Raw genomic sequence first — 57,671 nt, 5'->3', positions numbered from 1 at the left:
TGTGGATGGCAGCCATTGTGACACCAATTCAAATCGTTGCTGGAGACATGCACGGATTAAACACCCTTGAACATCAACCCGCCAAAGTTGCCGCGATGGAAGGGCACTATGAGTCTCACCAAGGCGCGCCATTGATTCTCTTCGGTATCCCTAACGATGAAGAAAAACGTATGGAATACGCACTGGAAATCCCCAAACTCGGTAGCTTGATTTTAACTCATGACCTAAACGGCGAAGTAAAGGGGTTAGATGCTTTTCCAGAGGAAGAACACCCTCCTGTATCCATCGTTTTCTGGTCTTTCCGAATAATGGTCGCGCTTGGTTTTGGCATGCTTGTTATTGGCTTGTGGAGCCTATGGCTAAGAAAACGTCGCAAACTTTTTGATTCAAGGGCACTTCAACGTATTTGTGTGCTGTTTGCCCCAGCTGGGTTCATTGCAGTTTTAGCAGGCTGGATAACCACCGAAGTCGGTCGCCAGCCTTACACCGTATACGGTCTTTTAACCACAGCCGATTCGGCATCGCCTATTGATGCCGCCGCGGTGAGCGTCTCCCTGACGGCGTTCATCGTGGTTTACTTTGTGGTTTTTGGAGCAGGCTTCTTCTATCTCCTACGTTTGATGCGCAAGTCTCCAACTCGTTATGAAGAAGGCTTAGACAGCCGACTTCCTGATGGCACGAAAACCGATGCTATCACACACTCTAACCATCTAACCTAGGAGGCTAGTTAATGGATTACGCATTAATTTGGTACGCTTTGATTGGGCTCGCCGTTCTGATTTATGTCGTGTTAGATGGCTTTGATCTCGGTATTGGTATCCTATTCCTCAGCGCGAATGACGATGAAGAGCGCGACATGATGATGAACAGCATCGCTCCTGTTTGGGATGGTAATGAAACTTGGCTAGTTCTTGGCGGTGGTGGGCTTTTTGCCGTGTTCCCCCTCGCCTACGCGGTCATTATGCCAGCACTCTATGCTCCCCTGATTTTAATGCTGCTCGGGTTAATTCTGCGCGGGGTTTCTTTTGAGTATCGCTTCCGAACACAACGCGGAAAGTTTTTATGGGATAGCGCTTTTTTCATTGGTTCACTCACCGCGGCATTGATGCAAGGCATTATGCTTGGAACCCTGCTCCAAGGTATAGAAGTTAGTGAACGAGCATACGCAGGTGGATGGTTTGATTGGCTTTCGCCATTTAGCGTATTTTGTGGCTTGGCGCTTGTTTGTGCTTATATTCTGCTTGGTTCATGCTGGTTATTAATCAAGCTTCCAGAAGAGCTGATGGGGCGTTACTACGTGGTCGCGCGACGATGGGGGCTAGCAATGGTAGCCTGTATATTCATCGCCAGTTTGTGGTTGCCATTGAGCCAACATATCGTCTTTGAACGTTGGTTCTCATTACCAAACTCGCTGCTGTTTTTCATCTTACCAATTATTGCAGCGGCACTCATTTGGCAGCTATTCAAAGCCTTACTCGACCACAAAGCTGTTCGTGCCTATGTACTTGCCATCGGCCTGTTTCTTGTTTCCGCGATGGGTTTCGGTGTAAGTACATTTCCTTACTTGGTCCCATTCGCACTCACTTATCAAGACGTCGCCGCGCCAGATAAAAGTTTGGCATTTTTACTTGCCGGTGCGGTGGTATTACTTCCTCTGATCATAGCCTACACGGCTTATTCGTATTGGGTTTTCCGCGGTAAGATGAAACGTGGAGAGGGATATCACTAATGAAACTAAAACCTATTTTATGGTTCATTGGCATTTGGCTGGCAAGCGTGGTCGCCTTGTTTATCGTCAGTTCGCTGATACGAACTGCGATATTGTAGGCCCAGAGTCAACTGCACCACATCTGAAGCCATTGAGGTCTATACTCAAGCAAGAGTAAAACAACGGAGTGTTTTTATGACCTTAAAGCGGTTTCTGGTAACTTTGATTCCTTTGACGGTTCCACTGTTTTCACCAAATGCATTGGCCGTAGACAAGCAGATGTCATCCGCCATGAAAAGTAAAATGCGGTCTATTTGCTCCGCAACAGACGAACAGGGCCATTGGCAGTTTGCTGAGGCAACTCCTGACGCCAGACGCTCACTCAACATGGTGCTTTATCAAATGAATGCCGATGATAAATTGAAAGCGATTCATGAAGTGAGAACGAAAATGGTCGGCGGAACCCATTATGCATTTGAGTTCGAGTTGCAAGATGGCCAAGTCTGGAACGCGATAGTCCTGCACAGTGCCCGAGGCGATTACATGATCGAAAGGCACGCCAAGAAAGGTGAACTTTGCCCTAAATAAGGCGAGTCATAAAACCTCGCTTCAAATATAGCAAAGGCGACAGTTACGTCGCCTTTGTTTTATACCGTTTTTGCCTCTATCTTCTCATTCACTTTATCGCAAATGTATTCCCCAATCGGCATTGCAGATGTCGCTGCGGGAGAGGGTGCGTTGCAAACATGCAAGCTTCTTGCGCTCTCGGCAAACAAGAAGTCATGAACCAAAGTGCCATCGGATAACACCGCTTGCGCGCGAATACCCGCAGGATATGGCTTGAGATCGTCTACCTTGATACTAGGGCAATATTTGTTGACCAATTTGAGATAGCCCGGCTTCCACCACGAGTTCTTAAACTCATCCAGTCCAGTTTTTAGATGCTTTTGTGTCACTTTCCAGAAGCCGGAGAAGCTGAGCATCTGCATGGTATCTTGCAGGCTAAAGTTGACCTTGTCGTACCCTTCCCGTTTCCAGCCTTGCACCGCATTTGGACCAACGGTCACACTACCATCAATCATACGAGTGAGGTGGACACCCAAAAAAGGCAAATCAGGATCTGGGATTGGGTAAATAAGATGATTCACCACTTGGTCGTGTTTGCTATCTAAGCGGTAGTATTCACCACGATAAGGGATGATTTGGAAATCGGTCGGAATACCCATCATCTTAGTCATACGATCCGCCATCAAGCCGCTGCAAGTAACCAAGAACTTAGCATTGAGCTGCATGGTTTGACCGTCTGAAATGCAGGTCAGTTGGACTTCTTCGTCCTTCTCTTCGGCAGCCACCACTTTGGTTCTCAGGCTAATTTGCCCGCCGAGCTTTTGGAACTCTTCCGCCATCTGCTCAGTGACCAAACGATAATCGACAATACTGGTGGTTTTGACATAAATCGCGCCCAAGCCTGTGATGTTTGGTTCAGCCAGTTTGAGTTGAACTTCATCGAGTAGCTTTACGTCGATACCGTTGACATGGCAGCGCTCATAAAGGGCATTCATACGTTCGACTTCTTGCTCATTGGTCGCAACCAACAACTTGCCACAGTTCTCCACCGGAATATCGTGCTCAGCACAGAACGAAATGGTTCGCTCTACCCCACGCTTACAAAAATCGGCTTTTAAGCTGCCCGGTGCGTAGTACACCCCAGCATGAATCACGCCGCTATTGTGTCCGGTTTGGTGCCTGGCAAAACCGGACTCTTTCTCAACCAATAAAATGGATTTGTCTGGGTGACGTTGCTGCAGTTGCCATGCTGTCGACACGCCAACGATACCGCCACCAACAATGATGTAGTCATAGACTGATTTCATACGACCTCTTATAAAACCGATAGTTGAGATTGTTGCAATTTGAACTTGCGACCACTGTAAATGAACACCGCGACAAATACCGCGCAGCTTGCCACACGAACCAACATTGGGATGTCGTGCCAAACCAGCAATGTACCCACCACTACCAACAAGAGACGCGTCAGAATGTTTAGAGGACCTTCCAAGTAACCTTCAATCGCACCAATCAATGCATAGGTACCGATGATGGCAAAGAAGCCCACGGTAATCACCGACGTCACATCCCAACTGACCAAGCCTGTGTAAGCAATCAACAGCGGGACAAGATACAAACCTTTGGCGATTTTCCACGCCATTAAACCGGTGCGCATTGGCGGTGTTTTAGCAATGGTCGCTGCTGCAAAAGCGGTCAAACACACTGGTGGTGTTACGTTACTGTCTTGCGATAGCCAGAAGATGATGAGATGAGCAGCCAGCAGTGCTAAACCTACCGCTTCCATACCCAAACTTTGCTCTAGTAGGGTTTCCATAAAGTCCGCAGGTACTAGCGCCACCATTTCTTTCGCCGTTTCCAACGCCATTGGTGCATTAAGAAGTTCCAGCTTTTCTGGCGCTGCCAACATAAAGATCGCTTTTGCTTGCTCTGGCAATTGACCTGACACCATCAATTCAAGCAATTGGTTTTCCGCAATCAACTTGTAAAGCGCAGGGGCAGACAATGTGCCCAATACAATATACGCCGCTGTCACGGGTAAGCCCATACCCAAAACAAGAGAAGCGAGTGCAATCAGAACGATCATGATGAACAAGTCACCATTCGCCCAACCATCGATCATCAATGAGAACGTGTTGCCGATGCCCGTGGTGCTGATCACGTTGATCACCAAACCAATACCCACCAGCAATACGGCAGTTGTCGCCATATTTTTCGCACCTTGCGATAGCGCTTCGATGATCGCTTTTGGTCCCATCTTGTGATCTTTCGAGAACCAAGAAGCCACCACTACTGAAATGATCGACAAGCCCGCAGCGTAAGTTGGCGTAAAGCCTTGAACCAACAAAGTAACCAATACCGCCAGCGGGATAAGGTTGTGCCAACCGCTGATCAACACTTTCAGTAGAGATTCATCGCTGGTCGTGATTTTTTGAACGCCGCTGCGTTTGGCTTCGATACGCACAAAGAACGCCACAGACAAGAAATAGATAAGAGCAGGAATGAAAGAAACGGCAATAATATCAACATAAGGAATTTGCGTGTAAGACGCCATGATGAAAGCGCCCGCTCCCATCACTGGTGGCATCAACTGACCACCTGTCGACGCCGCAGCTTCAACGCCCGCCGCGAAGCGCGAAGGAAAACCTGCTTTTTGCATCAAAGGAATACTGATAACACCGGTTGAAACCGTATTTGCCACGCTTGAGCCAGACACTGAGCCCATCAAACCGGAGCCAATCACTGCGATAAAACCCGGACCACCAATGATTTTGCCAGCCGCAGCACGTGCCACATTGATGATGTAATCACCGACACCAGAGCGAACAAGAAACGCCCCAAACAGAATGAACATGAACACGAAAGTCCAACTGATGCGCGAGATAGAGCCAAACATGCCCTCAGAAGAATAGAAGCTGCGGTAGAGCAAGGTTTCCATGCTCAAACCCGGGAAGTGGAAAATACCTGTCGCCCACTTACCCCAAAGCACAACGTAACTCAGACACACCACAATCAGCACTGGAATAAACCAGCCCATGGTGCGTCGAATCAGTTCGATAACAATCAGAATTGCCATGATGGCGAAGACCCAATCGCTGGTCACGAACTTCACACCGCGTTCGTACAGCGCATCTTCGGCATAGGGAATGTAGAGCAAACACGCGACAGCGCCCATGGCAATTAACACATCGATACCGAGTGCAATCTTACTCTGCTTGAGAGAGATATGAGCCGGATACCAAAGCGCACAAATCACCGCAAAGCCAGCAAAGTGGGTCGCAGAAATCCATAACTCCGGTAACGTCGATAAGGTATTAAACCAAATGTGCAAAGCAGACAACACCACGCCAAACACAGTGATTGTAGTGGTTACCCACGGAAAATCAGTGCGCGTGGGCAGCTCAAACTTCTGCAATTCCTTTTCTATTGAGTCGCTCATCTCATACTCCAAGCTCTGGCGGCTTTTTCCATCTTAGAAATCGGTAGGGATAAAATGCCCCGAGCTGAAACTCGGGGCCAAGTTAGCGTTATTTCGCCATTAGGTCTGATGGGATTTCGATGCCCATTTCTTTGTAGTAACGCGCCGCACCTGGGTGAAGAGGCACTGGCAAACCAGCGATCGCTTTCTCAATCGCCATTGCTTTTGTTGCTTTGTGGATGCCTTGTAGGAAAGGCAGGTTCTCGTAGATCGCTTTGGTTAGCTGGTAAACGTCTTCTTCCGAGATATCTTCACGAACTGCCAAGAAGTTTGGCTGTGCAATGGTGGTGATCGGCTTATCTAGACCCGGGTACGTGTTCGCTGGGATCTCGTACTTCGTCCATAGGTTGTAATTGCCGTTCGCCTCTTTGATTTGTTCGTCAGTAAACGAAAGAATCGAAATGTCTTTACCCAGCGCAGCAAAAGCTTGAGTAACCGCACCAACAGGTACACCTGCAGGCGTGTTCATACCGTCAATGGTGCCGTTTTGAAGTGCGCTCGCACTGCCGCCGTAGCCCATGTAAGCAAGATTGAATTTATCAGGGTCTACCTTCAAACCTTTCATGATTTGGCGACCCGAGTTCTCAGTACCAGAATTCTTCTTACCGATAGAGAACTTTTTACCGTCTAGGTTGTTCAGATCTGTCACCGTGCCCGTTTTTGCTAAGTCAGAGCGAACAATAAAGTGCTCAACGTTTTGCCACAGCATAGAGACTGAACGCAGCTGCTCTTGGCGACCGCTTTTCTCATAAGGACCTTCGCCAGACCAAGCCCATGCACCGTAAAGACCTTGTAGAATTGCGAACTGTGCTTCGTTTTCGTTCAGCAGTTTGACGTTTTCACCAGAGCCCGCAGAGCTGATTGCAGAAAGGGAGAAGTGGTGCTTTGGTGCCAATTTCACTTTGCTTAACGTCGCCAGCGCTACGCCCACAGGGTAGTAGGTACCACCTGTCGATGCCGTTGCAAGAATGTAGCTACGATCTTCTGCCGCAGCGTTAGCAGCAATACCAAAAGAAGTCACAGCGACAGCCAAAGCTTTTACCAGCTTGTTCATTTTCATTATTACTCTCCGTGTAGTCGTTTCACGATTGGGGATTTACATCATGTTAAATCTTTATTAACAACAAATTCCCTAGAGCAATTGAAATGCCAACTTTTAACTCTTTGTATTTATTGAACTAAGTGCTGAAGGACATCAAAAATGAGCAAAATCATGCTGATTTGATAGCAAAGTAATGAGCAAGATCTTGCTTATTCAAGAGAAGAAGGTTGCACGCCTAGATCGCAAAAGGTTAATAAAATGTGATCAAAACAAAATAAATGCACGATTCACTAATAAGCAATATTTTGCCGATGCAATTTTGGATTGAACTGCAACTAATGAGTGTCTTAACAATAAGAAGAAAAAGCGCATCATTCTAAACTGCTCACTTTATCAGCGGAGGCTTATAGCCTAAACGACTACAAATAGCACAAAAATACAGCAAAACAAGTCATGTTACAGAAATGAAAAGTCATTTATTCTAATTTTGAATTTAAAAACCAGTTCGATCCACCAGTTCAGAAACAAACATTGACCGTATCAACTTATTTTCTACTTCGGGGTTGTGCCAATAGCCTCATGTTCGTTAGGGTAACTACACACCAAGGCAAACGTATTCCTTGGTGCTTTTTTGTCACTAAGGATCACTCATGTCAGCAACTGCGCAATCACAATTCGCTTTAAAACGCCCATCTGGCGTTGCTGCTGCGATCCTCCTGCTCTCTCTGGAACTGATTCAGAGCTGACAGGCTATATCTAAACTTTCTGTCAGCTTGAGAAGAAGCTGACGGGAACACCACATACTCCTCCCATTCCTTTCAGTTTCTTCCAAGCGAAACATAAGAGGAATAACAATGTTAAGCGCACGCAATATCGCCGCTTTGGGCTTCATGACTTTCGCCATGTACTTAGGCGCGGGTAACCTGATCTTCCCTCCATTTTTGGGTTACCAAGCAGGTGAAAACTTTCTGAGCGGGATGTCTGGCTTCCTCTTAACGGGCGTAGGTCTGCCTGCAATGGCACTGGTGATGGTCGCTATCGTAAACGGTTCAGACAAATTAACCGCCGCCCTACCTAAACCTTTGGCGACCAGTTTTTGGGTAATGGTATTTATCGTGATTGGTCCTGCATTCGTCATACCACGTGCGATTACCGTGGCTTACCAATTTAGCTTTGCACCAATGTTTGGTGATGCCGCTTTGGTACCTTTCACAATTGCTTTCTGTGTTATCACCATTTTGTTTGCGCTATACCCGGGCAAATTAGTCGACAACCTAGGCAAGATCTTAACCCCGGCATTGATGGCTATTTTAGTGATCATGTCTGTAACCGCTCTGGTTTATCCAGCCGGCGAGCTTACTACTGCAACGGGACCATATGTATCTGGCGCATTTGCTGAAGGCTTAACCCAAGGCTACATGACCATGGACGCGCTAGGTTCTATCGGTTTTGGTTGGATCATCTTCCGAGCGATTCGCAGCATGGGTGTGGATTGTCCGAAAGCCACCGCAAAATACACGCTAATTGCAGCTTTGATGTACGCCGTTGCCATGGCATTTGTTTACATCTCATTGGCTTACATTGGCTCAACAAGCTCATACTTAGGTTCTGAATTCAGTAACGGTGGCGACATCTTAACGGCATTCACCTTCAGCCACTTCGGCGCATTTGGCTCACTATTACTAGGTGCCGTGATGGTATTGGCGTGTTTGACTACTGCTATCGGCGTAACCACCGCAGGCAGTGAGTTCTACGACAACACTTTCAGCAAAGTGAACTACAAAGGCTGCGTTATCACGACCATGGTATTGGCTGGTTTGATCGCCAACGTAGGTCTGGAGCAACTATTGGCTATCACATTGCCAGCGGTTGTGGCGCTTCACCCAGTAGCGATTGCATTGATGATCATGGCACCGGTGCGCAACAAGATGTCGCAAATCATGGTGGTTACGACCGCATTCACTGCTCTAATGTTTGGTTGTGTTGATGCGCTGCACATCCTAGGTTACATGCCAGATTCCACCGATGAGTGGATGGGTAATTACATGCCTCTGTACAATGACTTTGCTAGCTGGATTATGCCTAGCGTATTTATGATGATTGTTGGTCTGCTGTTTACGGCGAAAACCAACCAAACCGAACAATTCGAGCTGGTAAATGAATAGCCGTTTAACATAAGACATCACTCAATAAGTAAGTTAATATGTAGTTCGCTTATTGATATCAGGCAAAGGAGTTGCCTGAACTATGGATTGATGTGGAGCGCTTATGGACAATCAGTATTTAGACATCAGAACGCTCAACTTTATCGTTATTCTGTTCTCTTGCATTTACTCAATCAGTCTACTTTGTTACCAATACACACAGAAAAAAATCAAAGGCTTAAAGACTTTTTCTCTCTCGCTGTTATTTATTGGCTTTGGGCCTTTTTTACTGGGATTTAGAGGCTCCGCACCAGATTGGCTTACCATCGTCATAGCGAATACGCTCATATTAATCGGCTTCTTGCTTACGCTTTACAGCGTGAGCATTTTTCGTCAATTCCCTCTAAAACTGGCCCACTCACTCGCTTTTTTAACGCCCATTTTCAGCGGTTCGTTTTATTATTTCACTTTCCATGACCATTCAATTAAAAGCCGTATCATTTACTTAAGTGTTTATATCTGCATCGTTACGTTTTTTAGTGGGATCGCCATGCTGAAAGGCACCAAGCAAGACCAAAAACTCCCAACTATAGTGATGGCGAGCTCCTTCTTTTGCTTCAGTATTTTTATGGGCTTCAGAGCACTTTGGAGCGCTTTCGCCAATGAAGTGCCAAATTTTATGACCGCAGGTTTTATTCACCAGATGACGTTTTTACTTAGCATCTGTCTGATTGTCGCTATGAGCTTTAGCATGTTGTGGCTAATTAATGGCCGCTTGATACAGTCAATCAATGATCTCTCACATTTAGACGCTCTCACAGGGCTTCATAATCGTCGCGCGATGGAAGAAATTGTTCCAAGCCTTGTTAATCAAGCGCACAAACGGAACCAATCAATAAGCATCATCATGACCGACATGGACGAGTTCAAAGCGATTAATGATCACTATGGCCATACGGTAGGCGATTCCGTCATGGCTACGATTGCCGCTATCTTTAAGAAACACCTCCCAGAGTCAGCTTGCACAGTACGATTTGGTGGTGATGAGTTCATGATTGTTTTACTTGAAAAAGCACAACGCGCCAAAATTGTTGCCGAGCAAATTCGCCTGGCGGTGGAAACTGAAGCCTCATTACAGTCATTCGAAAATGAGATCACCATGAGCTTTGGAATCAGTGAGTTATCTGAGGGACAATCGCTTCACGAGGTCGTTGCTGAAGCAGACGAAGCGCTGTATAGCTCTAAACATACGGGCAGAAACCAAGTCACCTTGTTTGGAGAAGGGAAAGGCCTAACTTATAAGTTTGTCCCAACTCCCTCAAAGAGCGCATAATCATATTTGTGACGCCCATAGCGGTAAGTCAGCTTAAAAATTGCGTTAAGTATAATCAGAACGATTTAAACCAAACTTTTGCATCTTTTGATTCAAAGTTCGACGAGGTAAATCCAACTCCTGCATCACTTCATTGATGCGTCCGTGATGCCTGACCAATGAATCATGCAGCACCTTGCGCTCAAAATTGTGTAATTGAATAACCAGTGGAACACCCACTTGCGTCTCCTCCGTGGTTGACGAAGGACGGCTAGAGAGAATTTCCATCACAGATACCGTTTCATCCAAAGCAAAACGCATAGCCACGTTTCGCAGCTCTCGAACATTCCCAGGCCAAGCGTAGGAAAGCACAGCGTTTCTGTCGGCATCACTCAATGGTCGGGTTTCAGGGTTAGTTTGCAAGGTGAAGTGCTCAAACAAAATCAGTGAATCTTCTTCTCGCTCACGTAATGGTGGCAAATAGATCTGCGCCACATTGAGTCGATAATACAAATCTTGACGAAACTCATCATGATCATTGAGATCTTCTTTCGCGGCGGCGATCACTCTCAAATCAACCGAGATCTGTTGATTGCCTCCAACGCGCTCAACTGTATGTTCCTGTAATGAACGCAGCACTTTCACCTGCATGGACAGCGGCATACTCTCGATTTCATCAAAGAATAAGGTGCCTTTATCCGCGTATTCCAACTTGCCAATGCGCTTTTTACCCGCTCCGGTAAATGCCCCAGCTTCATGCCCAAACAGCTCACTTTCAAACAGGTTCTCAGGAATGGCGCCACAGTTGATTGGCACAAAATGATGGGTTCTGCGTTGGCTTTCATTGTGCAAACTGGTCGCCACCAGCTCTTTACCACAACCTGTTTCGCCGTAAATGATCACGTTAGTATCGATTTTCGCCAATTTCGCAACTTGCTCGCGTAATTGCTGCATCACTCGACTTTGACCAATGAGCACCTCTTCTAAACCACTCACGCTAGCTAGATACTCTTGGCGGTGAAGCGTCGATGTTTGCGCGCGATGGCTCTCGACCGCATCTGTCACACGTTGAGACAAACGCTCCGGCTGGAAAGGTTTTTCAATAAAATCAAACGCGCCGTTTTGTAGCGCATTCACCGCCATATCCACATCACCATGACCAGTAATTAGTATCATTGGTGTTGGAATGTGATTCGCAATAAGGCTCTCTAAAATCGAAATTCCATCAGTATCTGGCAAACGAACATCACTAACTATCGCATCAAACTCTTGGTTCAGAATGGCGGTTTTGCCTTCCTCCCCCGAGCTAAAAGCTATGACGTCAAACCCCGCCAATTGCAGCCATTGGCTTGTTGCTTGACGAACGATGTCATCATCTTCAATTAGGGCGATACGCGGAATGTCGTCAAAAGTCATGAGTTACTGCCTGATCGGTGATAGAAGTCTTTGCTAAAGTTAGCAAAAACCATGCTATAGAAAAGGAGCTAGATCCCACTTCTTAATCACAATTCTTTAACATCCAATCAGTTAAGCGCACTCTTTCACTACCAACTACGATAACTATATTCAGCCAAACGGAGTCCGAATGCAGCGCACTAAAAATGGGAAAATGTGGCTAACCGCCGTATTGATCAGTGCGCTGGTGATCTTTTTCTACGGTGCTAGCCGAGAGGTGGCCCATCAATGGCTGAGCGTCCAAACTCAACAAGAAGCACAACAGAAACTCCTCGACTACATTGGTGAAGTCCGCCGAGCATTAAAACGTTTCTATCACCTTCCCTATCTCGTCACGAATAACCCAGAAACAATTGCGTTTGTTAAAGGCAATTTAAACTACTACGAGCCACTTCAAGCACAACTGACACAGCTCGATAAAGCCGCGAATACAGAGGGTTGGTTGATACTTTCAACCTCGGGAGAAGTGTTGGTATCGAGTCTGATCGATGAACGGTTCAGTCGCTCTGACCGCCGTGCGATTGTCGAACAAATACAACGTCAGGGAGAAGGCGTCTCACTAGTGAATAAAACAAAAGGTTCTAGTCCACTTTACTACCTCTCTGCACCAATTTTTGATGGTTTGGAGATAGCGGGCATCGTTGTTGTTCAAATCAACCTGAGTTTGCTAACAGAGCAGACCATCACCAGCCAAGACATCATCACGCTACAAAATCGCCATCAACGCTTCTTCCTCTCCAGCAGCACAAACTACAACGCCGACTGGTTTAATGAACCGAATAACCAAGTCAAAGTCGAAACTCAAACGCTGTATGACAATACGGTGATTCATTTCTGGACTCTCAATCAGCAGCGCTACTTTGCACACACAGTAAAGCTGGACGATTTAAACTGGTTTGTCAGTTACCTTATTCCGACCAAACCTGTTCAGCAAACGATTAGTGTCATTGGATGGAGCATCGCAGCGCTCCTCCTGCTCCTTATCCTGTTGGTCATCATTGGTTTACAGCGTCGACAAAAGCATCTCAATCAGCAGCGTATTCAAGCCTTACTAGAAGAATCGCAACGCCGACTTAAACAGATGATCAATAAAACACATGTTGGTTTGTTGTTGATTGATGAACAAGGTCTATTGTTCGACCTCAACCCAATGGCAAAACGCCTTTTTTGTCTTCCTGAAAGTGTGAATCGTCATACCTTCGCCTGGGAATTATTTGATGCAGGTAATTCAAATTCAACCACACTCACTTTGCTTAGAGATCTGCCAAAGCATAAGGAACTGGCAGAGATTAGCGCTGTAGAAACCATGGCGCGACGCAGTGATGGCAGCGTATTTCCTGTACTATTTTCACTCACTAGCTTCCCATGGCACGGTGAGCAGTATTTTCTTGCTACCGTAATCGACATTAGCAAACGTAAAAAAGCGGAACAATCGCTGCAGCTGATTAACCAAGAGCTAGCTCAAAGGGTGGAAGAGCGAACTCAAGCTTTAAAACAAGCCCAAGAGCAATTGATTGAATCAAGCAAAATGGCAGCATTGGGCAGAATGTCGAGCGCGATTACCCACGAGTTAAACCAACCATTGACTGGCCTGCGTACCCTTTTAACCACCAACGAGTTGCTAGCAGAACGTGGACAAACAGACATGATGAAAGCCAATAACAAGTTGATTCAAAAGTTGATTGACCGCATGGCAAGCATGACCAGTCAGCTAAAAACGTTTGCCTACAATAAACCAGAGACACTGCACGAGATATCGCTGACAAACGCTTTAGAAGAGACGCTACGCGTCTATCAATCTCAACTCGCGAAGGTAGATGTTCGGGTACGCATTCCCAACGACTTACCCAATATCATTGGCGAAGAGCAACGCCTACAACAAGTGCTCGGCAACCTAATTTCCAACGCATTAGATGCGATGAAAGAGACCCAAGATCCACAGTTAATGATTGCCGTTACACCCACTTCCGATAATGTCGAGGTCGTGGTAAGTGATAATGGGTGTGGGGTACCTTCAGACCAACTCGATACCATGTTCGAGCCTTTCCAAACCAGTAAAAAAATTGGTGAAGGACTGGGGTTAGGACTTTCCATCACCGCCAACAATATGCGAGATATGCAAGGGAAAGTCAGTGCGCAGCTCAACGCTGATAAAGGCATGTCCTTCACCTTAATGTTTGAGCTCGCTCCTCATCGTAGCTAACCCAATACCATCCACCTCTTCAGCTTTTCTCCACGCAATTAAAGAGCAATAAACCCTGATCAACTTTATAAAGCGAGTTGCCTAACCTACGCTTAACTTGATGAATCGCCACATGCTATTCATCAGCACAATTTTTGGTGGTTGACACCAAGTTTTAGCTCCCACCATCTAATTTATTGATAAGTAATTATTTAAAGTAAGAATGGATGCGTTATGAGAAAACTAACTTTAGCAGCAACAGGGGCGCTTTTTATTTTATCACCTCACGCTTTTGCAGCGCCTTACGCAGCAGACGCTCGAAGTCACGGAATGGGAAATACAGGCGTCGTTTCCGCTGACTATTTAACCGCTCCTCTACACAACCCAGCCCTAGGCGCTCTCTATCGAGAAAATGACGATATCGGCCTACTCATTCCTGCTCTCGGCGTCAATATTCACGATGAGGATGAAGCTTTATCAGCCGTTGATGATGTTCAAGACCTTTACGATAGTATTCAGGGCATTCCCACACCTGCGAACGAAGCCGAACTTAATCGACTACTCGATCAATTAGATAAGAGTGCTCCAGTCGTCATTAATGGAGGTCTGAGCCTCGCGATTGCGATTCCGACACGCTACATGTCGGTAAACCTTTTTAGCGCTGGTTATGTGGAGATACTTGCGGCACCCGATATCTCAGATTCAACAAACACCGCAGATCGATACCTCAATTCTGCCGTCGACCTAGCGGCTTTCGGTAGTGCGGAATATGGCGTTGCCTTGGCTCGCGCTTACACGATAGGTGGGCAGCAATTCGCATTTGGTATTACGCCCAAATACCAACAACTTAAAACCTATACGCAGCGTACAACACTAGATGACTTTGATATCGAGGATTACGACAAAAGTGAAGTATCAAAGAACACGTTCAATATGGATCTTGGGGTCGCTTGGTATCACAACGCATTTAGAGCTGGTCTCTCGTTAAAAGACGTCTTCGAGCAAGATATAGAAACAAAACTAGGCAACTATACCTACGAACTCACGCCACAAGCCACCCTTGGAATCGGCTATGTCGGGGATTATGTAGCTCTGAGCCTAGACGCCGATCTCACCAAACAAAAGCGCTTTAAAGAGCTCGACGATGACACCCAGTTTATTCGCGTTGGTATCGAGGGGAATGCTTGGGGATGGGCGCAACTCCGCGCTGGTTATGAAGTTGACCTAGAAAATAATCTCGATAACTCGGTGACAGGTGGCATTGGCATCAGTCCTTTTGATGTGATCAGTGTAGACCTAGCAGGGTCTTACGCTGGCGATAACCAATTTGGCGCGGCGGCGAATTTAGCATTTACGTTTTGAATACGAATGCCAACCTAAATTCACTTAGGTTGGCATTGTTAACAACCATCATATATCTCAAGGTTTATCATTACTGACGTTTGGTGATGAACTGATAAAAACACGATCTCGCTACAAGTATCGAGATGTCTCCTACACTATTCTCAAGCAATAAATCCACAAACATTTCCTAAATATTAAAGAGTGAGAAACATGATTAAGTTTCCAGATAATTTCCTTTTGGGTGGTGCCATTGCGGCAAACCAGGTAGAGGGGGCATACAACCTTGGGGGGAAAGGTTTATCAACATCAGATATGTTGCCAAACGGCATTCTAAGCCCGCATCAAACGCGTGAAGAACGAACGCCTGGTATCAAAGATCTTGCGATCGATTTCTACAATCGCTATCCAGAAGATATTGCCCTGTTTAAAGAGATGGGATTCACCTGCCTGCGCTTGTCCATCGCTTGGAGTCGTATTTTTCCTAATGGTGATGAACTGGAGCCAAACGAAGAAGGACTGGCGTTTTACGACAAAATTTTTGATGAGCTAGCCAAACACAATATGCAACCATTTGTGACGCTTTCTCATTACGAGATGCCTTACGCCTTGGTTGAGAATTATGGTGGTTGGGGCGATCGTCGAGTGATAGAGTTTTTCGAGCGTTACGCTCGCACCGTGCTTGAACGCTACAAAGACAAAGTGAAGCTGTGGCTTACCTTTAACGAAATCAACATGTCACTTCATGCGCCATTTACGGGAGTGGGCTTGCAAGAAGACGCCAGTGAACAAGACATTTATCAAGCGATTCACCACCAGCTTGTAGCAAACGCGAAAGCGGTAAAACTGTGTCAGCAAATCGTACCAAACGGCAAGATTGGTAATATGCTGCTTGGCGCAATCAACTACCCATACACCTGCAACCCTGATGATGTGCTTGCTGCTATGCATGAAAACAATAAGTGGTTGTTCTTCGGTGATGTGCAGACTCGTGGTCAGTACCCAGGCTACATGAAACGTTACTTCCGTGAAAACGGCATTGAAATACAAATGGAAGCTGGCGACTTAGAAGAAATTGCATCGGCCAGTGTCGATTTTATTTCCTTCAGCTACTACGCAAGTGGCTGTGCGAGTGCCGATCCGAAACAGAAAGAAGTGGGTAACATCGTCGATAGCGTACCAAACCCATACCTTGAAAAGAGCCAATGGGGCTGGTTGATCGATCCAAAAGGCCTGCGCGTTTTGCTTAACTTCCTTCACGATCGTTACCAAAAACCGCTATTTATCGTCGAGAATGGCTTAGGCGCTCGTGATGAATTCGATGAAAACGGGGAAATCCAAGACGATTATCGAATCTCATACCTTAATGATCATTTGGTTCAAGCACACGAAGCGATTCTTGATGGCGTTGAGTTGATGGGCTTCACCAGCTGGGGGCCTATCGACTTGGTGGCTAACTCAACAGCCGAAATGAGCAAGCGTTACGGTTATATTTATGTCGATCGTCATGATGATGGGCAAGGAACGCTAGAACGTAAACGCAAGAAGAGCTTCTACTGGTATCAAGACGTGATTCGTACTTCAGGCGGTTCATTGAAAAGCTAAGCCTGTTGTCTGGATATAAAGTGCGACTAGGCATTCGCCTAAACAATCAAGCCCTGCATTTGCAGGGCTTGAATTTTAAGGTGTTAATGCATTTAGAGATTAAACTGCAATCTCTCCACCGTCTTCACGTCGAATAACCACCGTCGCCGCTCGTGGGCGCACAGAAACACCAGCAGGCGTTTCTTCGGCGGCATCTTCACTGTATGGCCAGTTGCCTGGGTGCTGAATATTCACAAACAATGATTTGTAATCAGGGCTGATAGTAAAACCTGTCACTTCACAACCATTTGGCCCGACAAAGAAGCGTTTAAGCTCCGCTTGGTTATCCGCACCAATCACTGCTTGGTCACCATTCTCATCTGTTAGCTTAGATGGCACAACGGCCAACATTTGATCATTAGTGTAAGACGTAACTTCATCTGCGCCGTTATCGGTCTGAATCCACAAAATACCACGGCCATCAAACGCTAATCCGTCAGGGCTAGCAAACTGGTTTAGCTCATTCAGGCCAGAACGGTTGGTATCTGCATCACCATTTGCTGGCGAACCAAAGACAAAAATATCCCAAGTAAAGTCTGTAGCTGAAGCCCCTTCATCCCAACGAATAACGTGACCAAACTTATTATTCAAACGTGGGTTCGCAGGATTGGTTTCATCTGTACGGCGCGTATTGTTCGTCAATGTTAAGTAAACCGAACCTGTAAATGGATCAACCGTACACCACTCTGGGCGATCCATTGGGGTTGCCCCAACGAGGTCAGCCGCGCCTGCCGTATTAATGATAATTTCAGCCAATGAGTTAAAGTGATCCGCTAACGTACCACCAGATTTTGTTACGCTATCAAGCGTCAACGGCAACCAAGTACCTGTACTGTCTTCATTGAAACGCGCAACATACAGTGTGCCTTTGTCCATGTACTTATCGCCTGCCGCTAGGCGGTTTTCCGAGTTTGCATCTGCTGGATCCCACGCTGCCGCAGATTCAAATTTGTATAGGTACTCAAAGCGAGAGTCGTGACCAGAGTAGAATACCACTGGTTTGCCTTCTTCAAGCTTACCAAAAGTACAGCCTTCGTGACGGAAACGACCTAGTGCAGTACGCTTCTTCGCACGCGAGTTTTGCGTGTAAGGGTCAATTTCGACGATGTAACCGTGACCATTGGCTTCATTACGGTAATCATCCATCGCACTTGCTCCTGTTGGAGCCACATTAAAGCGAGAGAACTCATCAAGACGCTCTTCTGCATTTCCTGCAAGTGTTTCCCACAAGTAGCGTGTGCTTTGGTCATCAACACCAATGCGATCTTGTTCTTCTGTACGAGTCCCGGCGTTAACAAAGTAACCTGGCCAGTTCTCTTCACAAGTTAAGTAAGTGCCCCATGGCGTGTAGCCGTTGCCACAGTTGTTTAACGTACCACGTGCTTGGCTGCCATCTGGCGAGAAACGAGTGACGGTTAGTGACGTGTGCGCGACCGGGCCAGATAAGTCCATTGCTGTCGCACCAGTGTAACGGCGGTTTAGTGGATCGGTATCGACTAGCTTCCACATGTTGTCTTCAAGCTGAATACGAACCACTGATACACCGTGCGCGTTAATCTCTTTACGCACTTCATCTACAATGGTACGTACGCCATTTTCAACCGTCGGACCGTTTGGATGCAGTGCTGATGTATCAATGTACTCGTGGTTGATGCAAAGCAGACCGTCGGTCGTACTGTCATTTAATGGGAAAAAGTGCATGCCATCATGGTGCATGCCCAACGCGTTAAGTTGGTCTGAGCTGGTATTGCTGCCATCATTTTTCCACGCGCTGCCTTGTGCATTAAGTGGTGTTCCCCAAGGTACCAATACTTGTGCGGTGTAGCCTTGTGGAATTGAAACGGCGTCAGTGAGTGAGCCAGGGATAGATTCAAAGTTAAGAACGGCTTTAGATACGCCCGAGCCACTGCTTACTGTACTTCCTGAGTCAGACGAATTACAACCAGCCAATCCGAAAGCACCAAACGCTGTCATCGCACTGATACCTAAACCACCTTTTAGAATGCTGCGTCGAGATAGGCTCGCTTCTAATACTTCTTCAAATGGTTTGTTTTCACTTTGGTTATAACGCGTCGCGTCAAAGGTTTCCTTGCTCATTTTTACTTTCCCGATCTTATAGTTTAATTAATAAATAAGTGATTAGTTGAACGGCAAGAAGTTTGGAGAAGAAAAATGACAAAAGTGCTTAAAACATATGAAACTTGTGTTTCAGCAGTGCAGCAAACTCAGCAGCGTTACCAATTGAGCAATTAAGTTTTGGTCACATAATCACCAACTGTATCGCTTCATTCTGATTTTACTTGGGCTAAAGTGTGATAGAAGGTATAAGGTGTACGAATTCAAATCATCTACGAGAGATAATCATGAAATTAGACAAGATCGATAACAAGAGCCGTCGTATCCGTAAAAAGCTGTTCTTAGGTGAGTTCGCAATCCTAGGTTTCGAGATCAGCTGTGAAACAGACATCAACGACTTCGACCGTTACGATGCATTCGTTGATGACTTTATCGACTACATTGATGGGCTTGGCCTTTGCTTCGGCGGCGGTGGTCTAGAACTGTTTGAAGGCTTCCTATGCTCTACTGACCGTTACGGCAGTGCTACTGAAGAGCAAAAAGCACAAGTTATTGCATGGTTAGAAGCGCGTCCAGAAGTGAAAAGCGCAAAAGCTGGCGACTTGGTTGACGCAAACTACCTGTAAGTAACAGAGTCATACTGACAATAATAAAAAGCTGGTCTCCGGACTGGCTTTTTTACTTTTGGAAATGTGTGATAGTAAAAGTAGAGTGCTGGGAGGTTGTGCGGAGTGAATGTGGCGTTTTCTGAGCTGGCAATCAGCGGGAAACGGCGTTCCCCTGCCAGCTCGTGCCTTTAGGTATCATTAACTATGATTTTTTAGCTGGTGCGTCTTTCGTGTCTTTCCAGTATTGAATGCGCACACGATGTAGCTGAGCTCTTCTAGTCTTTTTCATAGTAAAATCCCTCATCTTATATAAGTAACGCTCCTTATGGAGCTTATTGTCTAAGGTCGAATCCCCTTCAATCTATAAGGGAACCAATTATTTAACCGTGACCAATTTCACAACATAATGATAATTACCGATTTCTTGCAGTCATCTTTGACTAGTAAACGGCGTATTATCTCTCTGACACGGTTAACTTACTCACCGGATATGACAGAAAAATGGCAATCAAGTTCCCTATATTATCTGTCACTGAATCTTAATAATGATTCCTGAAAAATTTTGCAAGTAAGATATCAATTGCCCATCACTTTCAGCCGAGTAACTCTTTTCGCGTTCGTGATCGCAGTTGTGTGCGACCCAATTAAGGCTGGATTCGCTGCTGATATTGCTGACGGTACTCGCGTGGCGTAAGCCCTTTATACGTTTTGAAGTGACGATTAAACAGGGCTTGGTTTCGATACCCTACTCTCTCAAACACAATTCCAATCGGCAAAGGCGTTGATTGCAGCAAATCTGCGGCATGATTGATCCGCAATTTCATTAGGCGTTGGCTAAACGGCTCTTTAAAGTGCTTTTGAAACAATCTTGTGACCGCACTGTCACTCAGTGATAAATGGTTCGCCAAGTTCGCGAGCGTCACTTTGCTAGCAAAGTGCTGTTCGAGATACGCGTTGACACTTGCCACTCGTTCTCTTTCCTGTAATTCGTGTTCACTCATCGATAAGTAAGAGTGAGTCATCAGTGTTTTCGCCCCTTCATCGTGAGCAATCAAAGACAAAACATGAAGAAATCTCGAGAGTTGCTCCATTGCAGGAAACGCCATGAGCTCATGTAGAAGATCCACAACGTGCTGAGCTGTCCGCTCAGAAAACACCACACCTTTGTTGGCCGCCTTTAAAAGCGGATCAAGCTTTCTAAGCTCTGCGCAATAGAACATCAAATTGGCAATCCACTCACGCTTAAACCAGATCACATGAGTCTCGCACTTGCTCTCGACCAATGTGGAATGAATAGAGTGAGGCACACCTGGCGCGATCAATAGCATTTGGTTGTGAGTCACTTCTAATTCGTGATGACCAATATGCAAACTGCCAGTGAAGTAGCGATGGATGACTAATTCAAACACATCATCGTGAAAATGGAGATCGTACTCTTTTTCTGGCTCATCAATGCGACGATAGCGCCAAGAAAAACCTGGTCTTTGCGGTACTTTTTCGATGTGTGCCATTGGCTACTCCACAAAATAGTATTGTTTCACGCTCAAATAATATCAGTATTGCCAGCTTAATCTTCATCACGCTGAAATAGTATTGATATTAAGCGGCATACTATCAACTTTGTGTCGTCACGCTCCTTATTGTTGCCTTGAAAGACAAGATAACTAAGGAGGCTTTCATGAGTCACTTCACTGTCAAGCTACGCCAAGTCCTGCACAAAACACGTGATGAATGGGCAACATTCGCCATCAAAGAAATGGAAATTCCACCTGACACTATCGCCAAATTTTATGGCTACAAATCGAGTTGTGATCTTGAGCAAATTCTTAAACAGGATGTAAACGACGCCAACTCGGACATTTGCTCGATACCTTGTGCGACATCTCTTACAAGCAATGTAAGCAAAACGACCATCATTGACTAAGACAAAATCGAAAAATCAATATAAGCCATTGAAAATTATCACTTATACCATTTCAAACAATATTCGCTGCCAAAGTTTTTTTACCTAGCTAATTGAGAGTAATCAGCAAAACATCAATACTGATTGTGTCGACAGGATGTTGGCGGGAACAGGAAAAAAGCCTAATGGAATAGGTATCTTCAGGATGAAGATTTGGTAGCTTAGGATGAGTTATCAGCAAGGATGTAGTTAAGCTCTAGGATAGAGTTCGCCCGTCAGGATGATAGGCAAGAATGGACACCGCTAGGAAGGCGATGAACAAGGAACTCGGTTAAAGGACTTAGCCACAATCAAGGATAGATGCAGGGAGCACCTATAGTAGCCGGATTGCTGCGAAAGAGAATAAGCCCCGTCTGGGAAACCAGGCGGGGTTTTATTTTGTCTGCTATTTATTATTCGCTAGGCACCTAATTCTCTTGCGTCGATTTATTTCGTGCCGTGCTATCATTTTCTCTACGTCTTTCAGCAAGCTCACAGCAAATCTCACATTATGCTTAATCCTGTTTGGTTACATACATTTAAGACATTGATTGAAGTCGGTCATTTCACACAAACGGCAGAAAAACTTTTTATGACCCAACCTGGTGTCAGCCAACACATCAAAAAGTTAGAGCAAAGTTGTCAGCATGCGCTGATCAAACGTGAAAACAAAAGCTTCGAATTAACAGAGCAAGGTCGGATTGTTTACGCCTACGCGCTGGAGTTAGAAGAAAAAGAGAAAGCGTTGCTCGAAGAACTCAGTTTTGATGATGCATTTTCAGGTCACTGTAAACTGGCCTGTTCTGGCGCAATGGCATTGATGCTGTATGGCCCTCTTTTAGAAAAGCAAAAACAGCACCCAGGCTTATCGCTGCATTTAGAAGCCGCACCCAATCACTCGATTCTCAATGCAATAACGGAAGGAAGCATTGATATTGGTATCGTAACTGATGTTCCTCACAAAGGTTTATTTCACAGTGAAAGAATTGGTAAGGAACAGTTGTGCTTAGTCCTACCTAATCAATACCGCGAAAAGCAGATAACACCACAACTCTTGCACGACTGTGGTGTCATTGCCCATCCTGATGCCAAGCACTACATGACGCTGTTTTTTGACCAATGCGCGGAACAAGAGCTCCAAGAAATTAAGATGAGCGATTTACCATTATCCGGCTACGTGAATCAATTAAGCCAAATTTTACTACCTGTGAGTAAAGGACTCGGCTTCACCGTGCTGCCTCAAAGTGCTGTCGACAACTTCCTACAAAAAGATACCTTGCACATCGCACAACTGAAAAACACCGTGTGTGAAGAGTTATTTTTAGTTCGCAAACGCAGTCGTGTTCTACCACTGCGCTATCAAACAATTAAAGATGTGTTATTGGACGTCATCACAAACTCAAAACAAACTACAGAATAGCCTAGCGTTTTAAACTCGTCGTAATCCGTTTGCTTAAAAAAGTCCACAGACAACTTCCGGCTTACAACGCTGAGAATGTCCGATGATTCAACAAATTATTTTTGTCGTAACGACGAGTTTTTTTCGTTTTCTTCTCGCGAGAAAAAAACCTAAGGTGCGCACCTCTAACAAAGTGGTTGTCCAACCACACATCTAAATCGTTGAAGTCAGTAGGTAATATCACCTAAATATCACATACCTGCTGCATTCTATACTCTATACTTATATTTTTAATTTGGTACTGACTTACTAAGGAATTGCCATGCGTATTGCTATTCTCTCTCGTAATGAGAATTTATATTCAACCATGCGCCTAAAACAGGCAGGTGAAGAGCGTGGACATCAAGTAGACGTCATCGATACTCTGCACTGTTATATGGACATTACGAGCAACAACCCTAAGATCCGCTATAAGGGTGAAGAATTGCCACAATACGACGCTGTGATTCCTCGCATCGGTGCATCCATCACATTCTACGGTACCGCGGTTGTACGTCAGTTTGAAATGATGGGCACATTTTGTGTCAACGAATCGGTCGCGATCAGTCGCTCTCGTGACAAATTACGCTCGTTGCAACTGTTATCGCGTAAAGGCATCGGCTTGCCGCGCACTGGCTTTGCTCACCACCCTGATAACATTCAGGACGTGATCAAAAATGTTGGTGGCGCACCTCTAGTGATTAAATTACTAGAAGGCACTCAAGGCATCGGTGTTGTGCTTGCTGAAACCAACAAAGCAGCAGAAAGCGTGATCGAAGCATTCATGGGGTTGAAAGCAAACATCATGGTGCAAGAGTTCATCGAAGAAGCTAAAGGCGCAGACATACGTTGCTTTGTTGTCGGTAATAAAGTGATTGCAGCGATGAAGCGCCAAGCGAAAGAAGGCGAGTTCCGCTCTAACTTACATCGCGGCGGCTCTGCACAGTTAGTGCGACTAAGCAAAGAAGAACGCGCTACTGCGATTAACGCGGCAAAAGTCATGGGGTTAAACCTATGCGGTGTAGATATCCTTCAATCTAAAAACGGCCCAGTGGTAATGGAAGTGAATTCTTCACCAGGTCTTGAAGGTATCGAGCTCGCAACAGAAAAAGACGTTGCTGGTATGATTTTCGACTTTATCGAGAAAAACGCAAAACCACACGCAAACCGTACTCGTGGTAAAGGTTGATAATTGTTTGAGTGAGAGCCTGCTTAGTAGGCTCTCGTATTACTCATCGCTAGGATGACACTATGAATCAGAAAATGATCATTGGGAACGCCGAAGCTATTTGCTTACCTGAGTTAGGGATTACTCACCTTGAAGCGCGCATTGATACGGGCGCACAAACCTCTTCATTGCATGTAGATAACATTGATTGCTTTGAAAAAGATGGTCAGTCTTACGTTGCATTCGATCTACACCCGGATGTTTATCATTTAGAACAAGTGGTTCGCTGCACAGCGAAGCTAAAGGCAAACCGTAAAGTGAAATCTTCAAACGGTACCTTTGAGCATCGCTGCGTTATCACCACCATGCTGCGCATGGGTGACAAACAATGGCCAATCGACATTACGTTGACCAACCGTGAAAAAATGACTTACATGATGCTGTTAGGTCGTCAGGGCATGGCAGACAAAGTGCTGGTAGACCCTAGCCAATCTCACTTATTGGCATCTTAACCCCGTAGCTTCAGATGAGTGATCGAACGTTTTTGTTGAGCATCACTCGTCTGGCTTTATCTTCGTCTACTTCCTACTAAATAGCGCAAACAACAATCCCTTCGCTTTGACCTTTGTAACGCGCCAATGGGTCATCGGCTTAGTTGGCGCAGTATGCAGAATGTGCTGATACGCTTTCTCATCAAAAGTCACCTCTCCCCCATGCGCCAAAAGCAAACATTGCGGATTCATCTCAAACACACGCTTTAATGATTGGCGATATTGGTTTGGATGAAATATGGGAAACGGCGCAATAAGATGTTTCTTAACCTGCACCATCAAATCCGCCACATACAATACATCTTGTTCAGAATGATAAACCGACAAATCTCTATCGGTATGTCCCTGCGTTTCTAGCACCTGCCAATCATCAAACCCCGGAATACACTCACCATCGATAAGTTCGATATCGGGCTTTAACTTGCGCGAATACCACAGGTTTTGCTTTGGTTTACGCATCCGGTTCGCCATCCAGCGCGCTAACATCAAATCGGTCAAATGCATTAGCCAACCATCTACACCGCTATACCATTGGCTCTCTCGCTTTGCGGCCAATAGCTTACATCCAGTTAAATCCCGCAGTTTGTGTGCGCCACCAGCGTGGTCTGGATGCATGTGAGTTACAACGACCAACTTTAGGTCAGAAAAAGGACGATGGAGTTGATGTTCAATAAAATCTTTAAGGTGAGGAATATCTGCTCGACTTGCACCATCAAGCAACATTAATTTATCGGGATATTCGGCGAGATACATGGTCTGAATGTATCCCTGAATTCTGTGCAGCTGCAAAATATGTCCTTATTTGAGTGAGATTTTTCATGACCGCTTCCTTGCTGGTCAGACCAACTATAACAGCTGAATGGACGCTCTGGTAAACAAATGTTCACATCAGCGCACGACAAGAAATCATAATCGAGATGATAGATTTTAATCATTAGACTCAGCGGCACTTTTATCCGTTAATGCGCGCACACGGAGTTCGTGTCAGGGTATGAGGTTAATGCCTCATGATTTGCTTTTTTGTACTTTTCCTTCTAGTTAATTAAGGACTTAAGTACATTTTTGTGAGAATCGAGTTGGAAAAAGCAACTAAATTAGACCGCATCCGCGCGGACTACAACGTTCACTACTGGAGCCAAGGTTTCTACGGTATTGATGACCAAGGCGATGTTTACGTATCACCTCGTAGTGATCGTGCACATCAAATCCCTTTCAGTGCCATTGTAAATGAGCTAGAAGCGAAGCAGTTAAATCTGCCTGTATTAGTGCGCTTCCCGCAAATCGTGCACCAACGTGTGCATGGAATTTGCCACGCTTTCAACCAAGCAATTGAAGAATACCAATATCCAAACAAATACCTGTTGGTGTACCCAATTAAAGTAAACCAACAACGTGAAGTGGTGGATGAAATTCTAGCGAGCCAAGCTCAACTAGAAACCAAACAGCTTGGTCTTGAAGCGGGTAGCAAGCCAGAATTGTTGGCAGTACTTGCATTGGCTCAACAAGGCAGCTCCGTGATCGTGTGTAACGGCTACAAAGACCGTGAGTATGTGCGTCTTGCACTGATCGGTGAAAAGCTGGGCCACAAGGTATTCATCGTACTAGAGAAGCTTTCTGAGCTGGATCTGGTGCTAGAAGAAGCGAAAAGCTTGGGCGTAAAACCGCGCCTTGGTTTGCGCATTCGCCTCGCCTCTCAAGGTGCGGGGAAATGGCAAGCAAGTGGCGGTGAAAAATCGAAATTTGGTTTGTCTGCATCGCAAGTACTTAGCGTTATTGAACGTCTGAAACGCGAAGGCAGCCTAGATGCGATGCAATTGGTTCACTTCCACCTTGGCTCACAGATGGCAAACATCCGTGACGTACGTAATGGTGTGAATGAGTCTGCACGTTTCTACTGCGAACTGCGCGCACTGGGTGCAAACATCGAGTACTTCGATGTGGGCGGCGGTTTGGCAGTCGACTACGACGGCACACGCAGCCAATCATCGAACTCGATGAACTACGGCCTTGCAGAGTACGCACGTAATATCGTCAACACAGTGGGCGACGTGTGTCAGCAATACGAACAACCGATGCCAGTGATCATTTCTGAATCCGGTCGTTCACTGACAGCGCACCACGCTGTATTGATTTCTAACGTAATTGGTACAGAAACGTACCAACCGGAAGAAGTGCATGAACTTGGCGCAGATGCTCCACTTTTGCTACAAAACATGTGGCGAAACTGGGAAAACTTACAAGATGGTACAGACGCTCGTGCGTTAATTGAGATCTACAACGATACCCAAAGTGATTTGGCAGAGGTACACTCTCAATTCGCAACTGGTGTGCTTAACTTGGAGCAACGTGCGTGGGCAGAGCAACTGTCACTGCGCATTTACTTCGAACTAAGCCGCAAGATGAGCACTAAAAATCGCTTCCACCGTCCGATTCTGGACGAGTTGAGTGAACGTCTTGCAGATAAGTTCTTCGTGAACTTCTCTCTCTTCCAATCTCTACCAGATGCTTGGGGTATTGATCAGGTGTTCCCTGTTCTACCACTTTCTGGCCTTGGCGATGCGGAAGAGCGTCGTGCGGTAATGTTGGACATCACCTGTGACTCTGATGGCGCGATCGATCACTACGTTGATGGTCAAGGCATCGAGAGCACGCTACCTGTACCAGCTTGGAGCAAAGACAAACCATACCTAATGGGCTTTTTCCTAGTAGGCGCATACCAAGAAATCCTTGGTGACATGCACAACCTATTTGGTGACACCCACAGTGCAGTAGTCAATGTTGATGAACACGGTCAATTTGAGATCAGTTACATCAATGAAGGTGATAGTGTAGAAGACATGATGCGCTACGTTCATATCGACGTGGATGCGATTCGTGACAATTACAAACAATTGGTTTCCCAACGAGTTGAAGCCAATGAACAAGCACAAATCCTAGCAGAACTAGAACAAGGTCTAGCGGGATACACCTATTTAGAGGACTTCTGATATGAATGATTTGTTTACTAAAAACGATTATTCGCTTTACTCCAACTCTATGTCGTTTTTACGTCTACCGTACATTCGTAATCCGGTATCGGCAGACGCAGACGTTGTGGTGCTAGGGGTTCCTCTGGACATGGCTACATCTGGTCGTCCAGGCGCGCGCATGGGTCCAGATGCGATTCGCCGTGCCTCAGTCAACTTGGCATGGGAAGGTAAGAAGTTCCCGTGGGACTTCAACGTATTGGATAAGCTGAAAGTGATCGACGCGGGTGACCTCGTGTTCGATTGCGGTGATGCGGAAGATTTCACTTACCGTCTAGAGGCGGCAACCAGTGAAATTCTAAAAAGCGGTAAAACCATGTTGGGATTGGGCGGTGACCACTTCATCACACTGCCTATCCTGCGTGCCTACGCGAAGCATCATGGTCAAATGGCTCTGATTCACTTTGACGCTCATACGGATACCTACGCAAATGGCAGTTCATACGACCACGGTACAATGTTCTACCATGCGCCGAAAGAAGGTTTGATCTCTGCGAAGAACTCAGTACAAATCGGTATTCGTACTGAATACAAACAGCAAGATCACGGCTTCAATGTGATTAATGCGATGCAAGCGAATGACATGTCGGTGAACGAGATCTTAGAAGAGATTCGTCGCACCGTCGCAGACAAGCCAGTGTATGTTACTTTTGACATCGACTGCTTGGATCCAGCCTTCGCACCAGGAACAGGTACACCCGTTTGTGGTGGCTTGAACTCAGACAAAGCACTGAAGATCATTCGTGGCTTAGCCGGTATGAATATTGTGGGTATGGATGTTGTAGAAGTATCGCCTCCGTACGACCACAGTGATGTTACCGCATTAGCGGGAGCAACCATCGCGCTAGAAATGCTTTACGCATACGCATCTGGCCGCGAATAAACATAATCATTTCTAAGGGAGCTTCGGCTCCCTTTTTGTTCATGGTGCCTTCTCCAGTCTTTTCTTCGTTCGAACCATGTCTTGCTCTGGCTAACCAAAACAATTCTTCTCCCCTCGATTTTAACCATAAAAACCAATGACCTATAAGTAGGTTTACATTCACAACAAATAAGAGATTTAACGTAATTCAACAAAGAAAAGCAGCCTATTTCCGAATGCAAATTAAGATTAGTTTTTCTAATGCATATTATAGATTTTTATCTTGCTCAACTTCACACTTTTCGATTGCTAATTGTACACGCAAAGACTAATATCTCGCGCAAATAGCCCCGTAACACCAAAAGTCTGTTGGCACTCTGCATTTGAGCGCTAAGGGTTTTTACGTCTTAAATTTTTTGGAGAGATACGCAAATGTCTGCTTCGTTTCCATTAGCGAAACTTACCTTTTTAATCGCAATATTGACTGCCGTGGGTCAAATGACCCAAACAATGTACGTGCCTTCAATCGGTCATATGGCGGGTGAGTTTTTGGTGTCTGCGTCATCACTTCAAGCTGTGATGGCTTGTTACCTAATTCCATATGGCTTATCGCAATTCGTGTACGGTACGTTATCGGACCGCTTAGGTCGCAAGCCAATCATCATAGCAGGCCTACTTATCTACATCGTAGGTACATTGGTGGCGCTCTTTGCACACCAATTTGAATGGTTCTTGATTGGTAGTTTCATCCAAGGTTTAGGTATTGGCTGCGGTGGTGCGATGTCACGTACTCTGACTCGCGACTGCTTTGAAGGTTCTGAGCTACACAGAGCAAATAGCTTAATCAGCATGTGTGTGATTTTCTCACCATTGTTGGCTCCCGTGCTTGGCGGCTACTTAACCGAAGCGTTTGGCTGGCGCTCTAGCTACCTATTCTTAGCGCTGTTTGGCATTGCAGTGGTGATTACCATGATGACCAGCATGATGGAGACGCTACCAAAAGAGAAACGCAAGTTCGAACCAGTAGCCAAAAGCTACAAACACGTTTTATCAGATCGCCGCTTCCAAGGCTTTTTGATCTGCCTAGTTGCGACGTTTGCTGGCGTAGGTGTGTTCGAGGCAGCAGCTGGGGTATTGCTAGGTAGTGTATTGGCATTACCAGCAACAACGGTAAGTTTACTGTTTATCTTACCGATCCCGGGTTACTTGGTGGGTGCCGGCTTATCTAGCTACATCGCGCAGCGTCGCTCTGAGCGTCGTGCTTTAAATGTGGGCTTGGTATCGATTTTTGTTGGCTCTGCTATTGTGCTCATCCCTGGCTTGTTTGGTTTAACCACGGCGTTAACGCTGGTTGGTGGTGCAACAGTGTACTTTTTGGGTGCGGGTATCCTATTCCCAGCAGCAACAACCGGAGCAATTGCGCCATTCCCATATCATGCAGGAACAGCTGGCGCGACATTGGGTGGCATGCAAAACTTGGGAGCAGGTATTGCGACCTTGCTTGCATCACTATTTCCAGCGCATAACCAGATGCCACTAGGTGTTTTGATGATGGCAATGTCGGTAATTGCAATGCTTGGGCTCATGTGGGTAAATCGAGCGCACAACCACTCAAACGAAGTGCCGCAAGTCATCTGATCATTATCGACTAACGTTCAAAATCCAAAAGGGACACACTAAACTAGTGTGTCCCTTTTTTCATATCACACTATATCGATTTACCGATGAGAATGATTTAACTTTCGAATTGATATTTGTTAAAAATAACAGCTGCTTACACAATGTGTTTTCAGCTCCCTTCAAATTGAGTAGCCAACTCGGAAATATTGAGAATTCTCACTTTTTCGGCACATCCCATAACAAAGAATGGACAACTGAAAACCACTAACGAAATGAAAGCCCAGCCCTCAGGATGAGGCCACTTGGGTGTACAATAAGGATAAAAACAGATGCGTTTCACTTTAACTACGTTGGCCGTCTCGGTCGCGCTTGTCGCCGGATGCAGCAATCAAGGAACTCCCAGCATGACTCAATACTCCCAATCACAGATCGTTGCTCAACAAACTCAAGCTCCGGTTGCGAAGAAAGTCCCTCACGCGATGACTATTCATGGTGATACTCGCGTTGATAACTACTACTGGATGCGTGACGACGAGCGTAAAGATCCGGAAATTTTGCAGCACCTAGAGCAAGAAAATCAGTATGCGGAAACCGTTCTCAAGCACACTGAAGCTCTTCAAAATGAGCTATTTGAAGAAATTAAAGGTCGCATAGCAAAAGACGACAACTCCGTTCCTGTGCGTAAAGGCAACTACTTCTACTCAAGTGAAGTGACCGGAGATAACGAATACGAAGTTCACCTTCGAGCTAAAGACTTTGCAGGCAAAGACAAGCAAGTCATTTTAGATGTCAATGAACTTGCAAAAGAACATGAGTTCTTCAGTATTGGCGGCTTGTACGTCAGTCCGAATGAAAACTTACTGGCGTATGGCGAAGATACATTAAGCCGCCGCGTTTACACTCTTAAGATCAAAGACCTGACAACAGGCAATTACCTACAAGATGAAATCGAAGGCGCCTCAAGCGCGATTGCATGGCAGAACGATAACAACGCCTTTTACTACATCAAAAAAGATCCACAGACCTTGCTGGGCTACCAAGTGTATCGCCATGTTTTAGGCACGCCACAAAGCAGTGATGAGTTGATTTTTGAAGAAACCGACAGCGCCTATTACACCTCACTAAGCAAAAGCAAAGATGGCGAAGATATTTATATCTGGCATTCCAGTACAGAAACCAGCGGCGTCTCCATCATCGATGCGAACAACCCTAAAGCAAAGGCGAAGCCTTTTTATCCTCGTGAAAATGGCATTGAATACAGCATTTCTAAGCTAGGCGATTGGTATTACATTTATACCAACTATCAAGCCGTGAACTTCCGTTTGATGAAAGTTAAGCAAGAAGAGATGCACGATCGCTCTAAGTGGCAAGACGTGATTGCCGCAGACGACAACACTCAACTTGTCGACTTCGAGCTATTCGATGATCACCTCGTCTATGAGCAGCGCTCTAACGGCCTAGCAAGCGTCACTGTACGTCAGCTCTCAACAGGAAAAGAATTCCCCCTCACATTTAATGACGATGCGTTTGCTGCCTATTTGGCAGGTAACCTAGAGCTGGATAACGAGAAAGTTCGTATTTATTACAGCAGTTTAACCACTCCAGGAACCTACTACGATTTCGATCTAAAAACGGGCGAGTCAGAAATCATGAAGCAAACACCTGTACTTGGTGATTTTAATCCTGACAATTACCAATCAGAACGCATTATGATCACAGCCCGTGACGGTAAAGAAGTACCCGTTTCTTTGGTGTATCGTAAAGACTTATTTAAGAAGGATGGTACGAATCCACTCTACCAATATGGTTATGGATCTTATGGCGCAACCATTGAGCCAACTTTCCGCTCGACACGTTTGAGTCTATTAGACCGCGGCTTTGTTTACGCCATTGCTCATATTCGTGGATCTGAAATGCTTGGCCGTCCTTGGTATGAAGATGGTAAAAAACTCACCAAGCAAAACACATTCAACGACTTTATTGATGTGACTAAAGGTTTGGTTGAACAAGGCTATGGCGCGAAAGATAAAGTCTTCGCTGTTGGTGGCTCCGCAGGTGGTCTCTTAATGGGGGCTGTCATCAACCAAGCACCAGAACTGTATCGCGGTATCGGCGCTCATGTTCCGTTTGTGGACGTGGTAACCACTATGCTCGATGAATCAATTCCATTGACCACCAATGAATATGATGAATGGGGTAACCCAAATAACAAAACATACTATGACTATATGTTGAGTTACTCGCCTTACGACAACATCAAGGCACAAAATTACCCGAACATGTTGGTAACGACTGGCTTGCACGACTCTCAAGTGCAGTACTTTGAACCAATGAAGTGGGTCGCCAAACTTCGTGAAATGAAGACTGACGATAACGTCTTGTTGTTCAAAACCGATATGGAAGCCGGACACGGCGGCGCCTCTGGTCGATTTAAACGTTTGAAAGAAGATGCACTGGAATACGCGTTCTTCCTCGACTTGCTCGATAAAAAATAAGCACATACACACCACTCATAAAAATGCCCGCACACTGCGGGCATTTTTGTTTGGACATGTTCTCGAAGCAGAGAAGCAATTTAAGCCTAAACCTCATTCCACCTGCTTATGGGGAAATCACCACCAAAGCAGAAAGAAAAACGCCTACTCACAACGAGTAGGCGTTAACACAATAAATGTGTTTAGGCAGTAGAAACTGGCCTATTTATTAGAAGTAGTAACGAGCACCTAGAGTCCAGTAGTCGTTCTCTTCGCTAGTGTAATCGTTACCTAGGTCAAACTGGTAAGCAGCAAACGTTACGAAAGCAGGAGTTACAGCGTACTCTGCTTGTAGCGCAGTTTCACTTGAAACTGTCTTGTTGTCTTCTTCGTCTTCTACGCCTTCGTAGTTAACGCTGAATGTCCAATCGTTCACGCCGTATGCCAAAAGAGCTTCAATTTGAGAAGTCTCTTTACGCATGTCGTAGAAGTAATCGTTCATACCGTATACTACTGCTGCGTATAGACCTGAACCGTACTGACCGTAGTTTACAGAGAATAGGTGTGATTCAGCGTTCTTAGTACCTAGAGTCGCGTTTTTAACATCACCGCCGCTGTATACGTAGCCTAGGCCAAAGCCAGCTACAGAACCGCTCAGTGCAACTTGACCACGTTGCTCGTATGTTGTTGCATCTGAAGTTTGCTCACCTTGCCAACCTAGACCTAGGTTGAAAGCAAAGCCTTCACCAAATTCAAAACCTTTACGGTAGCTAAGCATTTTATCAGCACGAGCTGAGCCTAGGTTGCCGTGGTTGTCGTACAAAAAGTCGTTCGCAAACGCGATTGGTAGATCCGCAACACCAGCGACATCGTAGTAAGGTGACCATTGAGTACCTGCAACAAGGCGACCGTACTGCTCGTGAGTTGCACCGATGTAACCTAGACGAGTTTTGAATGACTGTTCACCACCATTTAGGTAGTTAAGCGCCCATTCGCCTTTAGCGTCGATAGTGATACCGTTGCCAATGTCTTTCTTACCCGCGACGTTAATACGTGGAGACACTTGATGAACTTTCACATCTTCCTCGTAGTACTCACCCACGCCAACTGAAACGTGACCGCCGATCGATAAAGATGTACCATCGCTGTTATAAACTTCTGCTGCGAAGGCCTGTGAACCACATGCTAGTGCCGCCACTGCAACGGCTAGAGTTTTCATTTTCATTGTTAACATCCGTATAGTTGTTTGTACCGGTTCGCTTAGAGACAGATTAAATCCGAATCAATCGCAACGAACACATAACAAAGTAGTAATGAAATAGAAATGAAACAAACACTTTCTTATGCAACCAGTGGTATTAATGCTCACATTTTGAACTAAGTCACAAAAAAATAGGGAACTTTTCATTCCCCATCATAAAATCTGTGGCTTTTTACGTGTCACATCTCCCAACGTGCGAGTGGCTTCTCAGTTTTGGTACCCTTACTGCCCCAGCGGTCAATAACATCAATTTGCAGTATACGACTCGGTTTAATAAGCGATGTCAAGGTTTTCGACGGTCGTTTATCCGTAACTAACCATAGCGTTTTATCTTGTTCAAACTGAGCTTTTAAAGATAATTTGTCTTCTTCTGTCCACTCGAGTTCTGGCTTAAATTCGCGCCCAACCACAAACAATTGGTTGCCAGAGGCAAAGTCCTCTAGTGACTCACTCATCAGTACCACTGAATCGATGCCTTTATCGAAGATCTCTGCCTGTTGTTGGTTGATCAGTTCACGCACATTGAGCATAAAAGCCTGTTGATTCGTTTGAATCGCCTTTTGGTGTTCAGGATATACACGTTGTAGATCCTCTCCAACAATGCCCGCCATTCGGATTAAGTTTGTAGGGTTCAGCCACGCGTACTTCGATGTTGACCCGTTTTCCAATGTCAGTACTGCAACTCCTTGAGCTCTAGGAGAAATGGCCTGCGATGCATCGATTTCAATCAAGTGAATGTTGCCCTGTCGAGCGTAAACATAAGTCGGGTCTTGTTTCCAAATCGCACCAAGAGTAATAGCAACCGTCGCGGCTTGACCCGCTTGCTTAACTTGCTCTGTACCTTTATTTGCGAACCAGTTTTCAAGACGCTCAACGCCGTAACGCTTTGGAGGCAGATACTGAGTCTCTATCCCTGTACCTTTCATGATTTGCTCAGACAACATGTACGTGACGGGAGTGCTGGTTAAAATGTCTTTGGCGCTTGCCCACGATGGAAGTGTCGTCGCTATAACCAAACCAAAAGTTATCGCTAATTTTTTTATCTTCATGTTCATTACTTTATAAAAAGGGTTACGCTTTTTGGATAATTCGGTAAACCGTTGCTGTTAGGAAAAAGGCCGCAGAAACAATGATGATGGATGCGCCTGATGGCACTGGTAGCTCAAGCTCCATCGGCAGTATGGTTCCGACTAAACACGCAATGGTTGCCAATAAAGAAGAAAGGAGAACGAAACTGCCCATGCGTTTAGTCAATAACCTAGCCGTTGCACCAGGAATCAGTAGCAATGCACCAACCAATACCGCGCCAATAATCTTTACCGCGGCGATGGTGACCAAGGTGATCATCATGACAAATAGGTAATCATAAAAGCTGGTATTAAAGCCGCGTACACGTGCAATATCCGGGCTGATACAAGTCAGCAAAATGCGGTTAAACGTAGGAATAAGAAGCAGTAATATGATCAAACAACTGATCGCTAAAATAAGGATATCGTTGTCCGTCACAGTCAAGATCGATCCGAACAACACGTTCTCCAACATGTGAATGTTGATCTTACGAGCGACGTACATTAACAGCGCAGCACCAACCGCTAACGCTAGTGCAAGAAAAACTCCAACCAGTGTATCGTAAGGTACATTGGTACGATTACGAACAAAGTGAAGCAACAGCGCAAAAATCATACAAAAGCTAAACAAGCCGATGATCGGATTCTCTGGCGGCTCACCGAGCAACACACCAATCGCGATTCCGGTAAGCGCAGCGTGCCCAACCGCTTCAGAGAAAAAAGCCAGTCGCTTGGCGATGACTAATGTCCCAAGACCACCAAGTAATGGTCCTAATATCAACGCAGCCACAATTGCGTTCACCATGAAGGCATAAGAAAAGCTATCGCTTAACCATCCAGCTTCAACGCCGCTAACCGCTAACTCTCGTAACCAATCCATTATGCAGCCTCCACTTTTGCTGTGTAGTGCTTAAATAATGTTTCTATACGATCAGGGCTTAGCACATCTGAATGGTGACCTGACGCCACAATTTGACGATTTACGACATGGACCTGAGCATCTAAACGGCGCACTGCGGTCACGTCATGGTGTACTGCCAGTACCGTTTTGCCTTCTCCAACGACTTCATGAATCAAACCTTCAAGATACCGAACACCTTGCTCGTCCATACCAGTTGTAGGTTCATCTAAAACCAATAAATTGGGCTCATCCAGTAAAGCTTGCGCAAACAAAACACGCTGTTGCTCACCGCCAGAGAGTTGCCCCATACGACGATCGCAACGCGTTGCCATGCCCACGCGATCCAGCTGGGCCAGGGCATGTTGAGTTTGTTTAGTTTTACGTCGCCAAAATAGAGGGATACGGGTTTGATTAAGCAGCACAAAATCCATCACGGTTAACGGGAGGCTTGCCTCGAACATCGCCTTTTGTGGTACATATCCTATCTTACCCGATGCAGCTGATTGCTCTGGCCAATTGAGTGCAATGTTTCCCGAAAATGGTGTTAGCCCAAGTATCGAACGAAGCAAAGAGGTTTTCCCACCACCATTCGGCCCCATGATAACGTGGCATTTAGCGCTCTCGAATTCAGCGCTGATGTTCTGCAAAATAATATTGTCGGCGTATTTTAGGCCCACGTTACTTAAGGAAACGGAAGGTCCAGTCATTACGCCTTTTCCCCTGCTCGCTTGCTCGCAACAAACTTCATTGCCTCAATGAGCGTTTCCACGTTATCTCGCATCTCAAGTTCGACTTTATCAGCCTCATACTCACCGTGAGTCATGTGAGAAAAGCGATAAAGCTGCACCCCAGTCGCCTCTTCGATGGTATCAACAAAACGGTTCGGCATATTGAGCTCATAAAACAGCACATCAATACCCGATTCACGAATTTTCTCAATCGTTTCCTGCAACTGACTGGCACTTGGTTCAACACCATGAGCAGGCTCAATGACAGCTGCGACGTCAACACCAAACTCCTGAAGAATATAGCCGTAAGCATTATGGGTTGTCGCCACCTTCATACCAGCCGTGTCCAACTCTCCAAGAGACAACATTGCATCACGCTTCATCAGGCGGAAAGTTTTCGCGTATTTACGAGCATTTTGGCGATAAAAAGCAGCGTTGTCTGGGTCCAGTTTACTTAGCTCACTCGCGATGGTGTAAACCTTTTGAATAGTGGTCGATAGACCAACAAAGGTGTGAGGGTTCACTGCACCTTGACCAACTGACTGCCCCATCGCCGGTAACAGAGGCACTTCTTTGTTTGCTTCGATAACCACGAGATCATCATGCTGAGAGGCTTTGATCACTTTCAGTGCAAAATCGTCATGACCAATACCATTGATCACTATCGCATCCATTTCATTCAAACGCTTAAGATCATTGGGTTGCGGTAAATAGTTATGAGGGTTAAAACCAGCATCGACCAGAGGAATGATGTTCGCCTTGTCATCAACAACAGCTTTGACATAGCTGTAATAAGGTTGAAGCGTAATACCAATACTGAGTTTATCGGCAGCAAAGCCAGTAGAAGACACCGTCAATAACACGGTGGCTGTAAGAATACGACGTAAAAGAGAGCGTTTGATCATAGTAGTTATCAATTATGTTGTCTTAATGGGCGTGAGAATGGGAAGAAGAGGAATCTGACAGAACGATTTGTTGCCAGCCATGCTGGCGGCGTTTTGCTAGATCGCTTAGTACCTCCGCATTTAACGATCGGCTAGAATCACTAAACCAAATATCAGCTTGAGAGCCACGGCTATCCAGAAGCATAGAGGCAGAACCTTGGGCATTTTTCTTCATGCCAATGTAGACTCCGTCATCGATTCGTTTCCACTGATGAGACCCTTTGCGCTTCCAATTTTGGTCTTTTACGAATGGAGCAATCCAAAGCGCCTCCATGTCAGAGACCTCAGGCCAAGTTCCAGTTTCTAGCTGCAAATCACGAATCTCTTCATGAGCAAGCTTAAGTTCAGCGATCAAACCCAACTCGTTTTGATGTAAGTCCGTGATTAAAACTTGATGAGCCTGTATGTCTGACTTTTCAGTCGCAACCTGATGATGGGGCATAAGTATGGCTGCAAAACCGAGAATCGCTGCGATAGTCAGTGCGACCCACTTTCCTTCTCGGTTACCATCATCGGGACGAACTTTCTGTACACTCATTTCTCTTTCAGCTCAACGATATCCACTTCCACCGGGCTTTCATGTCCGGCATCAAATACCAAATAGAAATCTGTTTCAGGGTGAGTAAATTCTGCGATGGAACGCTTATCTGTTTTTTCTTTGGCGATCAGATTGTCGTCGTAATCGTACATTTCGACATCGTAGTCGACCGCTGTCGATCCATCCGAGTAGCCCGCTTCACAAATCACTTTATCTTGCGCCAAGTGACAACTCATCAGAGGGAAGTGTGCAGCAGCGTGAAAAGAAGCAAATCCAGAAAAAAGCAAAGCAGCTTTTAGAAGAGAAGTGTTATTCATGATGATTCCAAAATGGCCCAGCGATTGCTGAGCCTAATTCGATTAGTTAAGTTGAGTTTCAAACGTAAGGTGAACATTGGCACTCGCTTTATCCGCCAATGGATTATCTTTTAATTCACCTTTGTAGTTCGCTTTCATTAAGTAGCGCCCTGCGACCTCTGGCGTGAAGATCACTTTGCCATCTTTATCACTCACCACATCGATTTGTTCTTGATGGTTTCGGTACATGGTGCCTTCACGTGTGATCTCCGCTGTGACGCCCTCTTGTGGCTCACCATTGAAGAAAAACTGGAAAGTGACTGGTTCACCTTCAATGATGTCCGATGGATGCGTGACTGGCTTCATCTCCAGCATTTTGCCTTCAATCTCCAACGCTTTGTCCGTTGGCATACCAACCGTAATGTAGCTTTCTGCTCGGGTGTAGCTTAGTTGCGTAACCACATCACGTGCTTGCTCGGGAAGCACATCACCACGCTCAGCTTTGTTTGCTCGCGCCCACTTCACCGTATCACGACGACCCGCTTTGTATTGGGTGTAGTAGCTCGGCTGATTATTGATCGCGACTTTGTGCGTGCCTTCTTCCGTAAAAAAGAAATCAAACATAGAACGACGTTTGCCACGAACAACAAAGTTAGGACGCTCAGAACGGCCATCCGGCATCACCACGAACGCTTGGTCACTACCCGCAGGCTTATCAAAAACAAACGTCCCGTGAGAAGCAGTAACATCAAATGTCAGCCAGTCACCACCTTCTTTTGAAACCGTAAAGTGAGAAGGCAGAACCCAACGTGGATGCGCTTGTGCGGTGGTTGTTGCAGCCAATCCCATTGCCATTACACTCGCCAATGCCACTGCTTTCATTTTGGTTTTCATTGTTGTGTCCTTTAATCACTTAACTTGATAATTGACGGTGATGACACCCGTCTCTTGAGTTGGTTTAAGCTCATAGCGCACTTCACTGTCCGCTAGCGTTATTTTTTGACGTAAGTAGTTACGCCCACCGTGTTCACGAACGACTTCGACGTACAATGTGTAATTTCCCTGCTCCAAACGCTCCCCTGCGTCATTGGTTCCGTCCCAAACAAAACGGTACTGTCCAGCAGGGCGCGTTGCTGACGTCACCGCATCAACAAGTTCACGATCATAACGACCCGCTTTTCTCCACCAGCTGCGTAGATCTTTTAACCATTCGTCTTTCCCTACCCATAACTGAATGGTTTTAACCGGTTTACGCTGATCGTTTTCAACCCACACCGCCACATAAGGGCGTGCGTACATTGAAGTGTCTATCTTTGGAAGTTCGAATTCGAAATCGATCTTCGCGTTATCTGGTAGAGGAGCCGCAGAAAGAGAGAAAGGAGCAAAAGCCGCGATCAAAGCGGCTTTACAAAAGTGATTGCGGCGGAAAAATCTTCCTGTGTTCAACATAAGTGTTCTCTAAAAAAGCTGTTATGGAACAGCAACAAAATAAATCACGAGCGACAGTAACGTACCAAAGCTCATCCATTGCATTGACGTTCTAAGCGTCTTCTTCTTAGGCAGTATTAAGCACACACCTGTTAGAACAAAAAACACCATCAAAAGCGCAGTGACGTCGATAAACCACTTCCAAATCCCACCACTGTTGCGACCTTTATGTAGATCGTTCAACAACGCCACAATACCGTAGTGCGTCGTTTCAACATCTGCCGCACCAGTAGTCATATCAATAAAGACCGTAGCGTTATAACCCGGGCCTTTAAAATCCATAGACAGCTCTCCGAGTAACAACTCACCTTGCTCAACTTCGGTATACACATCTAATGCGGAGGGAGTACCGCGAAGCTCGGTTTCCTTAGTCAAAAAAGCCACCAGTTCTTCACGATTAGGTTGAAAAGTATCTGAATGTGAGAGTAGAACTGAGTGCGGAACCGTCAGAGTATGTTGTTGAATGATAGGTTCACTGCGTTCAAACAATTCGGGGCGATTGAGGGTAATACCAGTTACTGCAAAAAACAGCGTAACTAAGAGAAGAGCCATCGAAATATAGATATGTAGGCGGCGAGCCCAAGTTTGAACACCTTTGCTTTTAAGCAGCATAGAAACAATCATCACCAATAAATGTGGGGCATAATTTAGGTGATAATCATTCGTATTGGCATTTAATTTACATTGTTTACTTTTTCAATTCAGCTTGGCTGGCGCATGTTGTAACTATTTGCGCCAATATGAGTGACCAATTGCCTCCCTCTAGATAATAACCCTATTGATTTTAATGACTCAAAATTTAATGATATTTCCAATACTAAAAAGTGGGATAGACTCCACCAAAATGCGCCTTTATGTATATTTAATGAAAAGCTTAAAAGCTATCGATAAGCTAGATTAAAAAGGTAAGCTAAGAAGTTAGTGTAGGGTTAGATAGAGAAGATTTTCTGATGCTAGCCAAACGTTATGGTGCAGTTCAGAAGGAAAAATATGAACAAGAATGTTGGAATAATTCTCTTATCACTTTTCTCAAGTGTCACTTTCGCAAGTGAAAAGTTTGAAGCCAGTTTGTTTAACAACGTAAGCCAATCTATCGATAATTATGGTGCTAAGATAAAGCTGTGCGAATCTATGGCAGACCAGAATACACCTGACAAACAAACCCTAGAGTATTCAAAGAAGCATATAGAAGCATTAACTCCTGTTCTGCCGTTTTTAAGCGAGAAAGCTTTTGAGGCTTGTGTATTAAAAGAGAAGCAAGAGCTAGCATATTATCTATTAATAGCAAAAAATAACGCTTCAAGAACCTCAACATTAAAGCTTGTAGAATCGACTGAAAGCCTAACTTTTCATATCGAACCTACATCGAGAGAAAAGTTTGAAACACTGAGCAAGGTACATCAAGAATATATAGAGAAAAGCCCTTTTTTCTCCCGACCATTTGATGCATTAGCCTTTTATGAAAAGCTCATACAATAAATAGCCTTTATGACTTTAGACAAAAAATACCCGAGACTGAGCTCGGGTATTTAATAAAAATGTTCGCTATGAGTTCTGCGTCGATTCTACTTTGCGTAGCTGTGATAGATACTTAACCCAACTTTTTGCCTGATTCGACGGTTTTATCTCATCCGCTCTTTTGGCATTAGCAAGTGCATCGTCAAACCGCTTAAGCTTGTAGTAAGCGCGAGTTTTGATAAGTGCGACATCCGCTTTACGACCGCTGACCTTATCGAGCGCGGCAAGGGCATCTTTATAGTGGCCTTCTTGCACCAATAATTGAGAGTAGTTCCAGTAATACTGTCGGTCTAACTGAGCAGCAACACGCCAACTATCGATAGACTCTTCCCACTCTTTTGCCATTTGCCAATACGTCGCTTGCTGAGCTTTCAGTTTACTATTCGAGTTTACATCCTCTAGCTCGTTCATCACCAACGCAGCTCTCTCAGGAATACCTCGTTTCGCGTACAATTGTGCCAGCAGCTTTAAGTCATCTTGGCTAAGTTGTAATCCTTTCAGTTTTGCCAACGCCAAAGAGTCCAGAGCACGTTTGTTGTCATCAACACGCAGGTAAAGAGCAACAAGCTGACGCCACCATTCAATTCGCTCAGGTTCAATCGCGATCAAGCGTTTGATGGTCGAGATTGCCGGCTTCCACTTTTTCAGTTCTAGCTCAGCAGAAAGCTTTATCGACAATGCGCCAAGCTTGTCTGGCTGACCAAACTTCTCATAACGAGCCATTGCTGAAAGCACTTTCTGCCACTGACTCAGTTGATAATGAGATTGGGAAATACGCAGCCATAGCTCATGCGCTTTTTGACCTTTAGGAATGTTTTTGCTCAAGGCATAGTAATGAGGTAACGCCTTAGAAAAGCGTTGCTCGTTCAGCAGTATATCTGCCAACATCTTTCGGGTTTGCCATGCTTGCTCATCTTGTAGCAAACCACTATTGACTGCCAACTCAAGTTGCTTAATTGCTGCTTGAGTTTGTTCATTCTGCCAGTAAAAAATACCCAACATTCGAGCGACATAAGCTTGGTCATATCCACGAGAAAGCTCCATAGCTTCAAGAGATGAAATCGCTTCTTTTAGTTTCTCCTCTTGAGCCAAGTTGTGTGCTCGTTGAACTCTCGCGGCAGTGTATTGGCTTAACTCACTGGCAATGGTTGAAAGTGCACTCAGGCTTAATACCGTACCGATTAAGAATTTTTTCATCATTTGGCTAACTTGAACTCCACTTTAGCGGTTTGTCCATACTGCTCAATTGACACACCATCCTCAACTTTTGGCTGATACTTCCATTTTTTAAGCGCACGGATTGCTTCCCTTTCGAACATACGCTGTGGCTCAGCCTCGATCACTTCAATATCTTTTGGTCGTCCTGTTGCATCGATCGTGAAACGCATAATGACATAGCCTTCAACTCTACGTTTCAGCGCCTTACTTGGATAGCGAGGATCAACACGATACAACGGCAGTGCTTGTTGGTTGCCCATTGTTCCCTTCAAGTTTGGCGCACTGATCGCGATACCTTCAAGGGCAGTGTTCAAACCTAAAGCACTGACTGGCGTCATCTGGCTCATTGGCTCCATTTGAGTGTCAGCTTGAGACAGATCCATTGGCTCCGGCGCTTGGGGTGGTTCTGGTTGCTCCGGCACTGAACGTTGACGGCGCTGCACGTCTGCTTCATTCTCTACCATCACCATATCAAAACGAACCGCTTCCGAAGCTTCTGGCGCACGCTGGTTGCCTTTATCAACCATCCACGCCATAAAGCTAAACAGGCTCACAGAAATTAACAGTGATGCTGGTAGTGCAAGTAACAGCCTGCCCATTAAGGTTTCTCCGCCGCCAATGCGATGTTTTTCACGCCCGCCGCTTTTGCAGCGTCCATCACTTTCACGACAGTGCCATTATAAGCATGCTCGTCAGCTTGGATAACTAACGAAGCATCAGGCTGATCAAGTAACAGGTGCTCAATAGAGGCCTCAACACGCTCAATATCAACCACTCGTTTGTCGATGTACACATCATTCGCTGCCGTTACTGCGATAAAAATGCCCGCGTCTTTTTGGCTTACTACATTAGAAGCCTGAGGGCGGTTCACTTCTACACCGGATTCACGTACAAACGAACTGGTCACAATGAAGAAGATCAACATGATGAAGACGATATCAAGCATCGACGTTAAATCGACTTGAGCTTCATCTTGTTGGTTAGGTCTGCGTCCGAGTCTCACTTTTGACTCCTTAAAGATTGTTCTAACTGGATAGCTTTTCGTTCACACACTTTGCTAAGGCGAGCATGAATAAACATGCCCGCCAGCGCTGCTACCATACCCGCCATGGTTGGCAGCGTAGCAAGTGAGATACCAGAAGCCATCAATTTTGGATTGCTGCTGCCTTGCGATGCCATTACGTCAAATACCGTAATCATGCCCGTCACCGTCCCTAACAACCCTAACATTGGGCAAACCGCCACAAGTAGCTTAATGGTCGATAGGTTTTGGCGCAGTTCGATTTGCGCTTTTGCAATCCATCCTTCACGGATTTGATGTGCGTACCAAGAGTGGTGCTCTGATCTTGCTTGCCACTGCTCACAAAGCTGTTTCTTTACCCCAGGGAAAACCGTTGTGAGATAAATAACTCGCTCCATAACCAACAGCCAGCACACCGCCACGACGGCAGCCAGCCACCATAGGATTTGGCCACCTTGCTGCATAAAGCTCATCAAGGTTGTGGCCCAATCCTCACTGATCAAACCCAATGTGTTGAGTAGGATCTGCTCCATTACGCTGCGTTCTCCGCTAAGGTGTTAGAGTGACTTTTGTTGCTCGGCATATCACGCTCAGCTTGTTCTGCAACTAAACCGATACCTTGCTTTTCTAAGATACTGCGAATATTTTCTGCTTGAGAGCTCAATACGTTGTGCGCCAATAACAATGGCATGGCTGAAACAAGGCCAAGTACAGTAGTTACAAGCGCCATCGAAATACCACCCGCCATTACTTTCGGATCACCATTACCAAATTGAGTGATGACTTGGAAGGTTTCGATCATACCCGTTACCGTGCCCAGTAGACCAAGCATAGGGGCCAGCGCAGCAAGAAGCTTCAGCATCGACAACCCTTTTTCTAGGTGGGTTTGCTCATCAACAACGGCTTCCAAAAGACGTAGCTCTAACGCTTCTACGCTGCGATGCTTATCTTTCTGATACACCGCAAGCACACGACCCAAAGGGTTGTCTCCTGGCTGTGCTGGAGTTTTCAGTTGCTTCATGATTTTCTGGCGCGAAATCATCAGAGATGCACCACGAACGAGAGCAATCAATAGGCCGATAGCTAATAAACCAAGAATGATTTTACCGACAACGCCGCCTGCATTTAGGCGATCAGCCAAAGTCGGTGAGTTTGCGAGCTGCTCAAGAAGAATGCCGCGTGACGGGTCAATGACAAGCGCATCAATGTCACCAGAGGAAATAGTATTCGCTGTTGGACCGCTTTCAGGCTGACGAAGATAGTTTACCGCATCTCCGCGTTGACCATTCCACTTAACGTAGCCAGTGTCATCCAGCAGCGCCATAGAACCAAGACGAACACCATTAACCGTTTGTTCACGACCTTCGCCATTTAGCAGTGTGAAAGAGACGTTTGCCATCTCACCACTTGCTTTGATTTGTTCTTCCATGCTGCGCCACATCGCCTGAAGTTGGGTCAACGTTGGAAGTGATTTAGCTGCAACAATAGCATCGATATCTTTCTGATATGAGTTTGCATCAACACCCGTTACTGAGCTCTTGAGCTCTGACTCTAGCTCTTTTGCGTTCTGGCGAACGACGCCAAATAGCTCACCTAAGCTCCCGGTTTCTAGACGTAGCTTTTCTTCTAGCTGCGCCAGTTCCGCTTCGTTTTCACCGAAAGTAACACTTAATGAGTCCGCTTCTGCTTGAAGAGCAGCTCGCTCTGCGGCCAATTTATTCTTTATAGCCTGTAGCTCTTGCTCTGTTTTCTTAAAACCTGATTCACGCGCGACATTGTGCGATTGCTGTTGACGATTTTCTTGCTGCGCCTTTTGTAACAACGCATCACTAGCAACAGTTGTATGAGGCATTAATGCGGCTGTCGAGATTAATGCAACCGATAACCATTTTTTCATCATTTATTTGCCCTCCGCAGCGGTTAACGACACTGGCAGAGTTAACATACTCGGCGCGATCTGTTTATTCGCCATAGCGAACGCTTTATCTAGCTCTGATTCTTGCTCAGAACCCACTTGTTGCCATGCTTGTTGTTGCTGTGACCAGCTCCAGAATGTCTCACCAGATAAGCTACGTGCTACCAAAGACAAACGCCCTAAATAGAGAATGTCCGCCTCCACAGCTTCATTGTCACCCAGGTTAATCTTGCCTTGGTAAACACCAAGTTTGGTGCCGTAATCCATTTCGATTTGGTACGCTTCTAAAATACGTCGAAACTTCTCTGCATCCGCAACGTCTGCACGCGTCATCATGGAATCCAGCTTTGCAATTCGCTCCTCACGTTGCGCTTTGCGTATAGGTTTGTCGTTAGCGACGAGCACTTTTAAGCCCTCAAGCATGTGATACATCAAAGGCACGACACCTTGACGAGTTTGAGCAATCTGCTCAATTTGCTCGTTCAAGCTATCAACTTCTTGATTTTGGCTCTCAACAAGGCTTGCAAGATGATCGCGATAAATCTTCAAGTTACCGACTTCCTCTTGCAGCTGCTCAATTTCAGCTTCTAGAGTAAGTGATTTTTCTGCGCTTGCATCAATACGTTTTTGGCTTACCGCCGACGACTGGTTTGTTTTACTCTGCACAGCTTGTGCATCGTTTAAGTTCGCCGCGTGAGCGGGAATCAAAACCGATGATATCAACAGAGCGATACTTGATTTCATTAGATTCATACGAGTTATATTTCTGTGTTCCAAAAACGACCAAAGGGGAAGACTACCCTTCCCCTTTAATAATCAAATTGTTATCAGTACTTGAACTGGATTGTTGCCATGTAGTTGCGGTCTTCTCCAACCACAACCCCACTCGCACCTTTTTGCTCGCTATTCGTGCTACCACCACCTGCGAAGTAGTCGGTATCGAATAAGTTCTCTACATTGAATCGAGCAATGATATCCAAGTTTTCATCGTACTTATGTTTGTATGACACGCCCATATCAACGCGAGCGTAGCCATCTTTCTTGAAGGTGTTCTTTGCATCACCGTAGCGATCACCTTCATAAATCAAACCAAGGTTTAGGTTCGTATTGTCTTGAACCTTGTAGCTAGACCATAGACTTGCCGAGAACTCTGGCACATCTACAGGGCGGTTGCCTTCATATCTTTCTGCCTTCTTAAGCTCTGCATCCAAGTACATTGCAGAAGCGGTTAGCGACAACTCAGGGGTCACAAAACCTTGGGCCATTAGCTCAGCACCTTTGTGTACTTGCTCACCACCTTGAGTTTTCTTATGTAGAACCTTATTACTAGCATCTTTACCACTTTCAACATCCAGCGACATGTTCTCTAATGTGATATCAAACACAGCACCTGATACAAATAAGCGCTGATCAAACAGTTCCCACTTCGTACCGATTTCATAAGAAATTCCGCGCTCTGCATCTAGCTTCTCGCCATCGTTCACGTAAGTTTTGCCACGACCACTACTGACTTCACCTTGCGGCATAAAGCTTTCAGAGTACTGAACGTAAACCGAGCCATTCGTCGCTGGGTGGAAAATTACACCAAATTTTGGAGAAACCTGGTTTTCAGTCAGGTCATCGTCACGCTTTTCGTCATAACGAACACCTGCAAGCACTTGCCAGTAATCATTAATCGTCATCATGTTTTGCGCGTAGATACCCCAAGTGTCGTGCTCGCTTGTGGACTGTTTAACTTTCCCAGAGTAGCCAGGACGAGGCACAGACTGACCGGCTTCTATACTTATAGGGTTGTAATACTTTTGGAAACGGTCATAGGTATACTCTAGATAGTTCGCACCTACCAAAAACGTGTTATCTGTACCAAACAGAGAAAAGTCCGTCGTCACATCTATATATGCAGTATCAAACACCCAATTATCTTTGCGTTCGTTACCAGAATGGTCGATCTTAGTATCTTGGTCATAAGTATCGAAACCTGGGTAAGACTCTACATCAAAACGCTTAAAGTCTTGACGGTTGTAACCCGCTTTTACGTCTACATTGTCAGTCACTTGAGCATTAATATCGATACCGTAGTTTTCTACTTCGTTGTCAATCTTTGACCACTGGGCATCCCAGATGTGCTTGTCACCGCGAACCGCTTTACCATCCACAATGTAAGCACCAGAATCCACGCTACCATCGTCTTTCGTGCGATCGTAATGCGCTGACACCATAAAGTTGTCGGTGATGTCGTACTCAACCACTAGGCCCGCAACCGTACGATCCGTTTCTGGCTCGGTACCATCGCCGTAGCTGCGCCAAGAGCCGTAGCTTTCTTTGGCAAAAATTGCGCGCGCGCGCAGTGTCTCTGCATCATTTAGCGCGCCACTCACATCAAGCACCGTGCGTGAGTGATCATTCGAACCTAGATCTTGACTCAAACTAGCTTGTGTTTGAGTTGTTGGTTTTTTCGAAACCATGTTTACCAAGCCACCCGGCTCAGATTTACCGTATAGCAAGCCTGATGGACCTTTAAGCACTTCAACACGCTCTAAAAGCTCAATTGGCTGACGGTAGTGTGACCAGTGTTGACGGCCATCACGAAGAAAACCGTCTGAACTGCTAAGTTCAAAACCACGTAGAGAGAAACGTTCGCGGTTACGGCTTGTACCACCCGCGCTAACACTTGCATCGTTACGTAGCACTTCACCAAGTGTACTTGCACGCTGCTCATCAATTACCGTTTCATCGATAACCGCTACTTGTCCTGGCGTTTCCAGTTGCGTCATTTCCATGCGCATTGCTGTACTGTTTGTATCCGCCTTGTAGCCGAACTCTCGACCTTCTACAACTACATGTTCGTCTGTTTGAACGTCCGCCACTGCAGGTGTTGCTAACACCGTACCGATCACTAGCGCCAAATGGCTCTTAGTAAACATATCCTTTCACTCCGATTATTATTTTTCGGGTCACATGCTTGTTGAATGCGATTCCCTCTTAATTATTTCGCGGGTGAATATAAGTGATAAGTATTACCATTTGCATTAAATTTACATTCTTTGCATTTGCAAACTTTTGTAAAGTACTCTCTGATGACGAGCCACAATAACGTGATCAACATCACGGTTAATAAGACTTAACCATACTTACTGCTTGAACACCAAAGTAACACTCAGACCTCCTTGTTCACGATTTTTCGCCGTAACGGATCCACCCATAATGCGCATGGATTCTTTGACAATCGCGAGACCTAAGCCGTAGCCGCCAAGCTTCTTATCTCTTGATGCATCTAAGCGAGTAAATGGGTCAAAAATATCGACCAACTTGTTCTCTGGAATACCAGGCCCATCGTCGGATACAGACATGGAAATCAATTGCTGCCCATCTTTGACATGATTAGCCAGAGAAACTTCTATCTGAGATGCTTGCCCTGAATATTTGATGGCATTTCCAACAAGGTTATTCAAACAACGAATGACGAGCGTTTCTTCGCAAAAAGCTTTGGCGCATGTTGCTTCTGAACGGAATGACAATGTTTGTTCTGGTTTTAAATCGATTTTGCACCGCTCTACTTGCGGTGCGAGCAACACCTCTAAATCACGGCGTTTCGCACCTTTGTCGAAACGCGCATTTTCCAAGCGACTGAACTCCAAGATATCGCTTATCAAATGGTTTAGCTCTTTAGCTTCGTCTTCTAGCCTGGTCACCAAGCTTTGCTCGTTCTCCCCAACTCGCTTTCGCAAAAGGTGTAGAACTAAATTCTGTCTTGCTAACGGCGTTCGGAGCTCGTGGGAGACATCTCTTATAAGCAATCGCTGCTTTTCGGCAAGAGAATGAATTTGCTGTGTCATGTGGTCGAAGTCTTGTGCCAGCTCGTTAAACTCGCGCGTATTCGATTTTAACTCTTTCACCACACTGACATTAAAGTCACCGTTAGATAGCTTTTTGCTTGCTTCTCTTAAGCGATCAAGCGGCTGTTGTAAGTTGCGTGCCATTAGCAATGAGAACAACGCCAAAATAACTACCGCAATCACCACTTTGAGAATAGAGAAATATAAAATGAAGTCATGTGCGGGATGCAGTCGATGTGGCAGTTGAATCACCAAGCTATTATCTTTAACCAAAGGGATATTGATAATCGGGCGATTTACCTTTCCCTCAAGTTGATCATCAATACTTCTTTTAAATTGAAGTTTGAACTCGAAGTGTGGATGCATTAAACGGTGAGTGACGGGTTGCTGGTGCTCATTCAGCACAAACAGATAAAAGTTTTGCGCGTTCGCCCAGTCAGCAAGTTCATCCATGTCTCCGTGCTCAATCAGCACATTGGCTTGATGTGCAAGATCGAGCATTTCTTCTCGCACACTGTCCGGCACTTTTAGCATGGCTTTCACGAGAGCTTGCTCCGCCATTGCTTGTACGACCAAAATACTTATCACAATTGCAGTCATATAACTAAACAACTTAAACGCTAAGCTATCTTTACGTTTCGCGATAAAAGGTGGGCACGTGAGCTTCATTAATTGTTTACAGCCTCTAGGTAACTGTAACCTTTGCCACGGAAGGTTTTGATATGTTGCTTAGAGAGCCCTGCTTCTACTAGCTTGCGACGTATATTACTGATGTGCATATCAAGATTGCGGTCAAAAGGGCTTAGCTCTTTCTTTAATACTTCGGTTTGGAGTTCCGCTTTTGAAATCACCACACCTTGGTTTTTGACTAGATAGCTCAGTAACTCGGCTTCCGTGCTTGTGAGTGGTAAGCTATTGAGCTGATCACTGATCGTTTGAACGGTACTGCACATCGCCTGACGTTGGCGCTCTAAACCAACACGACGAAGAATCGCTTTGATGCGCATCAGAAGCTCAGCAACATTAAAAGGCTTTCCTATGTACTGATCGGCTCCCGCTTGGTAGCCATCAAGCATCGAGTTTTCATCATTAAGCGCAGTAAGCATTAGAATAGGTGTCGCGAAGCGTTGACAGATTCTACGGGCAACTTGCATGCCGTTAAGGTTTGGTAACATGACATCAAGCAGTACAAGATCTACCGGCGTTTTTTCCATATATTGCAAAGCACTTTCACCGCAATGTACAGAAGAGACAATATAGCCCTCCTCTTGCAAAACTGCTTCTAATAGCTCACACAAAGGAACGTCATCATCCACTATCAAAACTCGAGACATTACCACTCACCATTCAAATAAAAATGGTTCGCATTCTATTACTCATTTACAAATTAAACAACTACACATCCTAGGGCTTTAGTACAAATAGCTCTATAGCAGTAGACCGGAGTGCTAAGCTAACTAGCACCTGATAATGAGGGTAGATCAGGGCTTTAGCTTCGTCTCCTTAGCGACATTTTCGACGATGTGTTTTAAGTGGGCGCTGATCGTTTTTAATGTGACAAGCTCCTCTTCAGTGAAGGGATGCATCAGAACTGAATTTGCTCCGTTTTTTCCAATAACCGTAGGTAGGCTGAGAACAACATCATGCAAACCATATTGCCCCGACATCATCGTACCGACGGGCAACACCGATCGTTCGTTAATCGTCACGGCTTGAATGATTCGAAAGACACTGGCGGCAATGCCATGAACGGTGTTCTGCTTACGCCGAAAGATTTCGTATCCCGCCTGTTTCACCGCCTCAAGAAGTGCGTGCGGATCAATTCTCTCAATGTTATGGGTATCGCAGTAATAGTCGGCCGGTTGCCCAGCGATAGAAATTAAGCTCTTAGGAGTAAAGCAATGGCTACCATGCTCTCCTAATACATAACCAAACACGTTCTTCGGGTCTAGGTCTACACGGCCAGCAACAATACTCATTAAACGAGCGGTATCAACTACACAGCCACTGCTAATAACTTTACTCGGCTCAAAACCGGTGTTGGTGGCAATAAAGTGCGCCACGATATCGCATGGGTTTGACACAACAATCAACACCGCATTTGGCGCTACACGTTCTATTTGACGCGCAATATCAACTCCAATTTGAGCATTAACCTCAGCAATATCCAAACGAGTTTGTCCTTGTTTAATCTGCGTACCAGCGGTGATAACAACAAGAGAGGCTTCGAGTAAATCTAAGTAATCATCCGACGGCATAATGCGTGTGTTTTTTGAAAAAGTCAGTGCCATCGTGTGACGAAAATCAAACACTTCACCCTCGGCACGTTCTAAATTTTTATCAAGTAGAACAAGCTCACTAAAACCACCCAGAGTGAGTAAGTAATTACATACTCCCACACCAACAGCTCCTGCACCAATAACACCGATCTTCATATTTCTCTCTCCCGATAACCATGATGCACTCGCAACTACCTTGCTCTTTAAAAATGAGCGGCAGGAGAATAAAAGTCCAACTTTGGTTCATGATTCGACAGGAGTTCTTCCAACAACCTACCTTGACGAATGGGCGATTTGGCTTTTATTAAGACGATCTGACAACATGCACCTTGAGGTATATCTTCAAAGCAAAAAACGAGTACAATCTGCTCAACACAAAGCAGAAGATGAAGAACATGGAAACATTAGTAATTGGTCATCGTGGTGTTGCTGGCTCATACCCAGAAAATACAAAAGTGAGCGTTCAGGCCGCCATTGACCTCGGATTAAATTGGGTTGAAGTTGATGTACAACCGACCAAAGATAATGTTTTAGTGGTTTGCCATGATCACACCATAAATCGATGCAGTAATGGACAAGGGCGTATAGATGAACTGACTCTGGAAGAGTTAAAGGCGTTGGATTTTGGTAGCTGGTTCAGCGCAGATTTTTCAGGTGAGAAAATCATGACATTAGATGAGCTGCTCACTTTAGCTACTGAGCATAAGCTTAACTTGAATATTGAAGTTAAGGTAGATCGCCACCCAGCAGAAGAAGTGGCACAAATTCTCGCAAACGTACTAGCAAAAAGTCCCATGCCGCAAGAGAAGGTACTACTCTCCAGTTTTAGTCATGATGTCATTAGAGCGCTGCATAAATACTGCAATGAGTATCGATTAGGTGTATTGAGTGAATTCTTAACGAGAAAAGATAAACGCCTTTTGGAAAAAGTTAACGCCTATAGCTGCAACCTAAACATTAACTGGGTTCGCTCGCGCCAAATAAACAAACTCCAGCAGGCGGGTTACAAAGTGATGTGTTATACAGTGAACAATCCAAACAAACTGAAGTACCTACCTCAGTTAGACGGTATATTCAGTGATCATCCACAACGCTTTATGCCATAGCACATACCACCTTGAGCTTCAGAGGCACCATTTCGTTACCACTCAATCTGAATTGGTGTCCCCATCTCTACAAGCTGGATAAATTCATCCATCTCTTCATTGGTAATCGCAATACACCCATTGGTCCAATCAAAGCTTTGGATATAAATCGGCAACTGACTCTCACCGTTTTTTAAACCATGAATTTTGATGTTCCCTCCTGGGGACACACCTCGGCGCTTCGCTTCCAACGTATCAATCGCATCAGGGTAGCTAATATGCACAGAACGATAAAAAGCAGAGTCTTCTATAACGTAATCTAAGGTGTATTCGCCCTCAGGTGTACGATTGTCTCCCTCTTCTTGTTTATGCCCTTTAGGGTCCGCTCCTAAAGCAATGCGGTATTCTTTTAGTATTGTGCCTTGTTCCATTAAATACATTCGACGCTTTGACTTGTCGACTTTAACAAAATCTACAGCTGCATGGACGCCAGAAGCCAACACACAACACAAGAACATAGAGCACCATTTCACTGACATTGCCGGAACGCCTAACCTAACTAAAGTGAACAAGAAAAGAGCGATTATGCTAGTCAGTTAGCGCCCGTAAAGCAAACAGTATCTAGGGTAGACCCTGTATTACCCCAGGAGCTAATGGAATGAACGCACAAGTGCAGAATCGTAAGATAATACTCATTGAAAGGCGTGATCGTTATCGTTGTTTGATATGGCAAAAGTTAAAGAGAAGATTTCTCTATTCATTCCGCCTAAGTTGCATTACTTTATAAGTATATTTATTTATAAAATCCGCACTTTTTGAGAGGGAACCATGATTAATATTGCTTTTTTTAGTGCAAAATCCTACGACGAGGCCTCTTTTAATAAAATTAAAAATAACCGAGATTTTGAATTCCACTATCACGACTTCCGGCTAACCGAAAAAACCGCCAAAATGGCACATGGTTGCGATGTCGTGTGTGCTTTCGTCAATGATGACCTTTCAGCTCCCGTTCTTAAACAGCTTTCTCTGGGCGGAACTAAGCTTATTGCCATGCGCTGCGCGGGTTTTGATAAAGTGGATCAACAAGCTGCTAAAGAACTTGGCTTACAAGTAGTTCGAGTTCCAGCTTACTCACCAGAGGCGGTGGCAGAGCACACAGTCGGTTTGATGATGTGCCTAAATCGTCGCCTTCACAAAGCCTACCAACGCACACGTGACGCCAACTTCTCGCTAGAGGGCCTAGTTGGCTTTAACTTTTACGGGAAAACCGTTGGTGTCATTGGTACAGGTAAGATTGGTATCGCGACGATGCGTATCTTCAAAGGGCTTGGCATGGCGCTGCTTTGCTATGACCCTTACGAAAATCCATTAGCACTAGAAATGGGAGCGCGTTACTGTTCGCTTGAAGAAATCTACGCTAATGCGGATATTATCTCTCTCCATTGTCCAATGAGTGAAGAAAACTATCACCTATTGAACGAAAAAGCCTTCGCGCAAATGAAAGATGGTGTGATGATCATTAACACCAGTCGAGGCGAGTTGCTGGATTCACTAGCAGCGATAGAAGCATTGAAACAAGGTAAGATTGGCGCGCTTGGTCTAGACGTGTATGACAATGAAAAAGACTTGTTCTTCCAAGATAAATCTAACGATGTCATCGTAGACGATGTTTTCCGTCGCTTATCGGCTTGTCATAACGTGCTGTTTACTGGCCACCAAGCATTCTTGACTCACGAAGCACTTAATAATATTGCCTCTGTGACGCTTGATAACGTCGAAGCCTTCTTCTTTGGTAACGTATCGGGCAATGAACTGATTAACTAAAGCCAGACAATCGAGAAGTATAGTAGAGCGTGTGATCTCAGCTATGCTATACTTCTCGACTATTTAAAATTTGAGCCAAATTACCATGAGCATAAAAACTGATATTCAAAAGCTGCACAACCGTTTAGATACATGCCAACGTAAACTTGATGCGGCACGTTCTCGTGGTGATCACGAAATGATTACAAAGTTCACGGATGAAGTAGAACAGCTAACCAAAAAGCTTAATCAGTTAAAGCATAAGCAAAACTATGAGCTGAACAAAGAACGTAAAAGCTTACTTGATATGCCATTCTCTCGTGAAATCACCAAAGCAGAACAAGCGGACATCGGCAAACTGAAAAAACGCGTACGCGGCTTAGTAATCGTCCACCCACTAACAAAAGTTGGTAAAGAGCTTCGCCTCGATGTCATGACAGGCTTTGCGCCAAAAGAGTTTTAAACTCATATTAATACTCGTTGAGCCTAAGCATTTGCTTGGGCTTTTTATTTTGTACTGCTTCATTAAATTTCATCGAAATATCAACCCATAAGCTCTTAAAAAGGCCAGCGACAAAAGCCACTGACCAAATTCAAAATGCCAGTCTGCATTACTCGCCTACGACAGTTGCTGCAACTTGTGCTCCACAACGGGGTCATTCGGAACTAACTGCTGAGCCACTTCCAAAAGTTGTAATGCATCTTGCGGATTATCATGCTCATGCTTCATCGCAATATCAACAAGTGGCTGAATATCGATTTGCGCTTGATGCTCCTTCACATGTTCTTTCTTTTCTTCAATTAACACATTATGAGCGGTACTCAGTAAGTTCAAACGATGCTGTGAACTCGCATTCGCCTTGTTAAGGCACTGATAGTAATCTTCTTTTAATCGCAGCGTTTTGGTCTGATGACGAAACTGCGCTATATCTATCTTCTGATAACGTATAAAGTCTACAGCCACTTGCTTATAAAAACCGAATTTATTCAAATACGTCGCGTGGGTACCATGTCCCATACCGAAGACTCTCAAGTGAGTGAGCTCTGGGTAGCGTTTGGCGTGAAGGCGGTCGATTTCATTGGTTGGATCATAAATGATGTAACCTTTTGCATCTCCAAGGTCGAGGTCGTGGTACTTTCCTTCCCAATCAAATTGTTGGGCAAGTTCAGTACTTGGCCTGTCATCCCATGGCACTAGCACTTTGTTTTTTGTACTGACCGGGTGAAACATCAATACTTGATCCAACTTTAATAGATTGGAAAAAGCGCCAATAGCAAAACCACCGCGGCTAAGGCCATAACCTAAACGGCATTCAAAAGGCTCAAGTAATGTCGATAACTGCTCTAGAAAGAAAATCAAATTACGGCTGCGAAACCAGTTACTTTTCCCAAGGTGCTGAAAAGAAATAATATTTACTTTTTGTTTCTGGGCTAAGCGATAGCCCCAAGGCGCAAAGTCTGAGTGTAAGTCCTGTACTTGTAGATTCGTACCAGCAGGGGAAAAGGTGAACAACAGCGGTTTATTGCGGTCGACAAACTCATACTTAACAAACACATCATCAAGTAAGTCCTCCCCGGACATCGGTAGCCTGGTTTGCTGTTCTTCACGAGAAAGAGCCAGCCATTCATCCAACCAGTACAGTAACTTCATTAATCCTCCATCTAAATTGCGCCTAGCAATTGTGTTAAAAATCTAGTTTTTAGTGTGTGATCATCTCCCCCTAATTACAGGGGACTCTGATATCAGTCCTCTTTTAAAACAAAGCGTGAATTTGCTTATTAAATTGGTCAATATCTATGGTTTGATGACGAACAAACTCCTTCGCCACCAGATTAAAAAATTCTAATTTATCTAATTGTGTGGATTGAGTGCCGTGCCCCATACCGACGACTTTTAAATGAGTAAGCTCTGGATAACGTTCAGCATGAAGACGATCAATACGATTGGTGGGGTCATAAATAATGTAACCTTTGGCATTGCCCAAATCTCGATCATGGTAGCCGCTTTCCCAATCGAACTGTTGAGCAAGCTCGGTGCTGGGCCGATCATCCCATGGCACTAACGCTTTATTTTTTGTGCTAACAGGATAAAATAACAAAAGATGCTCCAACTTCAGTAAATCAGCGAATGCACCAATAGCAAAACCACCTCGGCTCTGCCCATAACCCAAACGACATTGGAAGGGCTTAAGCAACTCAGACAACTGCTCCAGAAAGAAAATCAAATTCCGGCTACGGAACCAATTACTTTTACCTAAATGTTGAAAGGCAATAATATTTATTTGTTGTTGTATTCCGAGGTCGTAACCCCAAGGAGAAAAATCCGGAGTTAAGTCTTGTACCTGAGCATCAGTACCGGAAGGAGAAAATGTGAACAACAATGGCTTGTTAAGATCGACGAATTCATACTTCACAAAAACATCATCAAGTAAATCGTAGCCAGAAATTGGTAAAGCAGCCTTTTGCTCTTTTTGAGTAAGCGCTTGCCATTCATCTAACCAGTAAAGTAGCTTCATTTTTTCTCCAAGTACATCAGCAGTATTTAGACTGAAACTCTATCAAAATGCTTTTAAGCATCCCACGTTGAGACTTAACAAAGCTCTACTTAAAGCCCAAATGACCTATGGAAATGTCTTCGATTGAAGATATTACTGCGTAAACTACACCCAAAGTGAGTACGCTAAAGAACTTAGAGAAAGGGCCGGAGAAAAGCCAATTAGAAGTTTTCGATAACAGCTGTTAAAAAACAGCAGATACAAAAAACCGCTGTAAGAACAGCGGTTTTTTAAAGGTGGCGGAGAGATAGGGATTTGAACCCTAGATACGCTATTAACGTATGCCGGTTTTCAAGACCGGTGCTTTCAACCACTCAGCCATCTCTCCACAAATTGTCACTAAAACTTAGTCTTATACTATCGATGCTAATTTTTAGTTTTGCCTTCAATTATCTTAATTAAAAAGAAAACTTGAAAGCGATATTTAAAGCCTGGCGATGTCCTACTCTCACATGGGGAAGCCCCACACTACCATCGGCGCTATTTCGTTTCACTTCTGAGTTCGGCATGGAAGTCAGGTGGGTCCAAAACGCTATGGTCGCCAAGCAAATTCTTTAATCTGGAAAGCTGTTTCTTAATT

The 57,671-nt window shown here is 45.1% G+C and carries 52 protein-coding genes, 1 tRNA gene and 1 rRNA gene (1 of these 54 running past the window's edge); 22 read left to right on the top strand and 32 right to left on the bottom strand.

Going from position 1 to position 57,671, the window contains the following annotated elements; all coding sequences use genetic code 11:
• From NB463_RS03665 to NB463_RS03655, 4 genes are all read left to right on the top strand, one after another.
• Positions 1-719 carry the 3' portion of a cytochrome ubiquinol oxidase subunit I gene (locus tag NB463_RS03665; protein WP_258431754.1) on the top strand. It extends 670 nt beyond the left edge of the window, so only the last 719 of its 1,389 coding nucleotides appear in the window; its start codon lies off the left edge, out of view; its stop codon occupies positions 717-719.
• A gap of 11 nt (positions 720-730) precedes the next feature.
• Positions 731-1,729 (top strand): cytochrome d ubiquinol oxidase subunit II, encoded by a 999-nt coding sequence (gene cydB / locus NB463_RS03660; protein ID WP_005393631.1) that lies wholly within the window; start codon positions 731-733, stop codon positions 1,727-1,729.
• Positions 1,729-1,827: a DUF2474 family protein gene (locus NB463_RS23940; protein ID WP_134645372.1), complete on the top strand. Its 99-nt coding sequence runs from the start codon at positions 1,729-1,731 to the stop codon at positions 1,825-1,827. Before cydB ends, NB463_RS23940 begins: the two co-directional genes overlap by 1 nt.
• A 76-nt stretch (positions 1,828-1,903) precedes the next feature.
• Entirely contained in the window at positions 1,904-2,296 is a 393-nt protein-coding gene (locus tag NB463_RS03655) for a cystatin (RefSeq protein ID WP_203347702.1), read from the top strand.
• Between the two features lie 59 nt (positions 2,297-2,355).
• Here NB463_RS03655 and lhgO read toward each other — a convergent pair whose 3' ends face one another.
• The 3 genes from lhgO to NB463_RS03640 form a co-directional block, all read right to left on the bottom strand.
• Positions 2,356-3,582: an L-2-hydroxyglutarate oxidase gene (gene lhgO, locus NB463_RS03650; protein WP_258431755.1), complete on the bottom strand. Its 1,227-nt coding sequence runs from the start codon at positions 3,580-3,582 to the stop codon at positions 2,356-2,358.
• A gap of 8 nt (positions 3,583-3,590) precedes the next feature.
• Positions 3,591-5,714 (bottom strand): TRAP transporter permease, encoded by a 2,124-nt coding sequence (locus NB463_RS03645; RefSeq protein ID WP_009705104.1) that lies wholly within the window; start codon positions 5,712-5,714, stop codon positions 3,591-3,593.
• Between the two features lie 88 nt (positions 5,715-5,802).
• A complete protein-coding gene (locus NB463_RS03640) occupies positions 5,803-6,813 on the bottom strand; it encodes a TAXI family TRAP transporter solute-binding subunit (protein ID WP_005374185.1) in 1,011 nt (336 codons plus the stop codon).
• Between the two features lie 836 nt (positions 6,814-7,649).
• Here NB463_RS03640 and brnQ point away from each other — a divergent pair.
• Positions 7,650-8,960: a branched-chain amino acid transport system II carrier protein gene (brnQ, locus tag NB463_RS03635; RefSeq protein ID WP_124007454.1), complete on the top strand. Its 1,311-nt coding sequence runs from the start codon at positions 7,650-7,652 to the stop codon at positions 8,958-8,960.
• 103 nt (positions 8,961-9,063) lie between these two features.
• A complete protein-coding gene (locus NB463_RS03630) occupies positions 9,064-10,272 on the top strand; it encodes a GGDEF domain-containing protein (RefSeq protein WP_124007453.1) in 1,209 nt (402 codons plus the stop codon).
• A 45-nt stretch (positions 10,273-10,317) separates the two neighbouring features.
• Here NB463_RS03630 and NB463_RS03625 read toward each other — a convergent pair whose 3' ends face one another.
• A complete protein-coding gene (locus NB463_RS03625; RefSeq protein WP_005393614.1) occupies positions 10,318-11,667 on the bottom strand; it encodes a sigma-54-dependent transcriptional regulator in 1,350 nt (449 codons plus the stop codon).
• 169 nt (positions 11,668-11,836) lie between these two features.
• Between NB463_RS03625 and NB463_RS03620 the strand changes: the two genes are divergently transcribed.
• From NB463_RS03620 to NB463_RS03610, 3 genes are all read left to right on the top strand, one after another.
• Positions 11,837-13,909: a sensor histidine kinase gene (locus tag NB463_RS03620; protein WP_046873890.1), complete on the top strand. Its 2,073-nt coding sequence runs from the start codon at positions 11,837-11,839 to the stop codon at positions 13,907-13,909.
• A 213-nt stretch (positions 13,910-14,122) separates the two neighbouring features.
• Positions 14,123-15,250, top strand: coding sequence for a conjugal transfer protein TraF (locus NB463_RS03615; RefSeq protein WP_006741246.1), 1,128 nt, complete (start codon positions 14,123-14,125; stop codon positions 15,248-15,250).
• A 192-nt stretch (positions 15,251-15,442) separates the two neighbouring features.
• A complete protein-coding gene (locus NB463_RS03610; protein WP_258431756.1) occupies positions 15,443-16,834 on the top strand; it encodes a glycoside hydrolase family 1 protein in 1,392 nt (463 codons plus the stop codon).
• Positions 16,835-16,933: 99 nt separating this feature from the next.
• Here NB463_RS03610 and NB463_RS03605 read toward each other — a convergent pair whose 3' ends face one another.
• Entirely contained in the window at positions 16,934-18,970 is a 2,037-nt protein-coding gene (locus NB463_RS03605) for a PhoX family protein (protein WP_065645591.1), read from the bottom strand.
• A gap of 266 nt (positions 18,971-19,236) precedes the next feature.
• On the opposite strand from NB463_RS03605, the gene NB463_RS03600 reads away from it, so the two are divergent.
• Complete coding sequence (locus NB463_RS03600; protein ID WP_005393599.1) at positions 19,237-19,575, top strand: YggL family protein; 339 nt, start codon at positions 19,237-19,239, stop codon at positions 19,573-19,575.
• Positions 19,576-20,201: 626 nt separating this feature from the next.
• On the opposite strand, the gene NB463_RS03595 is transcribed toward NB463_RS03600, so the two are convergent.
• Positions 20,202-21,068, bottom strand: coding sequence for a helix-turn-helix transcriptional regulator (locus NB463_RS03595; RefSeq protein ID WP_170892230.1), 867 nt, complete (start codon positions 21,066-21,068; stop codon positions 20,202-20,204).
• A gap of 167 nt (positions 21,069-21,235) precedes the next feature.
• Here NB463_RS03595 and NB463_RS03590 point away from each other — a divergent pair, with 167 nt between their 5' ends.
• The 4 genes from NB463_RS03590 (at position 21,236) to NB463_RS03575 (ending at position 24,617) form a co-directional block, all read left to right on the top strand.
• A complete protein-coding gene (locus tag NB463_RS03590; protein WP_054866892.1) occupies positions 21,236-21,481 on the top strand; it encodes a hypothetical protein in 246 nt (81 codons plus the stop codon).
• 529 nt (positions 21,482-22,010) lie between these two features.
• A complete protein-coding gene (locus tag NB463_RS03585; protein WP_258431757.1) occupies positions 22,011-22,919 on the top strand; it encodes a LysR family transcriptional regulator in 909 nt (302 codons plus the stop codon).
• Positions 22,920-23,220: 301 nt separating this feature from the next.
• The gene (gene rimK, locus NB463_RS03580; protein WP_005393586.1) at positions 23,221-24,126 is read left to right on the top strand and encodes a 30S ribosomal protein S6--L-glutamate ligase; all 906 of its coding nucleotides are present in this window, start codon (positions 23,221-23,223) and stop codon (positions 24,124-24,126) included.
• 62 nt (positions 24,127-24,188) lie between these two features.
• A complete protein-coding gene (locus NB463_RS03575) occupies positions 24,189-24,617 on the top strand; it encodes an ATP-dependent zinc protease family protein (RefSeq protein ID WP_005393584.1) in 429 nt (142 codons plus the stop codon).
• 66 nt (positions 24,618-24,683) lie between these two features.
• Here NB463_RS03575 and NB463_RS03570 read toward each other — a convergent pair whose 3' ends face one another.
• Entirely contained in the window at positions 24,684-25,409 is a 726-nt protein-coding gene (locus tag NB463_RS03570; RefSeq protein ID WP_046873896.1) for an MBL fold metallo-hydrolase, read from the bottom strand.
• A gap of 323 nt (positions 25,410-25,732) precedes the next feature.
• On the opposite strand from NB463_RS03570, the gene speA reads away from it, so the two are divergent.
• The 4 genes from speA to NB463_RS03550 all read left to right on the top strand — a co-directional run bounded on the left by speA (position 25,733) and on the right by NB463_RS03550 (position 32,659).
• Positions 25,733-27,643 carry an arginine decarboxylase gene (gene speA / locus NB463_RS03565; RefSeq protein WP_258431758.1) on the top strand — a complete coding sequence of 637 codons (1,911 nt, stop codon included), beginning with the start codon at positions 25,733-25,735 and terminating at the stop codon, positions 27,641-27,643.
• Between the two features lies 1 nt (position 27,644).
• Positions 27,645-28,565 carry an agmatinase gene (speB, locus tag NB463_RS03560; RefSeq protein WP_006741236.1) on the top strand — a complete coding sequence of 307 codons (921 nt, stop codon included), beginning with the start codon at positions 27,645-27,647 and terminating at the stop codon, positions 28,563-28,565.
• A gap of 411 nt (positions 28,566-28,976) precedes the next feature.
• Positions 28,977-30,182, top strand: a complete 1,206-nt coding sequence (gene emrD / locus NB463_RS03555; RefSeq protein WP_145472576.1) for a multidrug efflux MFS transporter EmrD — start codon at positions 28,977-28,979, stop codon at positions 30,180-30,182.
• Positions 30,183-30,493: 311 nt separating this feature from the next.
• Positions 30,494-32,659 carry a S9 family peptidase gene (locus NB463_RS03550; RefSeq protein WP_258515965.1) on the top strand — a complete coding sequence of 722 codons (2,166 nt, stop codon included), beginning with the start codon at positions 30,494-30,496 and terminating at the stop codon, positions 32,657-32,659.
• Positions 32,660-32,867: 208 nt separating this feature from the next.
• Here NB463_RS03550 and NB463_RS03545 read toward each other — a convergent pair whose 3' ends face one another.
• The 10 genes from NB463_RS03545 to NB463_RS03500 all read right to left on the bottom strand — a co-directional run bounded on the left by NB463_RS03545 (position 32,868) and on the right by NB463_RS03500 (position 40,473).
• Positions 32,868-33,863, bottom strand: a complete 996-nt coding sequence (locus tag NB463_RS03545) for a porin (protein ID WP_258431760.1) — start codon at positions 33,861-33,863, stop codon at positions 32,868-32,870.
• Positions 33,864-34,078: 215 nt separating this feature from the next.
• On the bottom strand, positions 34,079-34,948 hold the full coding sequence (locus tag NB463_RS03540; RefSeq protein ID WP_258431761.1) for a metal ABC transporter solute-binding protein, Zn/Mn family: 870 nt from the start codon (positions 34,946-34,948) through the stop codon (positions 34,079-34,081).
• A gap of 22 nt (positions 34,949-34,970) precedes the next feature.
• A complete protein-coding gene (locus NB463_RS03535) occupies positions 34,971-35,846 on the bottom strand; it encodes a metal ABC transporter permease (RefSeq protein WP_005393560.1) in 876 nt (291 codons plus the stop codon).
• Positions 35,846-36,574 (bottom strand): metal ABC transporter ATP-binding protein, encoded by a 729-nt coding sequence (locus tag NB463_RS03530; RefSeq protein ID WP_053807975.1) that lies wholly within the window; start codon positions 36,572-36,574, stop codon positions 35,846-35,848. Before NB463_RS03530 ends, NB463_RS03535 begins: the two co-directional genes overlap by 1 nt.
• The gene (locus tag NB463_RS03525; protein ID WP_258431764.1) at positions 36,574-37,500 is read right to left on the bottom strand and encodes a metal ABC transporter solute-binding protein, Zn/Mn family; all 927 of its coding nucleotides are present in this window, start codon (positions 37,498-37,500) and stop codon (positions 36,574-36,576) included. Before NB463_RS03525 ends, NB463_RS03530 begins: the two co-directional genes overlap by 1 nt.
• A 22-nt stretch (positions 37,501-37,522) precedes the next feature.
• Complete coding sequence (locus NB463_RS03520; protein WP_047007956.1) at positions 37,523-38,077, bottom strand: DUF6162 family protein; 555 nt, start codon at positions 38,075-38,077, stop codon at positions 37,523-37,525.
• On the bottom strand, positions 38,074-38,394 hold the full coding sequence (locus NB463_RS03515) for a hypothetical protein (RefSeq protein WP_046873904.1): 321 nt from the start codon (positions 38,392-38,394) through the stop codon (positions 38,074-38,076). Before NB463_RS03515 ends, NB463_RS03520 begins: the two co-directional genes overlap by 4 nt.
• A 42-nt stretch (positions 38,395-38,436) precedes the next feature.
• Positions 38,437-39,267 carry a DUF4198 domain-containing protein gene (locus tag NB463_RS03510; protein ID WP_258431765.1) on the bottom strand — a complete coding sequence of 277 codons (831 nt, stop codon included), beginning with the start codon at positions 39,265-39,267 and terminating at the stop codon, positions 38,437-38,439.
• Between the two features lie 15 nt (positions 39,268-39,282).
• Positions 39,283-39,822 (bottom strand): DUF2271 domain-containing protein, encoded by a 540-nt coding sequence (locus NB463_RS03505; protein ID WP_237309329.1) that lies wholly within the window; start codon positions 39,820-39,822, stop codon positions 39,283-39,285.
• A gap of 21 nt (positions 39,823-39,843) precedes the next feature.
• Positions 39,844-40,473: a PepSY-associated TM helix domain-containing protein gene (locus NB463_RS03500; protein WP_053807988.1), complete on the bottom strand. Its 630-nt coding sequence runs from the start codon at positions 40,471-40,473 to the stop codon at positions 39,844-39,846.
• Between the two features lie 378 nt (positions 40,474-40,851).
• On the opposite strand from NB463_RS03500, the gene NB463_RS03495 reads away from it, so the two are divergent.
• Positions 40,852-41,340, top strand: coding sequence for a hypothetical protein (locus NB463_RS03495; protein ID WP_042523421.1), 489 nt, complete (start codon positions 40,852-40,854; stop codon positions 41,338-41,340).
• Positions 41,341-41,406: 66 nt separating this feature from the next.
• Here the strand turns inward: NB463_RS03495 and NB463_RS03490 are convergent, their stop codons facing one another.
• The 10 genes from NB463_RS03490 to NB463_RS03445 form a co-directional block, all read right to left on the bottom strand.
• On the bottom strand, positions 41,407-42,579 hold the full coding sequence (locus NB463_RS03490; RefSeq protein WP_046873906.1) for a tetratricopeptide repeat protein: 1,173 nt from the start codon (positions 42,577-42,579) through the stop codon (positions 41,407-41,409).
• Entirely contained in the window at positions 42,576-43,196 is a 621-nt protein-coding gene (locus tag NB463_RS03485) for an energy transducer TonB (RefSeq protein WP_006741220.1), read from the bottom strand. Before NB463_RS03485 ends, NB463_RS03490 begins: the two co-directional genes overlap by 4 nt.
• Positions 43,196-43,600: an ExbD/TolR family protein gene (locus NB463_RS03480; protein WP_005374257.1), complete on the bottom strand. Its 405-nt coding sequence runs from the start codon at positions 43,598-43,600 to the stop codon at positions 43,196-43,198. The genes NB463_RS03485 and NB463_RS03480 overlap by 1 nt, the downstream gene beginning before the upstream one ends.
• The gene (locus NB463_RS03475) at positions 43,597-44,151 is read right to left on the bottom strand and encodes a MotA/TolQ/ExbB proton channel family protein (RefSeq protein WP_006741219.1); all 555 of its coding nucleotides are present in this window, start codon (positions 44,149-44,151) and stop codon (positions 43,597-43,599) included. Before NB463_RS03475 ends, NB463_RS03480 begins: the two co-directional genes overlap by 4 nt.
• The gene (locus tag NB463_RS03470; protein WP_054866882.1) at positions 44,151-45,518 is read right to left on the bottom strand and encodes a MotA/TolQ/ExbB proton channel family protein; all 1,368 of its coding nucleotides are present in this window, start codon (positions 45,516-45,518) and stop codon (positions 44,151-44,153) included. Before NB463_RS03470 ends, NB463_RS03475 begins: the two co-directional genes overlap by 1 nt.
• The gene (locus NB463_RS03465; RefSeq protein ID WP_258431770.1) at positions 45,519-46,286 is read right to left on the bottom strand and encodes a DUF3450 domain-containing protein; all 768 of its coding nucleotides are present in this window, start codon (positions 46,284-46,286) and stop codon (positions 45,519-45,521) included.
• A gap of 74 nt (positions 46,287-46,360) precedes the next feature.
• The gene (locus tag NB463_RS03460) at positions 46,361-48,457 is read right to left on the bottom strand and encodes a TonB-dependent siderophore receptor (RefSeq protein WP_258431772.1); all 2,097 of its coding nucleotides are present in this window, start codon (positions 48,455-48,457) and stop codon (positions 46,361-46,363) included.
• A gap of 207 nt (positions 48,458-48,664) precedes the next feature.
• A complete protein-coding gene (locus NB463_RS03455; protein WP_258431773.1) occupies positions 48,665-50,038 on the bottom strand; it encodes a sensor histidine kinase in 1,374 nt (457 codons plus the stop codon).
• Positions 50,038-50,703, bottom strand: coding sequence for a response regulator transcription factor (locus NB463_RS03450; protein ID WP_046873911.1), 666 nt, complete (start codon positions 50,701-50,703; stop codon positions 50,038-50,040). Before NB463_RS03450 ends, NB463_RS03455 begins: the two co-directional genes overlap by 1 nt.
• A gap of 147 nt (positions 50,704-50,850) precedes the next feature.
• Entirely contained in the window at positions 50,851-51,804 is a 954-nt protein-coding gene (locus NB463_RS03445; protein ID WP_139060110.1) for a lactate/malate family dehydrogenase, read from the bottom strand.
• Positions 51,805-52,043: 239 nt separating this feature from the next.
• Here NB463_RS03445 and NB463_RS03440 point away from each other — a divergent pair, with 239 nt between their 5' ends.
• The gene (locus tag NB463_RS03440; protein WP_258431774.1) at positions 52,044-52,754 is read left to right on the top strand and encodes a glycerophosphodiester phosphodiesterase family protein; all 711 of its coding nucleotides are present in this window, start codon (positions 52,044-52,046) and stop codon (positions 52,752-52,754) included.
• A 35-nt stretch (positions 52,755-52,789) separates the two neighbouring features.
• On the opposite strand, the gene NB463_RS03435 is transcribed toward NB463_RS03440, so the two are convergent.
• Entirely contained in the window at positions 52,790-53,272 is a 483-nt protein-coding gene (locus NB463_RS03435) for a L,D-transpeptidase family protein (RefSeq protein WP_258431776.1), read from the bottom strand.
• Positions 53,273-53,561: 289 nt separating this feature from the next.
• On the opposite strand from NB463_RS03435, the gene NB463_RS03430 reads away from it, so the two are divergent.
• Together NB463_RS03430 and NB463_RS03425 are read left to right on the top strand one after the other, a co-directional pair.
• Entirely contained in the window at positions 53,562-54,557 is a 996-nt protein-coding gene (locus NB463_RS03430; RefSeq protein ID WP_309303493.1) for a 2-hydroxyacid dehydrogenase, read from the top strand.
• An 85-nt stretch (positions 54,558-54,642) separates the two neighbouring features.
• A complete protein-coding gene (locus NB463_RS03425) occupies positions 54,643-54,999 on the top strand; it encodes a YibL family ribosome-associated protein (protein ID WP_005374274.1) in 357 nt (118 codons plus the stop codon).
• Between the two features lie 156 nt (positions 55,000-55,155).
• Here NB463_RS03425 and NB463_RS03420 read toward each other — a convergent pair whose 3' ends face one another.
• From NB463_RS03420 to rrf, 4 genes are all read right to left on the bottom strand, one after another.
• A complete protein-coding gene (locus NB463_RS03420; protein WP_104970313.1) occupies positions 55,156-56,187 on the bottom strand; it encodes a cytosolic protein in 1,032 nt (343 codons plus the stop codon).
• A gap of 103 nt (positions 56,188-56,290) precedes the next feature.
• Positions 56,291-57,052 (bottom strand): cytosolic protein, encoded by a 762-nt coding sequence (locus NB463_RS03415; RefSeq protein WP_258431777.1) that lies wholly within the window; start codon positions 57,050-57,052, stop codon positions 56,291-56,293.
• Positions 57,053-57,328: 276 nt separating this feature from the next.
• Positions 57,329-57,419: transfer RNA gene (locus tag NB463_RS03410), tRNA-Ser, on the bottom strand.
• A 101-nt stretch (positions 57,420-57,520) separates the two neighbouring features.
• Positions 57,521-57,637: ribosomal RNA gene (gene rrf, locus NB463_RS03405) — 5S ribosomal RNA — on the bottom strand.
• Between the last annotated feature and the right edge of the window lie 34 nt (positions 57,638-57,671).

This window comes from Vibrio sp. RM-41-2B, from assembly GCF_024744415.1.
GTDB classification, from domain to species: domain Bacteria; phylum Pseudomonadota; class Gammaproteobacteria; order Enterobacterales; family Vibrionaceae; genus Vibrio; species Vibrio diabolicus.
The sequence above is the reverse complement of the archived record's forward strand: the minus strand, read 5'-3'. Positions and strand labels throughout refer to the sequence as shown.

Coding starts and splice junctions, on each gene's coding strand:
- NB463_RS03615 (WP_006741246.1), top strand. CDS start 14,123: ATGAGAAAACTAACTTTAGCAGCAACAGGGGCGCTTTTTATTTTATCA.
- NB463_RS03595 (WP_170892230.1), bottom strand. CDS start 21,068: ATGGCACACATCGAAAAAGTACCGCAAAGACCAGGTTTTTCTTGGCGC.
- NB463_RS03515 (WP_046873904.1), bottom strand. CDS start 38,394: ATGAATAACACTTCTCTTCTAAAAGCTGCTTTGCTTTTTTCTGGATTT.
- NB463_RS03585 (WP_258431757.1), top strand. CDS start 22,011: ATGCTTAATCCTGTTTGGTTACATACATTTAAGACATTGATTGAAGTC.
- NB463_RS03545 (WP_258431760.1), bottom strand. CDS start 33,863: ATGAAAATGAAAACTCTAGCCGTTGCAGTGGCGGCACTAGCATGTGGT.
- brnQ (WP_124007454.1), top strand. CDS start 7,650: ATGTTAAGCGCACGCAATATCGCCGCTTTGGGCTTCATGACTTTCGCC.
- emrD (WP_145472576.1), top strand. CDS start 28,977: ATGTCTGCTTCGTTTCCATTAGCGAAACTTACCTTTTTAATCGCAATA.
- NB463_RS03445 (WP_139060110.1), bottom strand. CDS start 51,804: ATGAAGATCGGTGTTATTGGTGCAGGAGCTGTTGGTGTGGGAGTATGT.
- NB463_RS03465 (WP_258431770.1), bottom strand. CDS start 46,286: ATGAATCTAATGAAATCAAGTATCGCTCTGTTGATATCATCGGTTTTG.
- NB463_RS03605 (WP_065645591.1), bottom strand. CDS start 18,970: ATGAGCAAGGAAACCTTTGACGCGACGCGTTATAACCAAAGTGAAAAC.
- NB463_RS03510 (WP_258431765.1), bottom strand. CDS start 39,267: ATGAAAACCAAAATGAAAGCAGTGGCATTGGCGAGTGTAATGGCAATG.
- NB463_RS03570 (WP_046873896.1), bottom strand. CDS start 25,409: ATGTATCTCGCCGAATATCCCGATAAATTAATGTTGCTTGATGGTGCA.
- NB463_RS03550 (WP_258515965.1), top strand. CDS start 30,494: ATGCGTTTCACTTTAACTACGTTGGCCGTCTCGGTCGCGCTTGTCGCC.
- NB463_RS23940 (WP_134645372.1), top strand. CDS start 1,729: ATGAAACTAAAACCTATTTTATGGTTCATTGGCATTTGGCTGGCAAGC.
- NB463_RS03475 (WP_006741219.1), bottom strand. CDS start 44,151: ATGGAGCAGATCCTACTCAACACATTGGGTTTGATCAGTGAGGATTGG.
- NB463_RS03610 (WP_258431756.1), top strand. CDS start 15,443: ATGATTAAGTTTCCAGATAATTTCCTTTTGGGTGGTGCCATTGCGGCA.
- NB463_RS03420 (WP_104970313.1), bottom strand. CDS start 56,187: ATGAAGTTACTGTACTGGTTGGATGAATGGCTGGCTCTTTCTCGTGAA.
- NB463_RS03460 (WP_258431772.1), bottom strand. CDS start 48,457: ATGTTTACTAAGAGCCATTTGGCGCTAGTGATCGGTACGGTGTTAGCA.
- NB463_RS03435 (WP_258431776.1), bottom strand. CDS start 53,272: ATGTCAGTGAAATGGTGCTCTATGTTCTTGTGTTGTGTGTTGGCTTCT.
- NB463_RS03575 (WP_005393584.1), top strand. CDS start 24,189: ATGAATCAGAAAATGATCATTGGGAACGCCGAAGCTATTTGCTTACCT.
- rimK (WP_005393586.1), top strand. CDS start 23,221: ATGCGTATTGCTATTCTCTCTCGTAATGAGAATTTATATTCAACCATG.
- NB463_RS03430 (WP_309303493.1), top strand. CDS start 53,562: ATGATTAATATTGCTTTTTTTAGTGCAAAATCCTACGACGAGGCCTCT.
- NB463_RS03455 (WP_258431773.1), bottom strand. CDS start 50,038: ATGAAGCTCACGTGCCCACCTTTTATCGCGAAACGTAAAGATAGCTTA.
- NB463_RS03495 (WP_042523421.1), top strand. CDS start 40,852: ATGAACAAGAATGTTGGAATAATTCTCTTATCACTTTTCTCAAGTGTC.
- NB463_RS03655 (WP_203347702.1), top strand. CDS start 1,904: ATGACCTTAAAGCGGTTTCTGGTAACTTTGATTCCTTTGACGGTTCCA.
- NB463_RS03620 (WP_046873890.1), top strand. CDS start 11,837: ATGCAGCGCACTAAAAATGGGAAAATGTGGCTAACCGCCGTATTGATC.
- NB463_RS03625 (WP_005393614.1), bottom strand. CDS start 11,667: ATGACTTTTGACGACATTCCGCGTATCGCCCTAATTGAAGATGATGAC.
- NB463_RS03590 (WP_054866892.1), top strand. CDS start 21,236: ATGAGTCACTTCACTGTCAAGCTACGCCAAGTCCTGCACAAAACACGT.
- NB463_RS03450 (WP_046873911.1), bottom strand. CDS start 50,703: ATGTCTCGAGTTTTGATAGTGGATGATGACGTTCCTTTGTGTGAGCTA.
- NB463_RS03640 (WP_005374185.1), bottom strand. CDS start 6,813: ATGAAAATGAACAAGCTGGTAAAAGCTTTGGCTGTCGCTGTGACTTCT.
- cydB (WP_005393631.1), top strand. CDS start 731: ATGGATTACGCATTAATTTGGTACGCTTTGATTGGGCTCGCCGTTCTG.
- NB463_RS03440 (WP_258431774.1), top strand. CDS start 52,044: ATGGAAACATTAGTAATTGGTCATCGTGGTGTTGCTGGCTCATACCCA.
- NB463_RS03415 (WP_258431777.1), bottom strand. CDS start 57,052: ATGAAGCTACTTTACTGGTTAGATGAATGGCAAGCGCTTACTCAAAAA.
- NB463_RS03425 (WP_005374274.1), top strand. CDS start 54,643: ATGAGCATAAAAACTGATATTCAAAAGCTGCACAACCGTTTAGATACA.
- speB (WP_006741236.1), top strand. CDS start 27,645: ATGAATGATTTGTTTACTAAAAACGATTATTCGCTTTACTCCAACTCT.
- NB463_RS03645 (WP_009705104.1), bottom strand. CDS start 5,714: ATGAGCGACTCAATAGAAAAGGAATTGCAGAAGTTTGAGCTGCCCACG.
- NB463_RS03630 (WP_124007453.1), top strand. CDS start 9,064: ATGGACAATCAGTATTTAGACATCAGAACGCTCAACTTTATCGTTATT.
- NB463_RS03540 (WP_258431761.1), bottom strand. CDS start 34,948: ATGAAGATAAAAAAATTAGCGATAACTTTTGGTTTGGTTATAGCGACG.
- NB463_RS03490 (WP_046873906.1), bottom strand. CDS start 42,579: ATGATGAAAAAATTCTTAATCGGTACGGTATTAAGCCTGAGTGCACTT.
- lhgO (WP_258431755.1), bottom strand. CDS start 3,582: ATGAAATCAGTCTATGACTACATCATTGTTGGTGGCGGTATCGTTGGC.
- NB463_RS03530 (WP_053807975.1), bottom strand. CDS start 36,574: ATGACTGGACCTTCCGTTTCCTTAAGTAACGTGGGCCTAAAATACGCC.
- NB463_RS03500 (WP_053807988.1), bottom strand. CDS start 40,473: ATGCTGCTTAAAAGCAAAGGTGTTCAAACTTGGGCTCGCCGCCTACAT.
- NB463_RS03600 (WP_005393599.1), top strand. CDS start 19,237: ATGAAATTAGACAAGATCGATAACAAGAGCCGTCGTATCCGTAAAAAG.
- NB463_RS03485 (WP_006741220.1), bottom strand. CDS start 43,196: ATGGGCAGGCTGTTACTTGCACTACCAGCATCACTGTTAATTTCTGTG.
- NB463_RS03505 (WP_237309329.1), bottom strand. CDS start 39,822: ATGTTGAACACAGGAAGATTTTTCCGCCGCAATCACTTTTGTAAAGCC.
- NB463_RS03470 (WP_054866882.1), bottom strand. CDS start 45,518: ATGATGAAAAAATGGTTATCGGTTGCATTAATCTCGACAGCCGCATTA.
- NB463_RS03535 (WP_005393560.1), bottom strand. CDS start 35,846: ATGGATTGGTTACGAGAGTTAGCGGTTAGCGGCGTTGAAGCTGGATGG.
- NB463_RS03520 (WP_047007956.1), bottom strand. CDS start 38,077: ATGAGTGTACAGAAAGTTCGTCCCGATGATGGTAACCGAGAAGGAAAG.
- NB463_RS03525 (WP_258431764.1), bottom strand. CDS start 37,500: ATGATCAAACGCTCTCTTTTACGTCGTATTCTTACAGCCACCGTGTTA.